Here is a 57,111-nt window from a genome sequence, read left to right as displayed (position 1 = left end):
CGCTGGCCCGGCCGACCGTGTGCAGCTCGAGCAGCTCGCGGCCGAGGTTCTCGTTCGGCTGCCAGCGGTTGCTGGACGCGCCGTCGAGGAAGCGCAGCATCGCCGGGTGCATGATCGCCCCGACGAGCATGTCGTCGAAGCGGCCGAGCGCGTGCTTGCGGATCACGTCGCGGTCGTAGCGGTGGCGGGTGCCCCAGACCTCGCCGGAGGGGTTCGTGACGTTGAGCTGGTTGGACCAGACGTCGACGAGCACCTCGAGCAGCTGCCGGCGCGACCAGCAGGCGCGGGCGACCGCCGCGGAGCTGAGGGCCATCATCGTGTCCCAGCCCTTGTCCGAGCGGTGCGCGGTGCGGATGTCCCAGCGCAGCTGGGGCCAGCGGGACAGCAGCGCGTCCATCGCGGGGTCCGGGATCGCGGCCGGGCGCAGCTGGCGCTCGAGCCAGGCGCTCGTCCCCAGCGAGCGGATCTCCGCGACGAGCTCGGGGGTCGGTCCCCATGCCGCGCGGCGGGCCAGGTGCAGGGCGGGGTCGCTCACCCGGGGTGTCTCGGCAGCCGCGGGCCGCTCCTGTACGCCTGGAGCGGAGTCCTTCCGATCCCGCCCGCGCTGGCGCAAGATGATCGGCGTGCCTGAGCTGCCCGAGGTGGAGGCCCTCGCCCGTTTCCTGACCGAGCGGGCCGTGGGCCGCGTCGTCGCGCGCGTCGACGTCGCGGCGATCAACGTGCTGAAGACGTACGACCCGCCGGTCACCTCGCTCGGCGGCCTCGAGATCACCGCCGCCACCCGGCGCGGCAAGTTCCTCGACCTCGACGTCTCCGGGCTGCACCTCGTGATCCACCTGGCCCGGGCCGGCTGGCTGCGCTGGAAGGAGTCGCTGCCGGCGGTGCCGCCCCGTCCGGGGAAGGGCCCACTGGCCCTGCGGGTGCACCTCGACGACGGGTCGGGCTTCGACCTCACCGAGGCCGGTACCCAGAAGCGGCTCGCGGTCTACGTCGTGCCCGACGTCGAGCAGGTGCCCGGTATCGCGCGGCTGGGGCCGGAGCCGCTCGCCGCCGAGTTCACCGTGGACGCCCTCGCCGGGATCCTTCAGGCGGCGGGCAAGGCGCAGGTCAAGGGCGTGCTGCGCGACCAGTCCGTCGTCGCCGGGATCGGCAACGCGTACTCCGACGAGGTCCTGCACGCGGCGCGGCTCTCGCCGTTCAAGCCGGCGTCGAACCTCACCTCGGAGGAGGTGCTGCGCCTGCACGCGGTGATCCGCGAGGTGCTCGAGGACGCCGTGGGCCGGTCGGTCGGGCTCGCGGCCGGCGAGCTGAAGGCGGAGAAGAAGACCGGCCTGCGGGTGCACGGGCGGACGGGCGAGGCGTGCCCGGTGTGCGGGGACACGGTCGCGGAGGTGTCCTTCGCGGACCGGTCGCTGCAGTACTGCCCGACCTGCCAGACCGGCGGCCAGAAGCTGGCCGACCGCAGGCTGTCGAAGCTGCTGCGCTGAGACGCTCCGCGGGCGATCGCTGCCGGCCGCGGGGGCGTGGCGATCATGACGTCCGGCGCACCGCATGGGGGCACCGGGTGGACGCGGTCGCGTGACCACCGCCTCGGCGACGCGCCCCGCTCCCGAGGAGGCCGACGGAGCAGGGCCGCGCCTGCACTGAACCCCGGGGAGCGCGCAACGGCTCCGACTCGTCGTACGCACGTAGACTCGTCCTCTCGGACTCGCCTCCCTGCCGTCGACCCCGGGACTCGCCTGTGACGCTCCGCCACGACCCCCGTGCCGCGACGCCCGAGCCGCCGCCCGCGCTGATCCAGGACTCGGACGCCGAGACGGTGGTGTGGCAGCACCCGCTGGACCGGGTCGAGGTCGTCGAGGACGGGCGCGAGGCGCGGTGGAAGCGCGCGCTGGTCTGGCGCCGCTGGAGCAAGTGGCCGCGGTGGCGCAAGCCGGTGCTCTGGGCGGTGGGCGTCCTCGTCGTCGCGGGTGCCCTCGGCGCGGCCGGGGCCTGGATGGCGCTCGGCCTGCTGCAGTCGGCCCGCGACATCCAGAACTCCGCCAACGGCGCCCAGGACGAGCTCGAGGCGTTCCGTACCCAGCTCACCGGCGGTGACCGGGCCGGCGCCGTGGCACACCTGGACGCCGCCGCAGCGCACCTGGCGGTCGCCGAGGACGCGGCCGACAAGCCGCAGGTCCGCATCGCGGGGCACCTGCCCGTCGCCTCGACGGCCGTCGACGACCTCGACCACCTGCTCGCGGCGGCCGGCCAGATGGTGACGGCCGGCAGGACGGGCGTGGACGTCATCGGCGTGGTGTCCGGGGGGACGGGGCCGAAGGTCTACGCCGACGGCAAGTTCTCCATCCCGGTCATCCGTGACACCGCCACCCGCGCCGAGGAGATCAGCCGGCTGACGGCGAGCGCGGAGCGCGAGCTGCTGGCCGTCAAGGGGACCGCCCCCAAGACCGAGCGCGTGCTGGAGGCCAAGGAGACCGCTCTGGAGCAGGTGCGCGAGCTGCGTACGCAGATGGCTGCCGCGCTGCCGCTCCTGCAGCAGCTTCCGGCCATGGTCGGCGAAGGTGGTGCGAAGGACTACCTGCTCGCGATCCTCAACCCGGCGGAGATGCGGGCCTCGGGCGGTGCGCCGCTCACCGTCGCCACGATGCGGCTCGACGAGGGCGCGCTGTCGATCCCCCAGAAGAACGCCACGGGCAGCATCCGCTGGCCCAACGCGCTGCCCAAGGGGCCGAACGACCCGAGCACGCCGTGGGTCAACCCGCCGCTGCCGTGGGAGCCCGTTGCCGACGACCCGATCACCCCGAAGCTCAAGGGTGAGGCCCAGGGCATCCCCTTCGTCAACTCGAACGTCAACCCCGACTTCCGGGTCGCGGGCGAGAACATGGCCCGCGCCTGGGAGGGCGGCACGGGGCAGAAGGTCGACGGTGTCATCGCGCTCGACATCGCGGCCGTCCGTGAGCTGCTGCGCTCGACGGGGCCGGTGACCAGCGCGGCGTACGGCGAGGTCAACGACGTCAACATCGTGCAGCGGCTGCTCGCGGACGCCTACTACGAGCAGGACGACGTCGCGCGGGCCGGGCTCAACCTCGCGCTGATGACCGCGGTCGTCGACCGGCTCTCGCAGGGCGAGGGCCTGCTCGACAAGGTCAAGGCCCTGGCGGCCGCCGCTCCCAGCCGCCACCTGCAGGTGTGGTTCCGTGACCCGACCGCCCAGCAGATGGCTGCCGACAACGGCTTCGGCGGCGCGGTGGCGGACCCCTCGAGCGGGGACCACATCGCGGTCTTCGCCCAGAACGGCAACGAGTCCAAGGTCGACGTCTTCGCCCAGCGCACGATCGACGAGGTCGTCCGGCTGCAGGAGGACGGGTCGGCCACGGTCACCCGGACGATCACGCTGCGCAACACCGCGCGCGCGGTGCTGCCCGAGTCCCTCAACCGGAAGAGGGGCTACCGCACCGCCTGGTCCTGGGTCGGGCTCACCCACCTGCTGCCCGAGGGCGCGGAGGTGCTCACCCCGCCGGGGCGGCCGGCCGGGGCCGTCGGCGACGCCCAGACCGGCGTCGACCAGGCCGGACGGCCGTACTGGTCGCAGGTGGTCGAAGTGGCGCCCGAGGGGTATGCAACACAGGTGCTGGAGTTCCGCATCCCGAAGGCCGCCGAGATCACGGACGGCGGGATGCGTCTCACGCTCACGCTCGACCCCGACAACGGGCTCAACCCGGTGCGCTCCCGGACGGTCGTCCTCCCGCCGGCCGGGTGGCAGGCCGTCGCGGCGCCAGGCGTGGAGGTCGTGTCCGGGCAGGCCGTCGTCAACGCCGTCATGGTGGCCCAGCAGACGGTGCAGATCCCGCTCGTGAAGGGCACGGCGCCGGCTGCCGGCCAGACGGGGCAGACCGGGCAGCCCGGCGTGCCCGCGCCGGACGCCTCGCTGCCGGTCGTGCCCGACCCGGCGGCCACGCTGGACCCGGGCGCCACCCCCGCTGCCGGCACGGCCGGCGGCACCGGTGTCCCGGACGGCGCCGGTGTGGACGGCACGGGCGTCCCCGACGGCACGGCGGGCCTCCCCGCCGACGGGGCCGTCGTGCCCCGCCCGCGTTGAGCGGCCGGCCGGAGCGCCCGGCAGCGGACGCAGCCGCCGTGGCGGGCACTCGGCCCCCCGGAGGGGCTGACGCGTCAATGGACAATGGACAGGTGCGGTTGGGCGCACCCACGCCGCTCGACCCGAACCTGAGGACCCCCTTGAACGGAAACGCTTCCTACCGCCACACCGACACGGCCCTGCTGTCCGTGTCGGGCCTCGAGGCCCCGGTGGTCGTCACGTCGGCCCAGATCGACGAGTGGCTCGAGCCCACGATGAAGCGCCTGGGCCTGCGGGCCGGGATGTTCGAGAAGCTCGCCGGCATCGTCGAGCGGCGCTGGTGGCCCGAGGAGGTGTCGTTCGCCGACGCGGCCGCGATGGCCGGTGCCAAGGCGCTCTCGGAGGCGGGCATCGACGCGTCCGCGGTCGGGCTGCTGATCAACACCTCGGTCTCCCGTGACCACCTCGAGCCCAGCACGGCCTCCGCCGTGCACCACACGCTGGGGCTGCCCCGCTCCGCGCTCAACTTCGACCTGTCCAACGCCTGCCTGGGCTTCGTCAACGGCATGCAGCTGGCCGGGACGATGATCGATGCAGGGCAGATCGACTACGCCCTCATCGTCGACGGCGAGGGCGCCCGGCGTACGCACGAGGCGACCATCGCCCGCCTGCTGCGGCCGGAGACCACGAAGGCCGACTGGCTGCGCGAGTTCGCGACCCTGACGCTCGGGTCCGGCTCGGCCGCAGCGGTGCTCGGCCGCGCATCCGACCACCCCGGGGCGCACCGGGTCCTCGGCGGCATCTCGCGCGCCGGGACCGAGCACCACGAGCTCTGCGTGGGCGACCTGGAGCAGATGCGCACCGACCACGGCGCGCTGCTCGAGGCCGGCGTGGCGCTCGCCGAGCGAGCCTGGGCCGAGGCGGCCGACGAGTGGGACTGGTCGCACATGGACGCCTACGTGATGCACCAGGTGTCCAAGGTCCACACCGCCACGATCATCGACCGGCTCGGGCTGGACGCCGCGAAGTTCCCCGTGACGTTCCCGCGCCTGGGCAACATCGGCCCCGCCGCGCTGCCGATCACGCTCGCGCAGCACCAGCAGCACCTGACCGCGGGCGACCGCGTGCTCTGCATGGGGGTGGGCTCCGGGCTCAACGTCTCCTGCGTCGAGATCGCCTGGTGAGGGCAGCCGCCCAGCTGCCCCCTCCGGGCCTTCCCGGGCTCGACGCGCGCTGGTCGCGGCTGGTCGAGACCCCGGACGAGGACGGCACCCCGCGCACCTGGCACGTGCTCGACAACGGTGGGACGCTCACGAGCGAGCCGGTCGGGACGCTGCTGTGCGTGCACGGCAACCCGACCTGGTCCTACCTGTGGCGCTCGCTGCTGGCCGCGGCCGCCGAGCGCGACGCCCGGGGCGAGCCCTCGTGGCGGGTCGTGGCCGTGGACCAGCTCGACATGGGCTGGTCCGAGCGGACGGGCACCGTACGCCGCCTGCAGCGCCGCATCGACGACCTCGGCGCGCTCACCGACGCGCTCGGCCTGACCGGCCCCGTCGTCTCCGTCGGCCACGACTGGGGCGGCGTGATCTCGCTGGGCTGGGCGCTGGCCCACCGGGAGCAGCTCTGCGGCGTCGTGCTCACGAACACCGCCGTCGCGCAGCCCGAGGGTGCCCCGGTGCCTCCGGCGCTCGCGCTCGCGCGCTCGGTACTGCCGCTGTCCACCGTGCACACACCCGCGTTCGTCGCGACCACGCTCGCGCTCGCCTCCCCCCCGCTGGCGGCGGACGTGCGCCGGGCGTACCTCGAGCCGTACGCCTCCCGGGGCCGGCGGGCCGCGGTGGGCGGGTTCGTCGACGACATCCCGCTCGCGCCCGACCACCCGAGCACCCCCGCGCTGTCGGCGGTGGCCGAAGGCGCGCGCACCCTCACCGACGTGCCGGCGCTGATCCTGTGGGGGCCGCGCGACCCGGTGTTCCGCGAGCGCTACCTGCACGACCTGCGCGACCGGCTCCCGCACGCGGACGTGCACCGCTTCGAGGGCGCCGGCCACCTGCTGGCCGAGGACGCCGACGTGGCCGGCACGGTCTTCGAGTGGCTCGACGCGCTGACCGACCCGGCCGCCCCCCCGCCCCCCGCCCCGGCCGCCGCGCGCGTCCCGCTGTGGTCGGCCCTGCAGGAGCGCGCGGGCGACCCCTCGCCCGCCGTCGTCGAGCTCGGCGCCTCCGGGCGCACCGTCTCCTGGTCACTGCTCGCCCGGCGCATCGACGAGCTGGCCGCGGGCCTGGCCGACCTCGGCGTACGCCGCGGCGACCGCGTCGCGCTGCTCGTGCCGCCCGGCGCCGACCTCACCGCCGCCCTCTACGCCTGCCTGCGCCTCGGCGCCCCGGTCGTCGTGGCGGACGCCGGCCTCGGCCTGCGCGGCTTGACCCGCGCCGTCCGCGGGGCCGCCCCGGCGTACGTCATCGGCATCCCGCGCGCCCTGGCCGCCGCCCGGGCGCTGGGCTGGCCGGGCACGCGCATCGCGGCCGGGCCCGTCGACGCGGCGACGGTGCGCCTGCTGGGGGCGCGCACGACCCTGGCCGGGCTGGCCCGGCGCGGGTCCGGGAGCGCGCTGCCGGAGCCACCCCCGTCCGAGGCCGACGCGGCCGTGCTCTTCACCTCCGGCTCGACCGGGCCGGCCAAGGGCGCGGTCTACACCGTCGCCCAGCTGGAGGCGGTCCGCGACGCGCTGTCGTCGGCGTACCTCGTCACCGGGGGCACCCGGCTGGTCGCCGCCTTCGCGCCGTTCGCGCTGTTCGGGCCGGCCCTCGGCGCGGTGTCGGCCGTGCCGGACATGGACGTGACCGCGCCCGGCACGTTGACGGCGGCCGCCCTGGCCGACGCCGTCGCCGCCGTGGACGCCACGACGGTCTTCGCGTCGCCGGCGGCCCTGGTGTCCGTCGTGGCGACCGCCGACCGACTGACCCCGGCGCAGGTGGCCGCGCTCGGCGGGGTCGAGACGCTGCTCTCCGCGGGTGCTCCGGTCCCGGCCGCGCTGCTGCGCCGGGTGCTGGCCCTGATGCCGCGCGCGCAGGCGCACACGCCGTACGGCATGACCGAGGCGTTGCCGGTCACCGACGTGACGCTGGCCGAGGTCGAGGAGGCCGGGCCGGGGGCGGGCGTCTGCGTCGGGCGCCCGCTCGCGCAGGTCGAGGTCGCGGTCAGCCCGCTCGACCCGGCGGGCGGCGCCACGGGCACGTTGACCGCCGAGCCGTACGTGCTCGGGGAGATCGCGGTGCGCGGTGCGCACGTCAAGGACCGCTACGACGCTCTCTGGCGGACCGAGCGGGCCAGCCGGCGCGACGCCGGCTGGCACCGGACCGGGGACGTCGGGCACCTGGACGGCGAGGGCCGGCTCTGGGTCGAGGGCCGGCTGGCCCACCTCGTCCTGACCGCCGACAGGCCGTTGCCGCCGGTCGGTGTCGAGCAGCGGGTCGAGTCCCTGCCTGCGGTGGCGCGCGCGGCGCTCGTGGGGGTCGGCCCGGCCGGCACGCAGCAGCCGGTCGTCGTGGTCGAGCCGCTGCCACCCGTACGCCGCGGCGGGCTCGCCCCGCTCGCGCTCGCCGACGAGGTGCGCGCGGTGGCCGGGGTGGAGGTCGCGGCGGTGCTGGCCGTGCGCGAGCTGCCGACCGACATCCGGCACAACTCCAAGATCGACCGGTCGCGCGTCGCGGCCTGGGCGTCGCGGGTGCTCGCGGGTGAGCGGGTCGGCGCCCCGTGAGGGCGCTCGTCACCGGCGCGAGCGGGATGCTGGGCGGCGCCGTCGCAGCCGCGCTCGTCGCCCGAGGTGACGAGGTGCGCACGCTGCAGCGCCGGCCGTCCGGCGTCGAGGGGGCGCAGGACGTGCGCGGCGACATCACCGACCGGGCGACGGCCCGCGGCGCTCTCGCGGGCGTCGACGGGGTGGTCCACCTCGCCGCCCGCGTCGGCATCGTGGGTACCGAACAGCAGTTCGTGGAAGCGAACATCGTCGGTACGCAGGTGCTCCTCGACATGGCGCGTGAGGCGGGGGTGCCGCGGCTCGTCTTCGTCTCCTCCCCGTCCGTCGCGCACGCCGGCCGTTCGCTGATCGGCGTCGGGGCCACACCGGCCGACCCGGAAGCCGCTCACGGCCACTACTCGCGGACCAAGGCAGCCGCGGAGCAGCTCGCCCTCGCCGCCGACTCGCCGTCCCTCGCCGTCGTCGCGATCCGCCCGCATCTCGTCTGGGGCCCGGGGGACACGCAGCTCGTTGCGCGAATCGTGGATCGGGCACGCTCCGGGCGGCTGGCCCTGGTCGGGTCGGGCGCAGCGCTGATCGACACGACCTACGTCGACAACGCTGCTGCCGCGATGGTCGCCGCGCTGGACCGGGCCGACGTCGCGCACGGCCGTCCGCTCGTCGTGAGCAACGGCGAGCCGCGCACCGTGGCCGAGCTCTTCGAGCGGATCTGCCGCGCAGCCGGGGTCGCGCCGCCCCGGCTGCACGTGCCCTTCCCGGTGGCCGCGGCCGGGGGGGCACTGGTCGAGCGGGTGTGGAGCGCGCTGCGGCGGCAGGACGACCCGCCGATGACGCGTTTCCTCGCCGAGCAGCTCGCCACCGCCCACTGGTTCGACCAGCGGCGGACGCGCGAGCTGCTGGCGTGGGAGCCGCAGGTGTCGCTGGCCGAGGGGTTCGACCGGCTCGCGGCGGCGTACGCCTGAGACCGGGCCGGCCGGGGCGAGCGCTCAGGCGCTCTGCCGTGCCCGCTTGTGCACGTACAGGTCGGCGTCGGTCCGGCTGAGCCAGGAGTCGAAGCTCTCGCCCTCCTGCCACTGCGCGGTGCCGGAGGTCCAGCTGCCGTCGGGGGTGGCCTGCCGCAGCCGGTGCAGGACCCCGGCGGCAGCGACCCGGTCGGTGTCGGGCATGAGCAGCACGAACTCGTCGCCGCCGTACCGGCCGAGGACATCGCTGCGCCGGAGCGCCCCCTGCCAGGCCCGCGTCAGGGTCCGCAGCAGGTGGTCGCCGGCCTGGTGCCCGTCCCGGTCGTTGACCGCCTTGAAGGCGTCGAGGTCGAGCAGCGCCAGGCTCACCGGGCGGCCGGTCCGCTCACCCAGGCGCAGAGCGCGGTCGGCCGCCTCCGCGAACGCGGACCGGGTCAGCAGGCCGGTGAGCGGGTCGCGGTCCGCGAGCACGCGCAGCCGGGACGCCAGCGAGTTGATCGTGACGGCGACCGCGCCGATGCTCGCGCTGGCGAAGGCCCAGGTCTGCGCGGCCGACGGGAGCCCCGCCGCGGCGAGCCCGGCCGCGAAGCCCGCGCCCATGAGCAGCAGGTGGGCGAAGGCGGCCCGGCGGGAGAAGAACCAGGCGGCGTACATGGCCGGCCAGAGGAAGCAGTAGGACGTGACGGCGGCCCCGGCCGAGGTCGTGCAGGCCGAGATCCCCGCGCTGAGCACGAGCGTGGCGAACGCGACGAGGACGTGCAGCGCGGCACGCGGGACGGCACGCAGCCGCAGGAGCACCGTGCCGAGGGCCAGCCCGGCGACGCCGAGCAGGAAGGAGAGCCCGCGCGGGGCGGTGGGCGAGAAGGGGACGGCGGCGGTCATCAGGCCGAGCACCCCGGCGAAGAGGCAGCTGCGGGCGAGCACCCGGGTCTCGGACGGGGCAGCAGATGCTGCCGGTGCCGGCGGCGGGGTCTTCTTCACGCGCACTCCAGGTGTCTCCGCCTCGACCTACACGGCCCGAGGGCGGCATGCCTCCTTCGACGACAGGTCTGCGTGGGTCAACTACCCGTGGCTCCCGCAGCTACCCTCGCCTGCCGTCCGCCGGCAGCACCGACGGTCGAGTCCCCGATCGGCCCGGGACCGGCCGAGCTGAGCCGGCGCGAGCGGTCCAAACCGGCCGGACGGGTGACGTCCGGGCAGAGCCTGGTCAGCCCGGGCCGCGTCTCCACCGTGGGGCGGGTGCCCGTCCAGGGGCGGGCAGGACGTCAGTCCTCGGCCGCGGACTCGGCGGCGCGGCGTGCCCGCGCCCGGCGCTTGCCGGCGTGCATGGCGGCGACCCGTGCCACCGGGATCGTGTGCCCCTCGGCCAGCAGGTCCTGCGGGAGCACCTGGGGCGGCGGCATCAGCTCCGCCCAGGGGTCGGCCCCGGCGAGCAGCCCGGGCACGGTCCGGATGGTGTACGCCGCCGGAGAGGCGCCCTCGAGGCTCTCCCAGGCGATCGGGAACGACACCGGTGCCCCGGGACGGGCCCGCGGGGTGTAGGCCGCCGCCAGCGTCGCGCCCCCCGCGCGCGTCGCGTCGAGGAACACCTTGCCGCCGCGCTCCTCCACGACGAACGCCGTGGTGGCCAGCTCCGGGTCCAGCCGCTCGGCCCGGGCGGCGAGGGCCCGCGTGGCGGCCGCGGCGTCGGAGGCTGCCTGCCCGGGCGCGAGCGGCACCACGACGTGCACGCCCTTGGCGCCGCTGGTCTTCGTCACGGCGGCCAGGCCCGCGTCGTCGAGGGCCCGGCGGACGAGCAGGGCACCGGCGACGGCGCGGTCGAAGGCGTCCGGGACGTCCGGGGGGTCGACGTCCACGACCAGGTGCGTGGGCTCGTCGAACGCCAGGCCGCGGAAGAGCGTGGGGTGGTACTCGACCGCCCGCTGGTTCGCGAGCCACAGCAGCGTCTCGCGGGAGTCGCAGACCGGGTAGTGGACCGTCCGTCGGCCGTCCTGCGTGGGCACCTCGAGCGTGGGAACGGACGCCGGGGCGTACGTCGGGAGGTTCTTCTGCATGAAGGGCGCCTGGCCGCGCAGCACGCGGACGACGCTCAGCGCGCGCCCGCGGAGCACGGGCAGCAGCCGGTCGGCCATCGCCTCGAGGTAGTCGACCAGGTCGCGCTTGGTGACGTCCGAGCCCTCGAGCAACGGCTGGTCCAGGTTGGTCAGCCGCACCCCCGCGGCCTGCTCCTCCTCGGGCACCCGGCCATCCTGCCGCCCGTCCCGTCCCCTGTCACCCGCGGCAGCAGCGGGGTCGTGGACGGCTCAGGTCGTCGGCTGCAGCAGCGGGCGCAACCGGCCCCACTGGGCGATGCGGCAGCCGTCGGTGCGGTCGAGCGACACGTCGACCGGCTTCCCGTCGAGGGTCCCCTGCACCCTGGCCGTCTCCGGCCCGCCGAACTGCTCGGTGCACACCTGGTCCGGCAGGGGCAGCTGCTCGAGCCCGTACGCCGCCAGCGCGGCGCAGGCGTCGGCCGCCCGCGGGTGGTCGCCGCCCGGCGGGTCGCAGGTCAGCGTCCAGTCGTAGGCCATGTTCGCGGCGAGGTCGACGGTGACCTGCAGCCGGGTGGGGGCGCCCGCCGGGTCGGTCGCCGGCGTCCCCGGCTCGGGGGTGCCGACGCCCGCGGAGGCGGTCGGCACGGCGCTGGTCGGCGTACCCGCGTCGTCCTCGCCCCCGCAACCGGCGAGGGCCAGCAGGGCCGCGGCGGCTATCGCAGCTGTGCGCATGGTGGTGAGACGTCCGCCCGGCGAGCGCGGTTCCGGTGCGGGGTGCCCAGCAGCGAGGCGGCCGGCACCCGGGGCCGGTGACCCTCGTCACGCCCATTCGGCCCAAACCGTCGGAGCGTGTTTCGCGACCGTAAATCCATCGGGCGTCGCGTAAATAGCCGGTTCCGGCAAGCGCGACGGGCGGTTCGACCTGCGAACGTTCTGCAGCGCCGTCCCGACCCGGCCCGGCGCACGGGCCCGTCACCGTCCCCGCCACGTGCCTGTCGCACCCTCGTTCGAACCCGGAGCTGCTCGCCCGATGACCGATCTCCCCGCTCCCGCGTCGACCGACCTCGACGCCGAGCTCCCCGCGCAGCGCGGCTTCAGCCGCCGTTCGTTCCTCGGCCGCGGTGCGGCCCTCGCCGCCGGGGGCGCTGCGGCGTCCGTCGTCGGCGGCGTCGCCGTCGCGCCGGCCGCGCACGCCGCCGCCCCGTACCCGATCACCAAGGACCTGCCCAAGCGCCAGCACATCCCGACGCGCGCCCGGATCGTCGACTACGAAATCGTCGAGATGATCGTGCTCCTGCGCAGCCGGGAGCTGACCGCCGTCCAGATCACCCAGGCCTACCTCGACCGGATCGACACGTTCAACGGCCCCTTCGAGGTCTACGGCGACAACGGCGGCTACAACGCCTTCGCGCGCATCGACCGCGAGGAGGCGCTGGCCCAGGCCGCCGCGGCCGACGCGTGGCTCAAGCGGGAGAACTACTCGCTGAACGTCCCCCCGCTCTGCGGCATCCCGTTCGGCATCAAGGACTCCGTCGCGATCAAGGGCCGGGAGTCCAAGAACGGCACGCACGCGTACGACGGCAACGTCGCGTCCCAGGACGCCACGATCGTCGCCCGCCTCCGCGCGCAGGGCGCGGTCCTCATCGGACACACGGTGGCGTCGGCGTTCTCCGGCTCGATCAGCGGCACGTTCTCCGGCAACGCGTGGAACAAGAAGTACATCCCCGGTGGGTCCTCGCAGGGCTCGGGCGTCGCGCCGATCGCCCGTCTCGCGGCGGCCACGATCGGCGAGGAGACCGGCGGCTCGATCATGATGCCGGCCGCGATCAACGGCGCGAGCGGCATCAAGCCCTCGCTCGGCCTGAACCCGGTTTCCGGTGTCATGCCGCTGTCCCCCGGCTACGACGTGGTCGGCCCGATCGCGCGCTCCGTCCGCGACGCCGCGCTGATCCAGTCGGTCATCCAGGGCCCGGACCAGGTCAACGACCCGATCTCGCTCTCGGCACCGATCCCCGCGCCGCAGATGCCGATCGAGGCGCGCAACGGCAAGAAGCCGCTGACCGGCGTGCGCATCGGCGTACCGCAGACGGACTGGATGAGCGGCTCGGCCATCGGCACGCCCCCGGCCAACTCCTACGACGCGGACTACCTCGCCGCGTTCAACCGCTTCAAGGCCGAGCTGGTCAAGCTGGGCGCCGAGGTCATCGACTTCCCCGGCCTCGACGTCACGAAGATCGAGAACGACCCGTACTTCAGCGCGGGCGCGAGCACCGTCCTCTTCCGGACCTCCGACGGCGCGGCGATCTCGCCGGCGAGCGCGGTGCTCAGCCCCAACCGCTTCGAGATCGGCTACTGGGAGGCGGTCAAGCAGTTCGCGGCGACCGTCCCCACCCCGCAGGCGAACACGCTGCGCAGCAACTTCGGCGACTACGACGTCGCGACCCGCCGCGCCGGCGAGGTGCCCGAGTCGGTGCGGATGGAGGGCGAGCGCCGCCGCAAGCAGCTGCAGGCCAACTTCCAGAAGGCGCTCGACGACTACGGCGTGGACTTCATGCTCGTCCTGCCGCTCGGCGCCAAGGCCGGCCCGCGTACCGGCGGGACGCAGCTGCGCAACTACCGCCGCTACTACCAGCTGCCGAACGCCCTGACCTGGCCGATGGTCAGCTTCCCGATCGGCATGGACTCCACCAGCGAGCCGCTCCCGATCAACGCCGCGTTCTGGGGCCCGCGCTTCACCGAGGCGCAGATCGTCCAGGCGGCGATCGACTACCAGGCCAACTACCCCGAGTGGAACCACATGGCTCCGCCGGACCCGGCCCCGGTCGTCAGCACGATGTCGCTGCGTCGCCTGTCCGTGCAGGCGTCGGGCGAGACCGGCGCGGACGTCCCGCCGGAGCTCTCGGCCGACCCGCTGATCGCCGAGGAGGCCTTCAAGTGAGCCTCGCCGTCCCCCAGGCGTTCTTCGCCGTGCCGTGGCGCCCGGTGGAGCACGCGACCGTCTACCTCGACACCCCCGGCAAGGACGCCCAGCCGTTCTTCGCCGTCCCGTGGGGCCACAAGGCCGGGGCGGTCTACTACCCCTACGACCCCGAGGACGCCTTCGAGGCCGCGTCGGACCGCGTCTGACGCCCTTCCCGCACGCCGCGTGCCCCGCCGTCTCCCCGGAGACGGCGGGGCACCGTGGCGTTGAGGCACGATGGGCCTATGGCCCCCGACATCGACGCCGCCTCCGTGCCGGACGACGCCCGCATCCTGGACGTCCGCGAGCCCGGGGAGTGGGCGGCCGGGCACGTGGCGGGCTCGCAGCACCTGCCCATCGGGGAGGTCGTCGCCCGCGTCGACGAGATCGACGATGAGGCGGGCACTCTCGTGGTCGTCTGCCGCAGCGGCTACCGGTCCGCCCAGGTCGCGGCGTGGCTACAGGGCCAGGGGTACGACGTGGTCAACCTCGCCGGCGGCCTCGACGCCTGGGCGCAGGCCGGCAGGCCCCTGGTGACCGACGCGGGCACGCCGGGACGGGTCGCCTGACCCCTCCTCCCACGGGCGCCCGGGCCTCCCGGGCGGTCGACCTGCCCGTCGCCGGCGCGCTCGGCCTGCTGGTGCTCCTCGTGCACGACGTGGGCTACCTGCTGCGCCAGCCGTACTGGCTCGACGAGAGCTGGGTCGCGGTCTCGACACGCGTCCCGTTGCGCGACCTGCCGCTCGTGACGGCGTCCTCGCCGCTCGGCTGGACCGTCCTGCTCCGGCTGGTGCCGTTCGGCGGCCCGGAGCGGCAGCGCCTCGTGCCGCTCGCGTTCGCCGGGCTGGCCGTGGCGCTGGGCTACCTGCTGCTGCGCGCCCTCGGCCGCGGGCGGCTCGTCGCCGCGCTGGCCGGGGCGCTCCCCGTGCTGATCGCCCCCGCGATGCTGGTCCGCGACGACCTCAAGCAGTACACCGCCGACGCCGCCGTCCTCCTGCTGCTGTGGCTGGCGGTCGCCCGACTTGACGCCGCCTGGACGCGCCGCCGGCTCGTGGCCCTGGGCGTGCTCGTCGGGCTCGCGCCGCTGGTGTCGACGGCCGCCGCGCTCAGCGGGCCGGCGGCCCTGGTCGCGGTCGTGGGCGCCGCCCTGGTCGCGCACGACCGGGCCCGTGTCCGCGAGGCGTCGCTCCTGGCCCTGGCGGCCGGCGCGGTACTCGGCGTCGTGCTGCTGCTGACGGTCCTGCGCAACTCCACCGACTCGCTGCGCGAGTTCTGGGTCGACCACTACCTGCCGCGCTCCCCGGTCGACGCGCTGCCCGAGGCCTGGTCGCGGTGGGAGGCGGCAGCGGCGTACACGCTCGTCCCTCACGCGCTGCCCGCCCTGCTGCTCGCGGCGGGCGGCGCGTGGGCGCTCTGGCGCTCGGGCAAGGTGGCGTCCGCGCTCCTCGTCCCGGTCGCGGCCCTCGGGTCCGCCGCCGCCGCGGTGCTGCACGTCTACCCGTTCCTCGACGTCCGCACGAGCACGTGGCTGCTCGTCGGCGTCTCGGTCCTGGCCGCGGTGGCGGTGGCGGTGGCGCTCGGGGCACTCGCCGCTCCGGCCCCTGCCGCTCCGGCAGCGGCCATTCGGCTGGCCGCGACGGGGCTCGCGGTCGCGGCGGCCGGCTCCGCGGCCCACGTCGCCCACCCGTACGTCAGGGGGCACACGATCTTCGCCCAGGACGTGCGCTCGCAGGCCGAGCGGGTCGCCGCGGACAAGCGGCCGGGGGACGTCGTCCTCGTGGCACTGTCGGCGACGTGGGCGTACGCGTACTACTCGGGCACGGGCCCGGTGCCGGTCGAGCGGACGGACTCGGTCGCTACCCGCTTCCTCCCGTCGTTCGCCGGCGCCCCCGACGTCCAGGTGGTGCGCGGCCGCGGCCCGGAGGCGGTCAGGCAGGCCGTCCGGCGGGCTGTGGGCAGCGCGGGCCCCGACGGGCGGGTGTGGGTGGTACGTACGCAGATCGCGGCGGAGGAGCGCCCGGCGTGGGACGCCGCGCTCCGGCAGTGCGGCCAGGAGGTACGCGTCGGCGTGGACCCGCTGCTCGTGCTGCGGGCCGGCGGGGGGTGCGGCTGAGCCGCGCTGCGGGTTGAACGCGGCACCGTGCCACGGACGCCTTGGAGCGATGCCGCATCCAGTCGGACCTGTGGGACGGCTGCCGCACCGTGCCGGTGACCGTCGGGACCGGTGCCGCAGTCAGCGCCGTGGCCGGGCCGGCCGGGCCGGGGCGCGCGCTCGCCTGGGAGCATGCGTGCATGGTCCAGGACTCCTCGCCGGTGGAAACCCGCCCGTCGTACGCCGACGAGCGCGGCTCGCTGACCGTCGTCAGCGGCACGGGCACGGTGACGTACGTCGAGGTCGTGACCTTCGCGGCAGCCGGAGTGGTGCGCGGCAACCACTACCACCGCGGCTACCACGAGCGGGGCTACGTGCAGTCCGGCGAGATCGAGGCCCGCCTGGTCCCGCTCGCGGGCAGCGCCTCGCCGGGAGGCGTGTTCCGGCTCGTCGCGGGGCAGCTCATCGACATCCCGCCGATGACGCTGCACGTCTTCACGTCGGTCGAGCCGAGCGTGGCGATCTGCTTCGGCAGCGGGACCTCGCCGGTGGAGGACAAGCACTACCTGCGCGAGCCGGGCCCTGGCCTCAGCTCGTAGCGCCGCCAGCCGTCCTCGGCGCCGGCCGCCTGCACGTAGCCGGCCCGCTCGAACGTCCGCCACGACGCAGCGTTCGTGTCTCGCACCTCGGCGATGAGCAGTTCGGCCGTGCCCGACGAGCGGAGCCACTCCTCCCCGGCTCGCAGCACGGGCGCGGCAAGGCCCCGCCCGCGAGCTGCGGGCGCGAGGTTGATGCTGACGACCCAGTGGCCCTCTCCTGCGTCGTCGAAGCGCACCATGCCCACTCGCTCGCCGTCGAGCTCGGCCACCAGCAGCCGGCGCCGCGGGTCGTCGAGCGCGCGGGCGTACCACGCCTGGTGGGCCTCCCATGCGACCTCGTCGGTCTGCGCCGACATCGCGCGCGTCGTCGGGTCGTTGCGCCACTCCCACAGCGCGCGCGAGTCGTCCGGGCCGGCGGGCCGGACGACCGGGGTCAGCCGAACATCGGCCACTGGAGGATCTCGTCCGCCTCGATGGCCTCGCTCGTCGTGCGCCCGAGCACCGCGTCGAGCTCGTGGACCGGGATGCCGTATCCCGGCCGCTTCACCGCGATGTCCTCCCGTGTGACCACGGTGCCGGCGGGCAGGTCGCGGGCCGCGACGAGGCTGCGCCGGCCGATGCGGTACATCTCCGCCTCGGCCGGCGTCACGCGCTTGACCGGCGTGCCCAGCGACGCCTCCGCCTCGCGGATGGCCTTGACCATCGCCGTCAGCTCGTCCGGCTCGAGGGCGAAGGCGTGGTCCGGGCCCTCCTGGTCGCGGCTGAGCGTGTAGTGCTTCTCCACGAGGGTGGCCCCGAGCGTGACGGCGGCGACGTCCGCGGTGTGGCCGGGAGTGTGGTCCGACCAGCCGATGGGGACCTGGAACGCGCTCGCGAGGGTGGAGATCGCGCGCAGGTTGAGGTCCTCGAAACGCGGCGGGTAGTTGATCGCGCAGTGCAGCAGGGCCACCTGCTCGCAGCCGGCCTCGTTGGCCACGTCCAGCGCGCGCTCGATGTCGGCCAGGGACGCCATGCCGGTCGACAGCAGAAGCGGCTTTCCAGTCCGCGCGGCGTACTCGATGAGCGGCAGGTGCGTGATCTCGTAGGACGCGATCTTGTAGGCGGGGACCTTCACGGTCTCCAGCAAGTCGACCGCGGCCTCCTCGAACGGCGTCGAGAGGAAGTCGATCCCGGCCGCGGCCGCGTGGCTGGCCAGCTCCTCGTGCCACTCCCAGGGGATCTCCACCCGCTTGATCAGCTCCCAGACCGTCTCCTGGTCCTTGAGCAGGCTGGAGTTCTTGAGGTACGAGGGGTTCGGCGTCTTGCGCGAGTAGAGGCCCTCGGCGGTGTAGGTCTGGAACTTCACCGCGTCGGAGCCGGACTCGGCGGCGACGTCGATCAGCCGCTTCGCGGTGTCGAGGTCCCGGTTGTGGTTCGCACCCGCCTCCGCGATGACGTAGCAGGGGTGGCCGGGGCCCACCGGGCGCTGCCCGATCGAGATCTCCGGGCGGCCGTAGACGCGTGCGGTCATGACGTCTCTCCCTCTCTGGTCGACGAGTTGCTGGCGGTGGTCCGGAGGAGCACGGCCAACTCTGCGGCGACGCGGTCGCTGCCGGCACCGTCGACGAGCGAGTACGCCGCGGTGGACAGCCGCTCGCGCCGCCCCTGGTCGGACATCAGCTCCGCCAGCTCGGCGGTCACCGCTGCCGGCTCCTGGCGCAGCCGCGCCGCCGGGCCGAGGCCGTGGCACACGTCGGACCGCACGAGAGCGGTGTACCCAGGAAGCTGGTTGTCGGCCACCGGCACGAGGGCGACCGCCCGCCCGAGGCAGGCCAGCTCCCAGACGGTCGTGCCCGCCGCGCTGATCACGAGGTCCGCCTCCGTGGCGAGGCCGGCCAGGTCGTCGACCGGCGCGTGCGCGGCCACCGACCGGCCCGCGGCGACCGGCAGGGACTGCACCCGCCGGCGGAGCTGCTCGGTGGCGCAGACGACGTCGAGGTGGGCCGCCATCCCGGTCCCCAGCAGCCGCTCGGCGACGTCGGCCGCGGCGTGCGCGGCGTCCGTGCCGCCGAGGACGACGAGAGCCCGCCGGGCGACCGGGGGCGCCGGTGGCGGCGCCGGCGGGCGGCGCAGGGTCACCCGGCGCGGCAGCAGCGCGTACCGGGCGCCCGCGAGGAGCCGGCCGCGGTAGCCGTCGCGGGGGAGGTGCTCCGCGCCGTGGTTCTGGTTGACCACCAGGTCGGCCTCGAGGCCCGGCGCCGCGGCGTCCACGATCGCCGCGACGACCCGCCCGGACCGGCGCACGGCCGCGTGCACCTCCGGCGGCACGGAGTACGAGTCGATGACCACGGCGGCGGCGTCGACGCGGTCGAGCGTGGCGACGACCTCGGCGGGCCCGGCCGGGGCCGGGCGCGCCTCGACCCCGAGGGCGCGGAGCCGCCGCTCGGCGAGCGCGACGCCGTGCAGGTCACCGAGGAACACGACGCCGAGCCCCTGCGCGAGCAGCGCCTCCGACAGGGCCGCCGAGCGCATGACGTGCCCCACCCCGCCGCTCGCGCTCGCGTCGCACCGGACGGCGACGACGGGGCCGCTCACCCCTCGCTCAGCTCCTTCTGGACGACGTGGCCGTTCAGCGCCACGATGTCCGGCCGCGAGCGCAGCAACCGCGTGAGCTCGCGCCACTCGGGCGCCCGGTCCCCGATCTCGGCCACCGTCGCACGGAGCATGCGCAGGTCGTCCGGGGTGTCCAGCGTGACGCGCAGGTCGGCGGCGTGCGGGAGGAAGCCCAGGCCGGCGACCCGGTAGTCCTCGAAGGACGTGTAGACGGCGGAGGTCACGTGGACGCGGTGCACCCCGGTCGCCGTCGCGCCCACGCGTCGCAGGGTCTGCGCGGACAGGACCTCGACGTCGAGGCCGTGCGGCAGGCTGCGCTCGAGGACGGTGCTCAGGTAGTCGAGGCCCCCCTCAGCCGCGGCGAAGGTCCGGACGGCGAGACGGATCAGTGCCGGGTCGAGCAGCGGGCAGTCCGCGGTGAGCCGGGCCAGGGCGGCGGCGGGGTGGTGGTCGAGGACCAGGAGGAAGCGGGAGAGCACGTCCTCCTCGGGGCCGCGCACGACCTCCGCGCCGAGCTCGAGGGCGAGGTCGGCGACCGCGTCGTCGCGCGGGTCGGTCGAGGTGGCGACCACGACCTTGGTGAACACTCCGGCCAGCTGCGCGGCGCGTACCACCCAGCCCAGCACCGGCCGGCCGCCCAGCGGCTCGAGGACCTTGCCGGGCAGCCGTGTCGAGCCGGCGCGGGCCTGGATCACGGCCAGGGTGCCGTTTGCCTCCGCCGTCTCCGCGGAAAGTGCTTGCACGCCTGCACGTTACAGTGTGTCAGGGAACGTGCCCCCACTGTAGGAGTTGCGCATGACCTCGTTGGATGGCGCCTCGATGTTCGTCACGGGAGGCACCGGCTCGTTCGGCAAGGCCTTCATCCGGCGCCTGCTCGACGACGGTCACGTCAGCCGCATAGTGATCTACTCTCGCGACGAGCTCAAGCAGTACGAGGTCCGCCAGCTGCTCGGGGACGACCCCCGGCTGCGTTGGATGATCGGCGACATCCGGGACAAGGAGCGCCTGCACCGGGCGATGCACGGCGTCGACTACGTCGTCCACGCTGCCGCGCTCAAGCAGGTCGACACCGCCGAGTACAACCCCTACGAGTTCGTGAAGACGAACGTGCTCGGCTCCCAGAACGTCATCGACACGGCGATCGACCTCGGGGTCAAGCGGGTCGTCGCCCTCTCGACCGACAAGGCGAGCAGCCCGGCGAACCTCTACGGCGCCACCAAGCTCTGCGCGGACAAGCTCTTCATCGCCGGCAACCACTACGCCGGCGCGGCGGACACCCGCATGGCGGTCGTGCGCTACGGCAACGTGGTCGGCAGCCGGGGGTCGGTGGTTCCCTTCTTCAAGAGGCTCGCCGCCGAGGGCGTCCGCAAGGTCCCGATCACCGACCCGCGCATGACCCGGTTCTGGATCACGCTGCCGCAGGCCGTGCAGTTCGTCCTCGACGCGTTCGAGCGGATGACCGGCGGCGAGCTGTACGTCCCGCGCATCCCGAGCATGAAGATCACCGACCTCGCGGAGGTCCTGGCGCCCGGGGCCGAGCTCGACATCATCGGCATCCGCCCGGGCGAGAAGCTCCACGAGGAGATGATCGGGGCCGAGGACGCCCACCGCACACTCCGGTTCGCCGACCACTACGTGGTCAAGCCTGTCATCTCCGAGTGGGGTGGGAAGCACGTCGAGGGCGGGGAAGAGGTGCCGAACGACTTCGTCTACCGCTCTGACCTCAACGACCAGTGGCTGAGCCATGACGAGCTGGCGGAGATGGTCGCGGCGGCATGACCACGCAGGCCGCGCAGAGCTGGCTGCCGTACGGCCGGCAGTCGGTCGAGCAGGAGGACATCGACGCGGTCGCCGAGGTCCTGCGCGGCGACTGGCTGACGACCGGCCCGGCCGTCGAGTCCTTCGAGGAGGCGCTCGCGCAGGCGGTCGGGGCCCCCTGCGTCAGCGTGACCTCCGGCACGGCCGCGCTGCACGTCGCGTACGCCGGGCTGGGGGCAGGGCCCGGCAGCGAGGTCGTCACCAGCCCGTTCACCTTCATCGCCACGGCGTCGTCGGCTGCGCTGCTCGGCGCCACCGTGCGCTTCGCGGACGTCAGCGACGACACGCTCAACCTCGACCCGCAGGCGGCGGCGGCCCTGGCCGGCGAGCGGACAAGCGTGATCGCGGCCGTGGACTACGCCGGCCACCCGGCCGACCTCGACGAGCTCCGCTCCGTCGCCGACTCGGTCGGGGCCAGGCTCCTGGAGGACGCCGCGCACTCGATCGGCGCGCGCTACAAGGGGCGGCCCGTCGGGTCGGTCGCCGACGCGACCTGCTTCTCGTTCTTCCCGACCAAGCACATGACGACCGCCGAGGGAGGGGCCGTCGCGGCGCCCGACCCCGCCGTGCTGCAGGCGGCCCGCCGGTTCGCCCGCATCGGCCGGGACCCGCAGCCGCAGGACACCTCTCAGGGGGCCTGGTGGTACGAGATGAGCGGCTTCGGGCTCAACTACCGGCTGCCCGACGTGCTCTGCGCGCTCGGGGCCGCCCAGCTGCGCCGGCTGCCCGCCTTCCTCGCCCGCCGCGACGAGCTGGTGGCGCGCTATGACCAGCTGCTGTCCGGGGTGCCGGGGCTGCGGCTGCCCACCAGGCGGGCGGACGTGGAGCCCGCCTGGCACCTCTACTCGGTCCGCGTCCTGGACGGGCGACGGCGAGAGGTCTTCGACCGGCTCCGGGCGGCCGGCATCGGCGTGCAGGTGAACTACATCCCGGTCTACTGGCACCCCGTCTTCGCCGACCTGGGCTACCGGCGGGGCATGTGCCCGGTGGCCGAGGCCGCGTACGCCGAGCAGCTCTCCCTCCCGCTGTTCCCGGACATGACCGATGCCGACCAGGACCGGGTCGTCGAGGCGCTGCGCGGGGTCCTCGACCCATGAGCCCGGCTTCCGCCCCCGTCCCGTCGACCTCCCGAACCAGCCGCTCAGAAGGGAACACCGTGCCCGGAGACAGCACCTACGCCACAGCCCAGGAGGAGTTCTGGTCGGGTGAGTTCGGGGACCGGTACTCCGAGCGCAACGTCGGTGCCCGATGGGTCTCCGCGAACACGGCGCTGTTCTCGAAGGTCCTGTCCGGTCTCTCGCCGGTGAGCTCGGTGCTCGAGATCGGGGCCAACATCGGCCTCAACGTCCGCGCGCTGCAGACGCTGCTGCCCGAGGCCGAGATCGCCGGCCTGGAGATCAACGCGGGCGCCGCCGACGAGCTGGAGAAGACCGGGTGCACCGTCTTCCGCGGCTCGGCGCTCGACTTCACGCCGCCGCGGGCCTATGACTTCACCTTCACCAAGGGCGTGCTCATCCACATCGCGCCCGAGGCGCTGAACACGGTCTACGACCTGCTCTACAACGCCTCGAACCGGTACGTCTTCGTCGCGGAGTACTACAACCCGCGCCCGGAGACGATCGTGTACCACGGCGAGCAGGACCGGCTGTTCAAGCGCGACTGGGCCGGTGACCTGCTCGACCGGTTCCCCGACCTCCGCCTCGTGGACACGGGCTTCGCCTACCACCGTGGCCCGTTCCCGCAGGACGACCTCACCTGGTTCACGCTGGAGAAGACGTCGTGATCACCTACTGCCGGCGGTGCGTCATGCCGTCGACCAAGCCCGACCTGCGCATCGAGGACGACGGCGTCTGCTCGGCGTGCCACAACTTCGAGCGGCGGACGAGCGTCGACTGGGATGCCCGCCGGCAGGAGTTCCTCGACGTCGTCGAGCGCTATCGCTCCAAGGACGGCAGCAGCTGGGACTGCATCGTGCCGGTCTCCGGCGGCAAGGACAGCACGGCGCAGGTGCTCAAGGTGCTGAGCCTCGGGCTCAACCCGCTGTGCGTCACCTCGACGACGTGCGACCTGTCCGACATCGGGCGGCGCAACATCGAGAACATCAAGCAGCTCGGCGTGGACTACGTCGAGGTGACGGGCAACCCCCGGGTGCGCCGCACGCTCAACCGCATCGGGCTCGAGGAAGTCGGGGACATCTCCTGGCCGGAGCACGCGTCGATCTTCACGATCCCGGTGCGCGCCGCGGTGGAGTACCGCGTCCCGCTCATCGTGTGGGGTGAGAACCCGCAGAACGAGTACGGCGGCCCGGCCGCCGCGTCGGAGAACCACGTCCTGGACCGGCGCTGGCTCGAGGAGTTCGGCGGACTGCTCGGCCTGCGCGTCAGCGACATGGCCGGGCGTCACGGGCTCCGCCAGCGCGACCTGATCCTCTACACGTACCCCTCGGACGAGCGGCTGCGCGAGGTCGGCGTGACGGGCGTCTTCCTCGGGCACTTCTTCCCGTGGGACGGGTTCACCAACGTGCTCGTCGCCCAGGGGCACGGCTTCGAGACCTACCACAAGACGGTGGAGGGCTCGGTCGTCAACTACGAGAACCTCGACAACCATCAGACCGGCATCCACGACTACTTCAAGTTCCTGAAGTTCGGGTTCGGCCGCGCGACCGACATCGCCTGCCTGCACCTGCGCCGGGGACGGCTCACCCGCGAGGAAGCGCTCGACCTCGTGAAGCTCCACGACGGCAAGTTCCCGTGGGAGTACCTCGGCAAGCCCCTGGCCGACATCCTCGAGCCGCTCGACATGAGCGTCGCCCAGTTCGCGAAGATCTGCGACCAGTTCACCAACAAGCGGCTCTTCGTCACCGAGGGCGGGCAGCTCGTGCGCGACCGGCACGGCAACCTCACGAAGGTCAACGACGACAATGTGTAGCTCCGTCGATGTTCCCTGAGTGGGCGCAGCTGTCCGAGCCCTCCGTCTTCGGCGAGCCGGCGGGGCCGAAGGTCGGGGTCATCGACTACAAGCTCAACAACCTCGCCTCGATCTGCCGACGCCTCGAGGACGCCGGGGCCGCGGGCCTGGAGGTGCTGGCCCGTCCGGAGGGGCTGGAACGCTTCAGCCACCTGGTCCTTCCGGGGGTCGGGGCGTTCGACGCGGCGATGGAGAACCTGCACGCCGCCGGCTGGCCGCAGGCCCTGCGCGAGGCCACCGGCCAGGGCAAGCCGCTGCTCGGGGTCTGCCTCGGCATGCAGCTGCTCGGCGACCGCAGCGAGGAGGGCGCACCCACTCCCGGGCTCGGCCTCGTCCCCGGGCAGGTCGTGCGGCTGACCGCGCGCTCCGGCGAGCGCGTGCCGCACGTGGGGTGGAACGAGGTGACCGCGCTCGACGACGGCGGGCTGTTCGCCGGCATCGCCCCCGGCGCCGACTTCTACTTCGTGCACAGCTTCCAGTTCGAGCCGGAGTCCGCCGCGGACCGGGCAGCCGTCACCCCGTACGCCGGGGAGGTCGTCTCCGCCGTCCGCCACGGCAGCGCGTACGGCGTGCAGTTCCACCCGGAGAAGAGCTCGGCTGCGGGCCTGCGCCTCCTGCAGAACTTCCTCGCCGTGAGAGGGCCAGATGCTGAAGGTTCGAGTGATCCCGACCCTGCTCTCGAATGGCTTCGGGCTCGTCAAGGGTGAGGCGTTCGCCAGCTGGCGCACGGTCGGGACGCTCGTCCCTGCCGTGCGGGTGTTCAACTCCCGCGACGTCGACGAGCTGCTCATCGTCGACGTCGCGGCCCGTCGGGAGGAGCGTTCGGTCGACCTCGACACGGCGGCGGAGGCGGCCGTCCAGAGCCGTGTCCCGCTGACCGTCGGCGGCGGCGTCGACACGGTCGAGGACGTGGCCGAGCTGCTGGCCGCCGGCGCCGACAAGGTGGTCGTGAACAGCGCCGCGCTGGCCGGCCCGGGCCTCGTCGAGCAGGCCGCCCGCCGCTTCGGCAGCCAGTGCGTCGTGGTGTCGGTGGACGTCCGTGAGGTCGACGGGGCGTGGCGCTGCTTCAGCCACTCCGGCTCGAGGCCCACCGAGCGCGACCCCGTCTCCTGGGCCAGGGAGGCCGCCGACCGCGGCGCCGGCGAGATCCTCGTGACCCGGGTCGAGTACGACGGCCGCCTCACCGGCTACGACATCCCCCTCGTCGCGTCGGTGGCGCAGGCCGTGGGCGTCCCGGTCATCGCGTCCGGAGGGGCCGGGTCCTACGCCGACATGCTCGCGGCGATCCGGGAGGGGGGCGCCTCCGCCGTCGCTGCCGGAGCCATGTTCCAGTTCACCGAGCAGACCCCCGCGGAGGCCCGGGACTACCTCGCGGCGCACGGCGTCCCGGTACGCCGGGGCTCGTAGCCGGAACGCGTCAGGGGCGCTGCCGGAGCGAGGCGTAGAACTGCCGGCAGGCGTCGTACGACGGCAGCAGCCCCGCCGCCTCGGCCTCGCGCAGCGTCGGGGCCGCGGTGTCCTTCGGGGAGAGCAGCAGCTCCCCCGCCTCGGCCGGCCACTCGATCGCGAGGTCGGGGTCGAGCGGGGAGATGCCGTGCTCCCGGGTGGGGGAGTAGCCCTCGGAGCAGAGGTAGCTGACGGTCGCGTCGTCGGTCAGGGCGACGAACGCGTGGCCGAGGCCCTCGCTCAGGTAGACGGCGCGCCGGTCGACGTCGTCGAGCCGCACCGCGTCCCACGTCCCGAATGCCGGAGACCCGGTTCGGATGTCGACGACGACGTCGAGCACCGCACCACGCAGGCAGGTGACGTACTTCGCCTGGCTCGGTGGGACGTCGGCGAAGTGGATGCCGCGCAGGGTGCCCCGCGACGACACCGAGACGTTCGCCTGCCTCAGGTCGAGCGGGTGGCCGACCGCTTCCACGAAGCGTGCTTCGCGGAACCACTCGAGGAACACGCCGCGGTCGTCCCGGTGCTGGACCGGGGTGACCTCGTAGGCGTCGGGGACCTTGAGCTCGCGGATCTCCACGTCGCAGAACCCTAGCCGTGGCCGCGCCCGTTCAGGCGCCCAGCAGGCCCAGCAGGTAGTCGCCGTAGCCGCTCTTGCGCAGCGGCTCCGCCACCGCCCGCAGCTGGTCGTCGGAGAGCCAGCCCTCGCGCCAGGCGGCCTCCTCGATGCAGCCGATCTTCTGGCCCTGGCGCGCCTCGATCACCCGGACGAACTCGGAGGCCTGGACCATGGAGTCGAAGGTCCCGGTGTCGAGCCAGGCGGTGCCGCGCGGGAGCACGGTGACGGTCAGCGTGCCGCGCGAGAGGTACTCCTGGTTGACCGCCGTGATCTCGAGCTCGCCGCGTGCGCTGGGCTCGAGGCCGCGGGCGATACCGATCACGTCGTTGTCGTAGAAGTAGATGCCGGGGACGGCGTAGTTGCTGCGCGGGTGCGCAGGCTTCTCCTCGATGCTCACCGCCACGCCCGCGCCGTCGAACTCGACCACGCCGTAGGCCTTCGGGTCCGCGACGTGGTAGGCGAAGATGCGGCCGCCCTCGACCTCCGTGCACGCCTTCAGCTGCTCGTCGAGGCCGACGCCGTAGAAGATGTTGTCCCCGAGGACCAGCGCGACCTTCTCCTCGCCGATGAAGTCGGCGCCGATCAGGAAGGCCTGGGCGAGCCCTTCGGGGCGGGGCTGCACCGCGTACTCGAGCCGGATGCCGAGGTCCGAGCCGTCCCCGAGCAGCCGGCGGAAGCTCCCGGCGTCCTCGGGGGTGGTGATCACGAGGATCTCGCGGATCCCCGCCTGCAACAGCGTGGTCAGCGGGTAGTAGATCATCGGCTTGTCGTAGACGGGCACGAGCTGCTTGCTGATGCCCCGGGTGATCGGGTGCAGCCGCGTGCCGCTCCCGCCGGCCAGGATGATTCCGCGCACGTGGCGACCCTAGCGGCCGGCCGCTCTGCCGTTCGGGTCGTGCGGTCGAAGAGCCGCGTACGGGACAGGCCGGCGCCGGTAGGGTCGGGACCGCCCGCGCCGTGCCCGGCGACGACGGCATCGATGCGGAGGAGAAGCGTTGTCCGTACTGGTCACCGGCGGCGCCGGCTTCATCGGCTCGCACTTCGTCCGCACCCTGCTGTCGGGGGGCTACCCCGCCTTCGCGGACACCGACGTCGTCGTCCTGGACAAGCTGACGTACGCGGGCAACCGGGCGAACCTCGACCCGGTGAAGGACAGCCCGCGCCTGACCTTCGTGGAGGGCGACATCCTGGACACGAAGCTGGTGGGGGAGCTGGTGAGCGCCTCCGACGCGGTCGTCCACTTCGCCGCCGAGTCGCACGTCGACCGCTCCATCGAGGGAGCCACCGACTTCGTGATGACGAACGTCGTCGGAACCCAGACGCTGCTGGACGCCGCCCACCGGCGCGGGCTGGCCAAGTTCGTCCACGTCTCGACCGACGAGGTCTACGGCTCCATCGACGAGGGCTCCTGGCCGGAGACGCACCCGCTGGAGCCGAACTCGCCGTACTCCGCCTCGAAGGCCTCCAGCGACCTGCTCGCCCGGGCGTACGCCCGCACCCACCAGCTCGACGTCAGCATCACCCGCTGCTCGAACAACTACGGGCCGTACCAGTTCCCGGAGAAGGTCATCCCGCTGTTCGTCACCAACCTGCTCGACGGGGGGACGGTCCCGCTCTACGGCGACGGGCTCAACGTGCGCGACTGGCTGCACGTCGACGACCACTGCCGGGGGATCGCGCTCGTGCTCGAGAAGGGCCGGGCCGGCGAGGTCTACAACATCGGTGGTGGCACCGAGCTCACCAACAAGGAGCTCACCGGCCAGCTGCTGGACGCGCTCGGCGCGGGCTGGGACCGGGTCGTCCCGGTCGAGGACCGCAAGGGCCACGACCGGCGCTACTCGGTGGACATCTCGAAGATCTCGGCGGAGCTGGGCTATGCGCCCCAGGTGCCGTTCGGGCAGGGCCTGGCCGACACCGTGCAGTGGTACCGCGACAACCGCGCCTGGTGGGAGCCGCTGAAGCAGCGCGCCGCGCTGGCCCGCTGATGGGCTGGCTGGTCACCGGCGCCGGGGGCATGCTCGGCCGCGACGTCACCTCGGTGCTCACCGCCGCAGGGGAGCGGCTCGACGCGCGCGACCGGGCCGGCCTCGACGTGCTGGACGCGGACGCGGTGCAGGAGGCGGTGTCGAGCCTGGCCGGCCCGGAGGGGCCCGGGGTGGTCGTCAACTGCGCCGCGTGGACCGACGTCGACGGCGCCGAGGAGCGCGAGGACGACGCGACCCGGGTCAATGGTGAGGGCGTCGCGCTGCTCGCCGCCGCCTGCACGCAGACCGGCGCCCGGCTGCTGCACGTCTCCACCGACTACGTCTTCGCCGGCGACGCCACCCGGCCGTACCCGGAGGACGCCCCGCCCGCCCCGCTCAATGCGTACGGCCGCAGCAAGCTCGCCGGCGAGCGGGCGGTCCTGCGCCTGCACCGTGACGGGGGCTTCGTCGTCCGCACCGCCTGGCTCTACGGGCAGCACGGGCGCAGCTTCGTCGCCACGATGGCCCGGCTGGCGGCGGAGAAGGCGCCCGACGGGACGGTCGACGTGGTGCAGGACCAGCTCGGGCAGCCGACCTGGTCGCGGGACCTCGCCGAGCAGCTGGTCGCCCTCGGCCGATCGGTCGACGCGCCGCCCGGGGTCTACCACGGCACCAGCAGCGGTGAGACGACGTGGCACGGGCTGGCCCGAGCCGTGTTCGAGGAGCTGGGCCACGACCCGCAGCGGGTGCGGCCGACCACCAGCGAGGCGTTCCGGCGGCCGGCGCCGCGCCCGGCGTACAGCGTGCTCGGTCACGCCCGCTGGGAGGCGGCCGGGCTCAGCCCGATCCGAGGCTGGCGGGAGGCGCTGCGTGCGGCGCTCGAGGCGTGGCCGGGCCTGCGCTGAGCAATCCGGCCTGGACGGTTCCGGCGGCGCCGCGCTCGTCCGTCGCAGCCGAGCGGTGGCGCCGCCCGGCGAGGACGAGCCGGGTCACGACGAAGGTTGCCGGGATCGCCGGGGCCGATGCGATCAATGGCGCGAACGTCTCGTCCACCGCCAGCGCGTTCACGAGGACCAGAACCCCCGTCGTTGTGACGAGGAAGTTGGTCAAGTTGGTCAAGGGGTACAGCGCCAGCCGCCGCCAGGTCATCGGGACCCGGAACGTCAGCTTGCTGTTGAGGACGAAGGACACCAGCAGACTGATCACGAACCCGATGAGGTGCGCCGCGACGTAGCCGACCAGAGGGAGGAGGGCGAGGTAGGGACCGTAGTACGCGCCGGTGTTGACCACCCCGACCGCGCAGAAACGGAGTAAAGCTCCCCTCGACGCGGTCACGACGCCCGTCCGCTCTGCCGGTCCGCGCGATGCGGCGGGAACGGCAGCTCACCGGCGTGCGGCGGGGCGACGTTCCCCTCGCGCAGCAGGTAGGCCGGCCGCGCCTTCGCCTCGTAGTAGATGCGCCCGATGTACTCGCCCAGAATCCCGAGAGCCAGCAGTTGCAGCCCGCCGAGCATCAGCACCGCTGACACCAGGGTCAGGTAGCCGGGCTGGTCGATGCCGTACAAGGCCGCTCGCGCGAGCAGCCAGACGATGTAGGTCAGCGAGAGCAACGTGACCGCGCCGCCGAGGTGCACCAGCAGGCGGAGCGGTCGGTCGTTGAAGGAGAGGACGCCGTCCAGGCCGTAATTGACCAGCCGTCGGAAAGTCCAGCTGCTCGAGCCCGCGGTCCGCACCACGTTCTCGTACTCGACCATCACGGTCGGGAAGCCGATCCAGGAGAACAAGCCCTTGGAGAAGCGGTTACGCTCGGGCATCGCGAGCAGGGCGTCCACCGCACGGCGGCTGAGCAGGCGGAAGTCGCCGGCCCCGTCCATGAGCCGCACGTCGATGAGCCGGTTGATCAACCGGTAATAGGTCCGCGCCAGGAAGGTGCGCCGGAACGGGTCCCCCTGCCGGGTGCGTCGGGCGACGACCTGATCGAAGCCCTCGGTCATCCGGGCGAGCATCAGCGGCAGGAGCGTGGGCGGGTGTTGCAGGTCGGCGTCCATGATCAGGACTGCATCACCGGCCGCGTGCTCCAGACCGGCCAGCAGGGCGGACTCCTTGCCGAAGTTGCGGCTCAGCGACAGGTAGCGCACGCGGCTGTCCCGCCCGGCCAGCTCACGGAGAACGTCGAGCGTGCCGTCCGGGCTTCCGTCGTCGACGAAGAGCATCTCGACCTCGAGGTCGAGCGGCTCGACCTGCTCGGACAGGGCCTGGTGCAGGTGAGGGAGGGATGCCTCCTCGCGGAAGCACGGCACGACGATCGAGAGCAGCACGGCGACCTCCGGGGCTACGGCCGCTCGGCCGGGCAGGGCGTCGCGTACACGGTGCCACGGGCCGTGTGGCGCAGCACGCGCCAGGCGGCGTCGTGCGGCAGTCCCGGGTAGTCCGTTCCTTCGACGTAGTACGCGGCACAGGATCGGCTCTCGCCGGCGGGAGGCGCGGCGAAGGCGAAGAACGTGGGCGGACCGGGCTGCAGTGTCATGAAGCTCGGGTCGCACGAGCTGGGCTCGCCCGCGGTCCCGTGGCTGAAGCGGCCTTGCCAGCGACCGTCGGTCCGCAGGGTGAGCAGCTGCTGGAAGCGGATGCTGGCCTCGCACCCGTTCATCGCTATCAGCGGGCGCTCGTCGGACACCGACAGGGCGAAGTCCCTGGTCTCGACGACGAAGGCGTTGCGGAGGAGCCCGTCCCGGAGGCCGATGAACGCGACTGCCGCGGCGCAGGCGGCCGCGACCGCGGCAGCACCCCAGCGTGGCCATGCGAGCTCGCGCGGGGACGTGTGTTGGACGAGGATCAGCAGGAGCCCGGTGGCCCCCAGCCAGATGGGCGGGGCGAAGTAGTAGCTGCTGCCGGGCGACCAGGGCGTCAGAGTCGCGAGGTAGAGCAGCCCTGTGCCGAGCAGGATGTAGCCGTCGTGCAGCTGGTCGCGTCGCGCCCGGACGGCCGCCCCACCCTCGTCGCGACCTTCGCGCCGTCCCCGGGTCGCGGCGAGCGCGATCAGGGCCAGACCGGGAGCCGCGCCCCACTTCACCGTGGACTCCACGATTCGCGGGAGGTCGTCGAACGTGAACGTGTAGCCGGCGGTGTACCAGCCACTGCGCTGGAGGTACGCGCTGTACAGGATGCTTCCCAGTCCGGCAGCCGCTGTGACCGCAGCATGCAGCCAACGCCGGCGCACCGCCAGCGAGAGCGCGTAGACGAGGAGCAGCCAGGCGAAGGGCGCCTTCCAACCGGCCGCGATCACCCACGCGACGGTGCGCAGCCACGGCCGTGGGGCGAGCAGCCCGAGCGCGATGAAGGCGAGCCCCCACAGCTCCTGCAGAGAAGGGAAGAACAGCTGGTCGTACAGCGCGCGGTTGGCGAGCCCGACGGCTACCGCCGTGCCCACGGCCAGCGCCCAGCGGCCGCCGGCAAGTCGCCGGACAAGGACGGCTGGGGCCAGCAGGACCAGAAGGAAGAGGGCAAGTCGTAAAGTGCGAGCGCCGGCGACCGGGAGGGCGTAGAACCAGGGCTCGATCGCGTAGAAGCTGGGGCGGAACACGCCCGCCCCGACGTCCGCCTCCCGCATGTCCCAGCCCATCTGGAACAGCCCGAGCAGGCCGTCGGCGCTACGAGCGGCCCGCGACTGCTCGACATAGAGCGCGTCGTCGACCAGCGACCATTCCCAGGGCAGCAGCGCCCACAGCATCAGCACAGCCACCAGCCCGGCAGGCAGGAGCCAACGCGGGTGGCGGGTGCTGTCGTGCTGCGTCAGCGCCGACGACCCGCTGGTCGTCGCGCTCGAGCCGGTGGGGGGAGGTGCTGCGCGGGGGTGCTGCCCGGTCACGCCTGGCCGTTGCGGAGCTTGCGCACCTCTCGCCCCGCCTGCAGGAGGAAGAGCGCGTTGCCCAGCAGGTAGCGCTTCCACAGCCGGCGAGGCTCGGAGACGAGCCGGTGGACCCACTCGAACCCGGTCCCGTGGAGCGCGGCCGGAGCCTCCTTCTTGTGGCCCGACAGGAAGTCGAAAGCGGCACCGACCCCGACCATCGTCACGCTCACGTGGTCGACCAGTTGCGCGATGAGCTGGTCCTGACGGGGTGTGCCGAGGCCGACCCACACCAGGTCCGGTGCGGCCTCCTCGATCAGCTGGGCGTACTCCAGCACGTCGTCGTGGGTCGGGTCCCGGAAGGGCGGGGCCAGCGAGCCGGCGACGACGGCGTCGGGGTAGTCGGTCTTGATCGCGCGCTCGAGGTCGGCGAGCACCTCGGGAGAGCCGCCCAGCAGGTAGTGGCGGAGCCCGGGCCGGCTGAGCACGGCCTGCATGAGTGCCGGACCCCGGACCGGCCCCTTCGCCCGGGACTTGCTGATCACGCGGTGAAACCACGCCACCGGTGTGCCGTCGGGGAAGTTGACCGACTGGTGGTTCAGCACCTCCCGGTAGCCGGTCCGGCGCAGGACCAAGCTCAAGACGTACGCGTTGCACATGTGCACCGCGAGCGGCGTGTGCGCACGTGCCGCCCACTCGACGAAGGCCGCCGCCTCGGTGACGTCGGCGTCGTAAAGCTTGACGTCCGCGAAGCCGAAAGAGGTGAAGCGGTCCAGCGCAGCGAGCTCACCCGTCCGCGGACGGCTCACGGTGAGGCCTGCCTCACAGGTGCAGTCGTGAACGGAGGTCATCGGACCGAGACTACCGGAGCGCGATCGGCTGGCTTCACGCCGTGGCTGGGGGTGACTAGGACCCACCGGGTGAAGTACGGCGCTCATGTACCGGGCTCCCTCATTCAGCAGGGCCCACAGGCAACCGCGTCCGCATCCGCTCACCGGCGCGGACGTGACCGCCGCAGGCGCCCGCGTCAGCTTCGTCAGACTGGAGATGCCCCAGGCCCGACCGGGGGTTCAGTGGTGCCGCAACTTTTTTTCGCCCGCGTCCCGCGAGGCGGCGTGTCGCCGTGCGCTTGTGTGCCTTCGATGCTGGTGGACGGCCGAGCCGTGGAATACTGAGTCGCCCGTCGGCCCTGTGAGCCGCTGATCCCGCCGAGACCTCGAGGCTGCCTTTTCCATGACGAAGTCCGCGCTCATCACCGGTGTCACTGGTCAGGACGGCTCGTACCTCGCCGAGTTGCTGCTCGACAAGGGCTACGAGGTGCACGGGGTCATCCGCCGGGCGTCCACCTTCAACACCGACCGTATCGACCACATCTACCAGGACCCGCACGACCCGGACCAGCGCCTGGTGCTGCACCACGGGGACCTGTCGGACGCGACGATGCTGGTCAACCTCATGCGCGACGTTCAGCCGGACGAGGTCTACCACCTCGGCGCGCAGTCGCACGTGAAGGTCTCGTTCGAGATGCCGGAGTACACCGGCGACGTCACGGGGCTCGGGACGATCCGTCTGCTCGAGGCGATCCGGGCTTCGGGAGTGGACACCCGCTTCTACCAGGCGTCGAGCTCGGAGATGTTCGGCTCGACGCCCCCGCCGCAGAACGAGCAGACCCCGTTCCACCCGCGGTCGCCCTACGGCGCGGCCAAGGTCTACGCCTACTGGGCCACGGTGAACTACCGCGAGGCGTACGGGATGCACGCGACCAACGGCATCCTGTTCAACCACGAGTCGCCGCGCCGGGGTGAGACCTTCGTCACTCGCAAGATCACTCGCGCCGTGGCCCGGATCGCTGCAGGGCTGCAGGACTACCTCTACCTGGGCAACCTCGACGCCGTGCGCGACTGGGGCTACGCCAAGGAGTACGTCGAGGCGCAGTGGCTCATGCTGCAGCAGCCGCAGGGCGACGACTACGTCGTGGCCACGGGCAAGGCCGGCACGGTCCGCGACTTCTGCCAGGTGGCGTTCGCCCGCGCGGACCTCGATTGGGAGAAGCACGTCCGCACCGACGCCCGGTACGAGCGCCCCTCCGAGGTCGACGCCCTCATCGGGGACCCGGCCAAGTGCCGCGAGGTGCTGGGCTGGGAGCCGAAGACGGACTGGCGGGCGCTCGCTGAGCTGATGGTCGACGCAGACCGGCAGCTTCTCGAGGACCAGCTCTCGGGCAAGCTCGCGCGCGCCAGCCGCTGAGCGGCTTGCACCGGCGAGCCCCCGCGGGGCCATGACCGTCCCGGGCTCGCCTGTCACCGAGGAGCCCCTGACCGCCGAGGCCGAGGCGGCCGCGCTGGGCAAGGAGCGTTGGCGGCGCATCGGGTTGGCGGTCGTCGGCGCGGCCGGCTTCCGTCTGGTCACCGTCGCCGGATCCCTGGTCACGGTCCCCTTCATCCACAACGTCCTGGACAGCGAGGGGTACGCGCTCTTCGTCCTGGTGACGCAGCTCGCGACGCTGCTCGTCTTCTCCGACCTCGGCCTGGGCAACGGACTCGTCTCGCCGCTCGCACGGGCGCAGGCGCAGGGGGACAGGGAACAAGTTCGGCGCCTGGTGTCGACGGCCTGGTTCCTCCTGCTCGCCGTGGCGGCAGCCCTCGCCCTCCTGCTCGCCCTGGTGTTCCCGCACGTGGACTGGGGTGGCCTGTTGGGGGCGGAAGGCCCCGCGCGGGACGATGCGGCGCGTGCTGTCGCGGTCTTCGCGGCGCTGTTCCTGACGGCCATCCCGCTGGCACTCGCGCAGAAGGTGCACCTGGCGCTGCAGGAGGGCCTTCAGGCCAACCTGTGGCAGCTCGCCGGGGCACTGTTGGGCATCGCGCTGACGGTCGGCTGCATCGTCAACTCGGCCTCGGTGGTCGGCTTCGTGGCCGCCGCGTTCGCTGGACAGACGTTCTCCGCAGCGGCCAACTGCCTCTGGCTGTGGACGCGCCGGCCGTGGCTCCGGCCCGCGCTGCGACTGGTGCGACGCGAGACGCTGGGCTTCCTCGGGCGGTCCGGAGCCCTGTTCCTCGTTCTCGGGTCTGCGGCCGCCGTGGCCTACCAGACCGATGCGCTGGTGATCTCCCACCTGCTCGGCGCAGAGCAGGTCACGCAGTACAACTTCACGCAGCGCGTGTTCAACCTGCCCTACATGGTCGTCGCGTTCGTGATGACACCGCTGTGGCCTGCCTTCGGCGACGCGCTCGCTCGTGCTGACCTCGCCTGGGCGCGCGGCACCCTGCGCAAGGCCATCCTGCTCGGGGCCGTGGTGAACGTTCCTGCGGCCGTCCTGCTTTTCCTCGCCGGAGCGCCCTTGATCCGGGCTTGGACCGCGGAGGACCCGGTCTCGGTCCCCACCAGCCTGCTGCTGGCCTTCGCGGTCTGGACGTTGGTCACCACGTTCCAGGGTCCGTACGCGATGCTGCTGAACGGCGCCCACGTCGTCCGGTTCCAGGTGGTCTGCTCGGTGCTCATGGCCGCCGCGAACGTCGGGCTGTCGATCGCCCTGACCCGAGCGCTAGGCGTCGCCGGACCCGTCTGGGGCACGGTGATAGCTCAGCTCGTGTTCATCACCGTGCCGTCAGCGGTGTACGTCCGGCGCCGGCTGTGGTCCCCTGTGTCTCCGGCTCAAAGCGCCGCGTAGCGGTCCAACTGCTCGTCGACCAGGGCTCGGGCCGGTTCTCCGTCGCGGTAGCGCCGGGTGAACTCCACGGTCCACTCCACGGCCTGCTGCACGTCCAGCCGGGGACGCCAGCCCAGACGGGCGATCGCCAGCGCGGGGTCCAGCATGAGCAGGCCTGCCTCGTGCGGGTTGTCCTGCCCCGGAGGCACGTGCCAGGAGGCCCCGTCCCCCCACACGCGAGCTGCGAGGTCCGCGACCTCCGCGACGGTCCGCAGCCCGTCGTTGAGCGGGCCGAAGTTCCAGGCCCCGCTCGACCGGCCGGCGAGCAGGTTCTCGGCGAGCACGAGGTAACCGGCCAGGGGCTCGACGACGTGCTGCCACGGGCGGACGGCCTGAGGAAAGCGCAGGACGGCCGCCTCCCCGGACGCGAAAGCGTCCAGGAGGTTGGGCAGCAGGCGGTCGGGGGACACGTCTCCGCCGCCGATAACGTTTCCAGCCCGAGCGGTGGCAACGGCGATGTCGGGGCGCGGGAAGGAGTGGGCCAGAGATGCGGTCACGATCTCCGCGCAGGCCTTGCTGGCGCTGTAGGGGTCGTCCCCGCCGAGCGGGTCCGACTCCCGGTAGCCCCACACCTGCTCCACGTTGCGGTAGACCTTGTCCGTGGTCACGACCACGAGAGCCCGCACGGAGGGGGTCTCCTGCGCGGCGCGCACGACGTGAGCCGTCCCCATCACGTTGGTCGCGAACGTCTCGAGCGGCTCCCGGTACGACGCGCGCACCAGCGGCTGGGCCGCGAGGTGCAGCACCACGTCGGGCCGGGTCTCGTCCAACACCCGGCGGACCGCCGCCTCGTCGCGCACGTCGACCCGGGCATCCGTCCGCACCGAACCCGCCAGGCCGGCCGCCTCGTAGAGGGCACCCGGCTCGGGGTCGAGGGCGAGGCCGTGCACGAGTGCACCGCAGCGCTCCAGCCACCGCGTCAGCCACGCGCCCTTGAAGCCCGTGTGCCCCGTGAGCAGGACGTCCAGGCCGCTCAGACCGGATCCGGGCAGGCTCACAGCATCCCCTTCGCCTTGCGCCGCCCGCTGGCGACGAGCTCGCGCACGGACAGCCGGCCGCCCGGGTGCAGGGCGTCCTCCGGGACGCCCTGCCGGCGCAGCATGGCCGAGCGGTGGCTCACCCGCCGCTGCACCTCGGTGGGCACGGTCGCCCCGGCGGCGCCTGCCAGGGCCATCAACGAGGAGTCGTAGCAGGCGCGCAGCATCCGCGCGCCCTCGTCCACCGAGATCGAGCCGTGCTTGGCGTCGAAGTGGGCGAGCGGCACGGGCAGGTGCTCCCCGCGCCCACCGGTCAGCACGCCCCAGTAGAACAGCGCGACGTCAGGGCCGATCGCCTTGCGCGTGCACGGCCCGGGGAGCGCCTGGGCCAGGCCGGCCAGCGCGTCCGACCGGCGCACCAGCCCGGCCGCCGGTGAGAAGGGCAGCACCTCGTCCGGGCTGATCAACCCGCAGAGCACGTCCTTCGCGCCGAAGGAGTGGCGCCGGCCGGAGTACGCGACCCGCTCCCCGTCCGGCCCGTGGACGAGCGCCTGGCACGTCACGGTGACCGCACCGTCCCTGGTCAGGTCCAGCAGCGAGCGCACGGCCGACGGCTCGAGCCAGTCGTCGGACCAGAGGACCTTCGTCCAGGGGCCCCGGGACAGCTCGATGCCCCGGCGCCAGTTCTCCACGGGGCCGACGTTCTCGTCCCACCGGCGGTAGACGAGACCGGGGACGTCGCGACGCGCCTCCTCGATGACGGCCTCGGTGTCGTCGGAGCTGGCGTTGTCGACGACGACGATCTCGACGCCACCCGCGACGTCCTGGCCTGCGGCGGAGTCGATGGCCCGGCGCAGCGTGCGCGCACGGTTGTAGGTCGGGATGACGACCGAGACGAGGGGTCCGGTCATACGGCTCCACCTACCACGCGGCCGGCCCACTCCACGAGCTCGGGCAAGCCCTTGTCCAGCCCGATCTGCGGCCGCCAGCCGAGCAGCTCGTCCAGCTCGCGCACGTCGGCGATGAAGACCTTCTGGTCGGCCGGCCGGCCGGGCCCGCGCTCGTAGTCCGGCCGGTTCCCCGTGAGCTCGGCGAGCTGGTCGAACAGCTCGAGGAGGGAGGCGCTGTTGGAGGGCCCGCCCCCGATGTTGACCGCCCGCCCGCGTACGGCGTCCGGAGCGGCGACGGCGGCGCGGAACGCCCGGTAGAGGTCGTCCACGTGCAGGAGGTCGCGGACCTGCTTGCCGGTCCCGCTGATCCGGTAGCTCTCGTTCGCGCTGAAGCGCTCGGCGAAGAAGGCCGCCCAGCCCTGGTCCTCGGTGGAGAACTGCCGGCCGCCGTAGACGCTGCTCTGGCGGAAGGAGACGCTGCGCAGGTCGTGGAAGTGCGCCCAGTCGACGACGAACTGGTCCGCCGCGCCCTTGCTGCAGCCGTAGCCGCCGTGCAGCCGCAGCGGCAGCGTCGACGGCACGCCGTGGGGGTAGTCCCGCAGCACGTAGCGGGTCTCCGTCTCCTCCACCGCGAGCTCGTCGAGGTCGCCGTACACCTTGTTCGTGGAGCTGTAGACCACCACGGCCTGGGGTGCGAAGTCGCGGACGGCCTCGAGGACGTTGAAGGTGCCGACGGTGTTGGCCTCGAAGTCGTAGCGCGGGTCGCGCAGGCTGGCGACGAAGGACACCTGCCCCGCGAGGTGCAGGACCGCTCCGGCGTCCGAGTGCGTGCGCAGCAGGCTGCGGACCGCCTCCAGATCGCGGATGTCGGCGACGACGACCTCGAGCCCGAGCTCGTCGCGCAGGAACGAGAGGTTCCGGTGCACGCGGGGGCGGGCCAGGTTGTCGACGACCACGACCTCCTCGCCGTCGGCCGCGAGCCGCTCGGCGACGTTGGTGCCGATGAAGCCGCAGCCTCCGGTGACGACCCACTTCATGCGCTGGATTCCTTCTCTGGGGTGTCGAGCTGGCCGGCCTTCAGCGCGGCCAGGAGGGCATCGCTCGCGGTGCGCTCTGCCGTGAACCCGAGCATCCTCGCAGCCGGGCCCGGGTCGGCGACGAGGTCCCCGCTCCAGCCCGGCGCCGGGCCCTGGGACGGCACCCACCCGTGGCCCGTGCCCAGGACGCCCCGGACCAGGTCGACGAGCTCGGCCATCGTGAGGCTGCTCCCGGTGCCGATCTCGAGCGGCTCGGCCGGTGCGGTCTCGGAGGCCACCGCGAGCGCGACCGCGCGTCCGATGTCGGCGGCGTGCACGAGGTCGCGCCGCACGTACGGGGTGCGCAGCTCGAAGGGCGCGCCGGCGCGCAGCCGCGCGGCCACCCGCTCGACCAGGCTGGGCGTGCGCCCGCTCCCGCCCACCACGAGGTGCGGCCAAAGCTCGATGAGGTCGAGGTCCGCGCGCTGCGCGCGCAATGCCCGCGCCGCGGTCAGCTTGCTCGCGACGTAGGGGTCGCCGGTGGTGGCGAGCGGCGTCCGCTCCAGCACCGTCCCGATGTGAACCAGCCGCGCCCCGGACCGCCGGGCGTGCGCCGCCGCCGCGAGGGCCACGTCGACGTTCGCCGCCTGTAGGGCGTCGCCGGAGCCGCGGGCGTCCGACGACATGCCCGCGCCCACGGCATTGACGACGGCCACCCAACCGCGCTCGGGCCAGGCTTCGTCCCGGCCGGGCATGCTGACGGCGTAGCCGGCCGCGCGGAGAGCTTCGGCGGCCGCGCCGCCGATCCGACCCGACGCGCCCAGGACGAGGACGTCCCGGCTCACCAGGTCTTCCAGGGAGCCTTACCCGAGTCCCAGAGCTCCTCGAGCAGCATGCGCTCGCGCAGCGTGTCCATGGGCTGCCAGAAGCCCTCGTGGCGGTACGCCATGAGCTGGCCCTCGGCGGCGATCGCCTCCAGCGGCTCGCGCTCGAAGACGTCACCGTCGCCGCGGATGTAGTCGAGCACCTTGCGGTCCAGGACGAAGAAGCCCCCGTTGATCCAGCCCTCCTCGGACTGCGGCTTCTCCCCGAACCGGGTGACCATGTCGCCGTTCTCGCCCTCGAGGTGCAGCCGCCCGAAGCGTGCCGGGGGACGGACTGCCGTCACCGTCGCGAGCTTGCCGTGGCTGCGGTGATAGGCGATCAGCGCGCTGATGTCGACGTCCGCGACGCCGTCACCGTAGGTCGCGAGGAAGAGGTCGTCGGTGACGTGGGCAGCCGCGCGCTTGATGCGGCCTCCTGTCTCGGTGCGCTCGCCGGTGTCGACCGCCGCGACCCGCCAGTCCGCGACCGCGGACTCGTCGAGCATCTCGACGCTGCCCTCCGCGGTGCCCACGCGGAAGCTGGAGGACATCACCTTGAAGTTCAGGAGGTACTCCTTCACCACCTCGCCGCGGTAGCCGAGGGCGATGACGAAGTCGCGGACGCCGTGAGAGGCGTAGATGTTCATGATGTGCCAGAGCATGGGCCGCCCGCCGACGGTCACCATGGGCTTCGGGCGGGTGCCGGTCTCTTCGCTGAGCCGGGTGCCCAGCCCTCCGGCCAGGATGATCGCCTGCACGTGGTCCTCCCCGGCGCTGCCGCCGCAGTCTGCGCCGGGGCCGTGCGGCCCGGGCTCTCGTGGAACGTAGCGGGTGTCGCGCGGTCAGGCCGCGTCGAGCTCCTTCAGCGCGCGAGCCGGGTCGGCGACGAACTCGCGGATGCTGTCCGCGATGAAGTCGAGCATCGGCTCGGTGAGGCCCGGGTAGACGCCCACCCAGAAGGTGTGCTCCATGACGATGTCGGTGTTGGTCAGCTCGCCGACGACGCGGAAGTCGACGTTGCGGTAGGCCGGCTGCCGCAGCAGGTTGCCGGCGAACATGAGCCGCGTGCCGATCTTGCGGTGGTCCAGGAAGCGCAGCAGGTCACGGCGGTCGATGCCGGCCGAGGGGTCCAGAGTGATCGGGAATCCGAACCAGCTGGGGTCGGACTTGGGAGTCGCCTGCGGCAGGATGAGGGCCTCGACGTCGGAGAGCCGCGCCGTGAGGTGGGCGAAGTTGTGGCGGCGCGCCGCCACGAACTCATCGACCTTCGTCAGCTGGGTCACCCCCAGCGCGGCCTGCATGTCGGTCGCCTTCAGGTTGTAGCCGATGTGGCTGTAGATGTACTTGTGGTCGTACCCGAAGGGCAGATCGCCGAGCTGCCACCCGAAACGCTTCATGCAGGTGTTGTCGTGGCCGGTCTCGCAGTAGCAGTCCCGGCCCCAGTCGCGGAAGGACTCCGCGACCTTCTTGATCGAGGGCTTCTTGATCAGGACCGCGCCGCCCTCGCCCGTGGTGATGTGGTGCGCGGGGTAGAAGCTGAGCGTGGCCAGGTCACCGAAGGTGCCGACCCGCTGCCCGTCGTAGGTGCCGCCGAGCGCGTCGCACGAGTCCTCGATCAGCCACAGGTCGTGCTGCTCGCAGAGCTCACGGACGACACCCAGGTCGAACGGGTTGCCCAGCGTGTGCGCCATCATGATCGCCTTGGTGCGCGGCCCGACGGCCTCGCGCAACCGGTCGGCGTTCGCGTCGTACGTCCCGAGGTCGACGTCCACGACCACCGGTCGAAGCCCGTTCTGCAGGATCGGGTTGACCGTCGTGGGGAACCCCATGGCCACGGTCAGCACCTCGTCGCCGGGCTTGAGGTGCCGCGGCCCGACCTTGGGGCTGGTCAGCGTGGTGAGCGCGACGAGGTTGGCGGACGAGCCGCTGTTGACCATCAGCGCGTGCCGGACGCCGACGTAGCGCGCGAGGGCGCGCTCGAAGTCGGTGTGGAAGCGGCCTGCGGTCAGCCAGCCGTCCAGCGAGCTGTCGACCAGGGAGACGAAGTCGTCCGGGCGCAGCACCTTGCCCGACACCGGGACCGGGGAGACGCCCGGCACGAACTCCGCCGGCGCGAGCGATCGCTCCGAGAACTGTCGGACGAGATCCAGGATCTGCGAGCGAAGGTCGTCGATCTCGGGCTCGTCGGTCGTCGGACCGGGCACCTGCGACACGGACATCCTCGGGGTTTGCGGGCGTGGGGCGCCTGCCAGAATACAGAAGCAAGGCACGCCCGGTTTGTCCGCGCCCACGTGCCACCGCCAGGCTGCCCGCGGCGCGCCCTTAGGGTCGTGCCCGTGAGCCGCGCCCTGCCTCGTCGCCCCGTCGCCGCCGAACGACCCGAGCAGGCTGCCGTCCGGGCCGGCGCCTGGCGCACCCAGGGGACGGGCCGATGAGCAGCGGGGCGGAGCGCCCTGCCCTCGTCCTGGCCAGCAACGTCGGTGGCGGGATCGCGCGGCACCTGCAGATCACGGGCCTGTTCGTGCCGCTGGAGGTCGTCGAGCTGCCGGAGTCCCTCGCGCTGCCGGAGAAGGTCCGCCGGGCGCGCCGGGAGCTGGCCCAGCGCGGCGCGCCGGTGGTGGTCACCCACGGGGTCGCAGCGGCGCTGGCGGTCCGGCTGCGCGGCCGCGCGCTGCGCCACGTGGCGCACGTCGAGTTCTGGCACGGCGACCCCTTCTTCGGGTCGCCACGCCGTAGAGCCGCGTACGAGGCTCTTTCACGGGTCGGCCGGTCCCCCAGCACCCAGGTCTTCACCCACGAGTGGCTCGCGGAGGAGTACGCGGAGGCCGGCGCCCTCCGCGTCGTCCTGCCGAACGCGGTCCCGGACCCGGGCCTGCCGCCGGTCAGTCCTCCGGGGGAGGGTGCGCGGCGGGCGGTGTTCCTCGGGCGGTTGTCGGCGGAGAAGGGCTACACCGACCTGCTCGCCGCCTGGCCCGCCGACTCGGCCGACCGCGGCTGGTCGCTGGAGGTCCTGGGCGAGGGGCCGCTCGCCACGCTCGCGGTGCCGCCGGGCGTGACCCTGCGCGGCAACATCGCCGAGCCGCTGGCCGAGCTGGCCGCTGCGGACGTCGTCGTGATCCCGAGCTGGACCGAGACCGGGCCCTACGTCGCGCTCGAGGCGGCCGCCGTGGGACGTCCCATCATCGCGACCCGGGTGGGAGACATGCCCGCCATGGTCGACGGGTCCGGATGCGGGTGGCTGGTGGCCGCACGTGACGTCCCCGCACTGGAAGCCGCCTTGCGCCAGGCCCAGGAGGCGCCCCGGGCGGAGCTCGACGACAGGGGTGAGCGGGGACGGGCATGGCTGGCCCGCGAGCGCCCGATCGAGCGCTGGGCGGAGCGGGTCCGCGGGCTCTACGCCGAGCGGGGGCCCGCACGCCCGACCGTAGCGGTCGTCGTGCCTACTCTCGGCCAGCGTCCGGACTACCTCGCCCGGACGCTCGCGTCCCTGGCCGCGCAGGACGAGGTCGAGCTGCGCGTGACGGTCGTGGCCCCCGCGGACGCGCACGCGGCGGCTGAGCAGGCGACGAGCGCCGGCTTCGAGTTCCTGGCGCAGACCGGGCGTGGCATGAGCCAGGCGATCAACCAGGGCTGGCGCGAGGGCGCCGGGAGTGACGCCGAGTTCTGGGGCTGGCTCGGAGACGACGATCTGTTGACCCCGGGGAGCCTGCGAGCGGCGACCGCTGCGCTGCGCGCGCGGCCACGGGCGTCGTTCGTCTTCGGCCGCTGCGACTACATCGACGAGGCGGGCGAGGTGCTCTTCGAGGCCCGGCCGGGCCCGCTGGCGGGCCGCCTGCTGCGGTGGGGGCCGGATCTCGTCCCGCAGCCGGGCTCGCTGGCCCGGGCGGAGGCGGTCCGTCGCGTCGGGTGGATCGACGAGTCGTTGCGGTACGCCATGGACCTCGACCTGTTCCTCCGTCTGAAGGACGTCGGACCGGTGGCCTACGTGCCCCGCGTGCTCGCGGCCTTCCGCTGGCACTCCGGCTCGACCACCGTCGCCGGCCAGGACGCGTCCGCCGCCGAGGCCCGCGAGGTGCGGCGCCGGACCTGGACCGGACGGCGGCGCCTGGGCACGGTGCTCGAGCCGCTGGCGATGCAGGCGGGCCGGGTGCTGCACAAGGCCCAGCGCCGGTCGGGCTGAGGGCGGGCGGCGCTCAGGCGCGCCGCGGGCCGGTGAGCTCGACGCAGAGCCGGCCGACCGCCCAGAAGATCGGGACCGCGCCGAACGGCGACTCCAGGATCACGCCGACCAGGCTGGCGACCAGCAGCGACGCGGGGATGGTCACGAGCAGCACGCTCGGGGTGTCGGTGGTCGACGCCCGTAGCAGCCGCCAGGCCCCGCGGCCGGCCTGCACGAGTACCCAGGCGAGCAGCCCGATGCCCACGAGGCCGAGGCGGGCGTACGTGTTGATCAGGGAGTTGTGGGCGGCGCGCACGTCGGTGTAGAACCCGCCGAAGTGGACGCGGGCGCCGGACTTCACGAGAAAGTCCGGTCCGAACCCGACGCCCGCGACCAAGCGGGCGGGCTCCGCGGAGGTGTAGTCGAGCACGTCGCGCCACGCGAGCTCGCGGGCAGAGGTGGTGCCGGCGGAGCTGTTGCGGGACTCGGCGTCGCCACCGGTGAGCCGCTGGTAGACGTTCGTGCTCGGGACGACGACCGCGGCCGCCGCGACGAGCGCCAGCACGGCGGGCACGAGCACGCGAGGTGGGATGCGTCCGAGCACGTGCAGGTTCATCACCAGGACGACCAGCAGGACCGTGATCAGGGAGAGCAGGGCCCCGCGGTTGCCGATCTCGAAGATGACGAACGACGGCCACAGCAGCAGGACGAGCCCGAGCAGGCGCCGCCACGGGGAGCCGTGCGAGAGCAGCAGGTGCAGGCCCAGGGCAGCCAGCAGCGCGAGCACTGCCCCGTCGAAGTCGGAGCGGATCTCGAACGTGTTGGTGCGCTCGCCAAGGGTGGTCGTCCAGGGGCGGAGGGTCTCCGGGCGGTAGAAGGCGATGGTGACCCAGGCTGCGTGCACGAACAGTCCGCCGCCGAGCACGGCCGCGGAGCGCCGCCACGCGGCGCGGTCGGCCTGCACGACGGCTGCCAGGGCGATCCCCGCGTACACGAAGGGTGCGACGTCGCGCAGCACGTCGCGATCCAGGCCCTCGCTCCCGAGCAGTCGGATGAGGGCCCACCCCATGAGGGCGAGCACGGGCAGGAGCACCCGCCAAGCGGCCGCAGACGAGCGCAGGGCCGGGTGATGGCGGGCCACGAGCCAGACCGCTCCGAGCACAAGGAGACAGTCGGTGACGTAGACGGACCGGGAGTCCAGGCCCAGGTAGCTGCCCCATCGGCCGAACGCGAGCAGCCAGGTCACCACGATCGTGCCGGGCACGAGCAGCGGCGGGGGGCCGGGGCGGCGGGCATGCCGGCCGCCCTGCGGGCGGGCAGCGGCGTGGACGGTCACGAGCGCTCGTTCCGCGCTGCCGTGTACACGGCGACCAGGCTCTCGGTCACGACGCTCGGGTGGTACCTCGTCAGGTAGCGGGCCCGAGCGGCCGCACCTCGCCGAGTGAGCCCCTCCCGATCGCGTGCCAGCGCCACGAGCCCGTCAGCCAAGCCGTCCACCGACGGTGGCACCACGAGGCCCACCTCGTCGTCGACGACTCCCGGCAGGCCACCCATGTCGGTGACGAGCAGGGCACGACCGGCGGCCAGTGCCTCGAGGACGACCAGCGGGAGCGCCTCGGCCCACAGCGAGGGAACCGCGAGCGCCGCGCTGGTCGCCAGGAGGTCCGCGACCGCGTCCGGCTCGACACGGCCCAGCACGTCGATGTCCGGTCTGCTCGCGGCGAGCCGGTCGACCTCGTCCCGAGCGGGGCCGTCGCCGGCGATGCGCAACCTACCGAGGCTGCCTGGCTCGAAGCGGGACCAGGCCTCGATCAGCGCCAGCACCCCCTTCTCCTCCGAGAGCCGCCCAACGAAGGCGAAGCCCTCGCCCAGCGAGCTCGCCGGGCCGGGGTCGGGTACGGAATTCGGCTTGATTGTGATCCGGGAGGCCGGGAAGCCGCTCGCCAGCAGGCTGGCCTCGATCTCGGGGGTGAGCGCGATGAAACGGTCGATGAGCTGATATGTCGAGCGGTGCCGTAGCAGGGCTGCCGCCATCACCGCGCTCTGCGCCCTGGAGTCGCGGTAACACGCGTGATGCACCCCGGGCCAGGGCGAGCGGTGGGTCAGACAGTCCCGACAGTCGTGCCCCTCGCGCTGGTACGTGCCCTTCATGCACGTGTGCCGGTGGTTGTGCACCGTCTGCACCACGGGCACGCCTGCCGCCCGGGCCGCGCGGACCACGTCCAAGGAGATCAAGGGGTACGGGTTGTGCAGGTGCATCACGTCGACGGGCGACTCGGCCAGCAAGTGGCGGACGTCCGCGGCCGCGCGGGGGGAGCTGACGGGCGACACGGCGGCGCGCACCTTCTCGGCAGGGGCCATCCCAGGGATCTCGTCACTCGAGCGCAGGTAGGTGACGACGTCGTGCCCTGCGGCTCGGAGCGCCCCGATCTCGAGGTCCACGACCCGGTTCTCGCCCGACGGTATCGCCGATCGGTAGTAGTTGTGGGCGACGAGGACACGCATCCGGCCGAGGCTACCGGGGTCCGGGATGGTTCTCGCCCGGCTCGCCCGAGGCGCCGGCCACTGCGACGGTGGCGGCAGGCTGCGGGTCGCGCGTGCGGCACGCAACCACGATGGACAGCGCGAGGGGCAGGACGACACCGGCCTGCTCCTGCCAGTCCAGCGGCAGGCCGACGGCGACCACGCCTCCCGCGAGTACCAGGACGGCAGCCCTCAGTGGAAGGCGCAGGGCCGATCGACGCACGGTGCCCAGGAGGCCCAGTACGGCGAGTGCGAGGGCACCGGCGTAGGCGAGGGTCCCGGTTGCTCCCAGGTCCCCCCACAGGCCGAGCAGACTGCTCTGCGCGTCCTCGAACTGGAGCCGGGACTCCCTGCCGACCAGCTGCACGGCGAGGTCCGAAGGCGCGGGCAGCCCCACGCCGCTCGCCGGTCCTTGCGCCAGCACCTGGGCGGCGTGACTGACCGAGTTGCCCGGGCCGAGGCCGAACAGGAAGCTCGTCGGCGACTCGGTCGTGCCCTCCCGAACCGCGGTCGCGGCGTCGCGAAGGGTGGGGTAGCCGGCGGTCTCGGGCGTCTCCTTGCCGGCACTGAACTGCTCGATCTCGTTGGCGTGACCCACGAAGACGTCCCAGGTGCCCTGCACGGAGGGGTTCCACACGAGGCCGGCCGCGATCACGGCGACCGCAGCGACTCCCACGGCCCATTCGGACAAGCGCTCCGCGGTGACCGGTCGAGGCTCGCGGCGGGTGCGGCGTGCAGCGCGGGCGCGCACGAGGGCGGCCAGCGGGAGGAGGGCGAGCGCCGCGGGCAACCAGAGCAGCAGGGCGGTCTTGGCCTCGGAGTAGACCGCGAGGATGGAGACGCTGACCAGCCAGAGATAGCGGTAGCGATGCCGCTCGACGAGGGCGAGGACGAGCGCAGCCGGCATCGCGAAGGCGGGCCAGAAATTGTGCGAGGTCGTACCGTCGACCAGGTCAGCCGCGAAGGGGGCTTTCGCCGCCACGTCGTTCTCCACGTACTGCACGAGGCAGACGACGATCTGCAGCAGCACCATCACCCGCAGGGCCATGACGTCGGCGCGGCCACCGACGTGGCGAGCGGCGTGGAACGCGACGTAGAGCGCCAGGGGGAAGAGCAGGACTGAGGAGTACGCCAGCCCGAAACCGGCCCAGTTGTGCGGGCTGCCGAGCACCCAGGAACTGGCAGCGGCGGCGCAGGCGACGAGCACGACAACGGTCAGCGCGCGTCCGAACCGGCCCGTCGTACGCCAGGTGCGCAGGGAGAGGGCAAGAGCCACGGCGGCGAGCGGTGGGACGAGGACGGCGTCCAGGTTGACCAGCGCATGGGGCAGATGCAGCAGCTCGGTGACCGGTCGGACCGTCACGGTCAGCAGGGACAGCGCGATGAGGCCCGCGTAGGCCAGCCGCGGGAGCAAGCCGGCTCTGGGTGCCGACCCGGGCTCGCTCGGGAGCGGCTCCTCCCGCGCGGTCGTCGGCTCGTCGGGCGCGGTCGCGGCCCCCCGCTGGAGCATGTCCCTCCCGGTGGCGACGGAACGGCGACCGGCGCACGGTCCACGGCCTGAGCGTTGCCCGGAGGCCCCGCACAACCGCGGACGCGGGGCGCTGCCGCCAGTACGCTGGAAAGAATACGTGCGCGGGTGCTGTTGTCGCGCATGCACAGGTCGATGCGGAGGAGACAGTTGATGGAACCGGCGGTCCAGTCCACGCTGCCCCGCAGTGCGCGCATCTACGTCGCGGGGCATCGCGGCCTCGTCGGCTCCGCGATCTACCGCCACCTGGTCGCCGAGGGCTTCAGCGACGTGGTCAGCCGCAGCTCCAAGGAGCTGGACCTGCGCGACCGGGGGGCCGTCGACGCCTTCTTCGACGACCAGCGCCCCGACTACGTGGTCCTCGCGGCCGCGAAGGTCGGCGGCATCGTCGCGAACAACACCTACCCCGCGGACTTCCTGAGCGACAACGTCCGCATCCAGGTCAACGTGCTCGACGCCGCCGCGCGCGTCGGCGTGCGCAAGCTGCTCTTCCTCGGGTCCAGCTGCATCTACCCGAAGTTCGCCGAGCAGCCCATCCGCGAGGACTCGCTGCTGACGGGGCTGCTGGAGCCCACGAACGACGCCTACGCGATCGCGAAGATCGCGGGCGTCCTCCAGGTGCAGGCATTGCGGCGGCAGCACTCGCTGCCCTACGTGTCGGCGATGCCCACCAACCTCTACGGCCCCGGCGACAACTTCGACCTGCAGAACTCCCACGTGCTGCCCGCGCTGATCCGCAAGGTGCACGAGGCCAAGCAGCGGGGGGACAAGGAGTACGTCGTCTGGGGGACGGGGACCCCGCGCCGGGAGTTCCTGCACACCGACGACCTGTCCCGCGCGGTCCTCACGCTGCTCGAGCGCTACGACGAGCCGGCCCCGATCAACATCGGCGTCGGGGAGGACGTCACGATCCGCGAGCTCGCCGAGACGGTGGCCGACGTGGTCGGCTTCGACGGGGAGATCGTCTTCGACACCACCAAGCCCGACGGCACGCCGCGCAAGCTGCTCGACGTGTCCCGGATCAACGCCCTCGGCTGGAAGGCGGAGATCGGTCTGCGCGACGGCATCGCGAGCACGTACCGCTGGTTCCTCGACAACGTGGACTCCGCCCGGCTGTGACCCGCTTGCGTGCCCCGGGAGCCTGACGGGAGCGGCCTGCCCTCCCGTCAGGCTCCCCGGAGCGACGGCACTGCGACCCGGTCGACGCCCTTCCGGCCGTGCCACCGCGCCAGCGTCGCCCGCGCACCCCGGCGCACCGGCCGCTCGACGAACCGCTCGGACGCCCAGGCGACCAGGACGAGGGCCGCGGCTGTGCACGTGAACCCGAGGGTCAGCCGTGTGCCGTTCGGCGACACGATCGGCAGCACCACCCACATCACGGGGATGTGGAAGAGGTAGAGGCCGTAGCTGATGTCTGCGACGAAAGCGATCGGGCGCCACGGGCCGGACGTGACGAACCGCAGCAGTGCGAGGAACAGGACGGTCGCCCACAGGGCCGCCAGCCAGCGCGGGTAGGCGCCCGAGTAGGCGTCGGCGCCGACGAAGTGCCTCTGGGACAAGGTGTAGAGGACGAGCACGGCCACGCCTGCCCCGACGGCCGGCAGCGTCGCGAGCCGGTCGGAGTGCCACAGGTAGACCCACCGGCCCAGCAGGATGACGAGCAGGTACGGCACGAGGGAGACGTTGGGAGACGCGGGCCCGAATGTCCGGTCCTCGACGAAGAGCCCCAGGGCGCTGACCGCAGCGGTGAGGGCGACGGTGATCCCGACCGGCCAGCGCCGCGCCAGCGGGAGGAAAGGCGCCGAGCAGGAAGTACCACGCGTACTCCACGTGCAGGGACCACAGCACGAACAGGACGCTGAGCCCGCCGAAGAGCACGCCGAACCCGACGGCCTCCACGGCGACGTGGGGGAAGTGCGCGTTGCCCGAGACGAATCCGAACATCGGGTACCAGCCCTTGGCCTCCCCGTGCCGAGCGACCCACAGGCCGAAGAGGACGGCTAGGGTCATGGCCGGCAGCAGCCGCGCAGCCCGCTTCACGAAGAACGTGATGCGGTCCTCGCGCTCCCCCGCCTGGGAGACGATGAAGCCGCTGACCAGGAAGAAGAGCAGCAGCCCGGCGTGGCCGCCGTTCTGGTGGTCCACATGCAGGGTCTCGACGAAGAGCTCGAGGTACGCGGACCAGGGCTTCCAGATCACCCCGCCCTGGGTGGCCGTCCACAGCCCGATGACGTGGGCGAGCAGCACCAGCACGACCGCGATTGCTCGCGCGGCGTGCACTCCGGGGACGTAGCCGTCGCGGGGTCGGGTCGACACGAGGGGACAGGGTAAGTGCCGTGATCGCCCGGCGAGGGGTACGACCGTTGCCCCGGTGCCCCACCGGTCGAGCGCTGGCCCTCTAGCTCGGCAACTAGAAACACTTATACAGTCCTCGACATGGACCCGGTCCGCAACCCGTACGCCCCTGGAGCCGGTCAGCGGCCGCCCGAGCTCGCCGGGCGCGATCGAGAGCTCGACGTGTTCGACGTGGTGCTCGAGCGCGTCGCCCGCGGCCGGCCGGAGCGCAGCCTCGTGCTGGTCGGGCTGCGCGGCGTGGGCAAGACCGTCCTGCTCAACACGCTGCGCAGCGCTGCCCTGCAGCGGCTGTGGGGCACGGGCAAGATCGAGGCGCGGCCGGGCCAGTCGATGCGCGGGCAGTTGTCGAGCGCGCTCTTCATGGCGGTTCGCGAGATCGCTCCCCGTCACCGTTCACCCGACCGGGTCGAGGAGTTCCTGTCGGTCCTCAAGGCGTTCGCGCTCAAGAGCGGCAACGGCAAGTGGCACCCGGGGATCGACGGGCTGGCGGCGCGGGGGCGAGCCGACACCGGCGATCTCGAGATCGACCTGGTGGAGCTGCTGGGTGACGCCGCGGCCGTGGCCGGCGACGTGGGCACCGGCATCGCCCTGTTCATCGACGAGATGCAGGACCTGCCGGGCGGGGACGTCGACGCGCTGTGCGGAGCGTGCCACGAGCTGAGCCAGACCGGCGGCCCGCTGGTGGTGGTGGGGGCGGGGCTGCCGCACCTTCCGGCGGTGCTCAGTGCGAGCAAGTCCTACTCCGAGCGCTTGTTCCGCTACGCGCGCATCGACCGGCTCGACCGGGACGCGGCGGACCGAGCGCTCGTCGCGCCCGCTGCTGACGAGGACGTCGAGTACTCCGAGGACGCGCTCGACGCCCTGTACGCCGCCACGGAGGGCTACCCCTACTTCGTGCAGGCCTACGGGAAAGCGGCGTGGGACGTGGCGCCGAGCTCCCCCATCACCGCGGCGGACGTTCGCGTCGGACTTCCCGAGGCGGAGCGGGAGCTCGCGGTCGGGTTCTTCGGCAGCCGCTACGAGCGTGCGACCCCGGCCGAGCGCGAGTACATGCGGACCATGGCCGAACTGGGAGGTGAGTCCGCCGACGGGCCGGTATCGACCTCTGCCGTGGCCACGGCCCTCGGCCGAAAGCCGGCGAGCCTGTCGCCGGTGCGCGACGGCCTGCTCAAGAAGGGGCTGGTCTACTCGGCGGAGCGAGGCAGCGTGTCGTTCACCGTGCCGCACTTTGGTCGGTACCTCCGCCAGCAGGGCGAGTGAGTTCGCAGCCTTCGCCCCCCGGCGGCCGGGGTCGCCCTTCTTGCGCGCTGCGTGATGACCCCGGCGTCCTGCCATAACATGCGGTGGTCCCGGCCCCCTTGCCAATCTTCCGTTCGGACGGAGTGCGCCCCGTGAAGCTGTCGATCCTCATGCCCGTGTACAACGAGGAGCGCACGCTCGCGCACGCCTTGGAGCGCGTGCTCGCGGTCGATTACGGCTGCGACATGGAGCTCGTGATCGTCAACGACGGCAGCGTGGACGGGACCGGAAAGATCCTCGACGGAATCACGGACCCGCGGGTCACCCGCCACGACCACGCCCAGAACGCGGGCAAGGGCGCCGCTATCCGAACGGCCGCGGGCCTCGCCACCGGTGATTACGTCATCATGTGCGACGCGGACCTCGAGTACGCGCCCGAGGAGATCCCCGGGCTGCTGCGCCCCGTTCTGGACAACGAGGCCTCGGTGGTCTATGGCACGCGCAGCTTCGGCAGTCACACCGCCTTCTCCTTCTGGTACGTCATGGGGAACAAGGGTGTGACGATGGCCGCCAATGTTCTTTATGACGCGTGGATCAGCGATCTCGAGACGTGCTTCAAGCTGCTGCCGCTGGACCTGTACCGCGCGCTCGACGTGCGCTCGGCGGGCTTCGGCATGGAGGCCGAGCTGACCGGCAAGCTGCTCAAGAGCGGGGTGCGCCCCTACGAGGTGCCGATCAGCTACAAAGCTCGCCGTCGCGAAGAGGGCAAGAAGCTGACCTGGAAGGACGGCGTCGAGGCGCTCTGGATCCTCGGCCGGCTCCGCGTCACCTACCGGCCGCCGGCGCCCGTCGAGCAGGCCCTCGCCGGCCGGGCGGTCTGAGCGCGTGAGTGAGTTTCAGACGCTGATCCTCGAGGACCTGTCCTCAGCCCACAACTACCGGGCCTGGCTGGCTGGCCTGGCGCAGCCCTATCTCGGGGACGATGCTCTCGAGATCGGGTCCGGGAACGGGGATTATGCCGAGGAGTGGATCCGGTCCGGCCTGCCGCGCATCACCGTGTCGGAGGCCGATCCGTCTCGCCTTGCCATGTTGAGCGAGAGGTTCGCGGGCAATCAGCGGGTCACCGTTCGTGAGCTGCAGGCGCCGGTCGTGGATACGGCCATGCACACCGCGGTCGTCGCGCTCAACGTGCTGGAGCACATCGAGGACGACACGGCGGCGCTGCGCAGCTTCGCGGGCCTGGTGAGGCCCGGGGGCAATCTCGTCTTCATCGTCCCGGCCTTCAATTTCGCCATGAGCCGTTTCGACGTGAGCATCGGCCACTACAGGCGCTACACCATCAGGATGATGAACGACGCGCTCACCGCCGCCGGCCTCGAGCCTGTGCAGGTGCGCTACGTCAACCCGGTGGGGCTCGTCGCCTGGCTGGTCATGATGAAGGCGTTGCGCGGCCGGCCGAAGGCGGGCCTGCCACTGCGGGTCTACGACGGCGCGATGGTGCCGCTGCTCCGGAAGGCGGAGCAGCGCTTCCGGCCCCCCTTCGGCCAGTCGGTCTTCGCTGTGGCGCGGCGCCCGCTCGAGCCGTAGCCGGTCGTCGCCCGGCCCATGACCGGGGCGCGTCGGAACCCGCCCCGGTCGCGGACGTCAGCGGGAGACGAGCGTCACGCCTGCACCCATGTCCCGGGCAGTCCAGCCCGTGGGCGGCGTGCACGGCCTCGTGCAGACCACGACCTCGAACCCCGCGTCCTCCCAGGCGGTCGCGGGCGTGTCCGTGATGTCGACAGGCATCATGGCCGGGTTTCCGGCCGGGCCTGCCGGCTGCAGCGCCCACCAGGGGTACTCCCAGTCGTCGAGCGCCTGAACCAGCCCGAACCTGCTCTGGCCGCTCTTGCGCAGCTGCGCGAGCGTCGTGACGTACGGCTGGAAAAGCGGCGGCCTGGCATAGAACCGCTCGGCCGTGTCGTCCCCCTGCAGCACGGACGCCGAGCCGACCAGGCTGCGGACCTGGATATTGATCGCCCACGGCAATGACGCGGCGACGAGGGCGGCGACGAGGACGCGTCGGGGCCAGCGTGGCAGCACCCCGATGGCCGCGACGGCGACGACCGGCGCGCTCAGCAAGGCGAGCGGCAGGGCGAGCCGGTTGATCCATGGCTGCCACGTCAGAACGACGCAGAAGGTCACGGTTGCGGCCGTGAGCAGACCGACGTAAACGCCGGCCTTGGCGCGCAGGTCCCGGCGGAGGAGGGTCACCGCCCCTGCGGTTGTCGTCAGGATCAGCAGCAGCGCGTTCCCCGTGATGTCCTCGCTGCGGCCGAACGGGACGTCGAACCGCGTGCCCGGGTATGTCGTCCGTGGGTCGTCCGGGTCGAGCCCGACCTTCGTCATGCCCTCTCTGATGGCCCGGCTGATGCGTCCGTTGAGGCCGGGGCGCGGTGTGCCGACGTTCACCCCAATCAGCCGGACGGCGTTCTCGACCGTGGGCACCAGTCCCGGCGAGCGGACCGTTGTCTGGTACTCCGACGGACCCAGCGGCCGGTCGAACTCAGCGGTGTTGCGGGCGAGGAAAGGGCCTGCCATCACGGCGAAGGCGACCACGATCATGAGGCCTACGGGCACCAGCCGGGCCGGGGAGAGGCGCAGCTGGCGCCACACCCAGAGCAGGCCGAACGGCGCGACGATCAGCGCAGTGGGCTTGGCCATGAAGCTGGCGGCGCCGAGGACGGCCAGCACCAGCCCGTCGGCCCACACCTGCTGCCTCGGTCGGCGCAGGCAGATGGAGACGATTGCGAGCACGATCACGCCCACCACGAGGTCGTTCTGCGTCGTCGGCGCCTGGGCCAAGGCCATCGGGGTCGTCATGACGACGAGGGCGGCGATCGCCTGGCCGCGTCCACCGAGTCCCAGCTGCCGTGCGATGAGCGAGGCGAGCATCGCGGCGCAGAGGAAGCACACCCACTGGACGAGGTTGGCGGACCTGTCGGTGCCGCTGGCCAGGACGAGATGCAGGATGCCGTACTCGCTCAGCGGCGTCGTCCACAGTTGCCGGTCGATGCCCGTCGACCAGTAGTCGAGATTGCCCTGCGCAGCCCAGTGGGCGACACGAGGCATGTGGTACGTCATCGAGTCCCAGTTGTTGGGCGGGGCGGCGATCGACACGACCAGCGTCGAGCCGGCCAGTGCGACGGCGGCGAGCGCCATGCCCATCGCGACGCGGCGCGCGCTTCGTGCTGCCCCTAGGGACCGCCTGGCCAACCGGGTCAGCTGGCCGCGGCGGCGCCAGGCGATCGTGCCGCTGACCAGGATCACGAGGGCCCAGAGGGCGGCGACCGGGAGCGGCCGGAGCCCGTTCACCAGGCTCAACAGCTCGGTGCCGACGGCCACGACAACAGCGCCGGCCGCGACCGCGAGGACGAGCCCTTCCCGCAGGGACCGGGCCAGTGCCGCGCCGGCCACCCACAGGGCCAGGCAGCCAGTGAGGACCAGGAGCGTCCCGAGCAGCGCCTGCATCACTCGGCCGGGGGCTGGAGGGACGGTCGACGGGCGGCGCGAGGCGGCTGTGGTCGGTGCACCGTCGCATCCTCGCGCACGCCTGCAAGCTCGCTCGCCCGGGCGGTCCAAACCCGAGAATGCGGTGAAGTGACCAGCGTCTCACCCGTATCCCGGACATTATGGACGGGTTGGGTGGTTACACCTAACGGTTGCTCGCTGCGACCACGCCGCGACTCACAGTGCACTGCTTCCTTCGCTCGCAAGGAGCCCCGTGACCCTCCCCTCCCTGCCGCGGCGCGCCCTGCGCCCGGCGCTCCTCACCGCATGCCTGACCGCCGGCGCGGTCCTCACCGGGTCCGCGACCGCGCTGGCCGCCTCGCCGGCCCCGCCCGAGGGCACCGTCCGCGTCCCCGCCGGCGCCGAGCCGGTGGCCGGCAGCTACATCGTCGTGCTCAAGGACGGCACGTCGGTGCCGCCGTCGGCCAGCCTGAAGACCGCCGCAGCGGTCGCCGACAAGCACGACGCGGCTCGCGCGCTCACCTTCACCTCGGCCCTGCGCGGCTTCAGCACCCACGTCTCGGCCAAGGCCGCCCGCCGGCTCGCCGCCGACCCGCGCGTCGCCTACGTCGAGCAGGACACGGTGGTGAGCGTGGCGGACACCCAGACGCCCGCCGTCTGGGGGCTGGACCGGATCGACCAGCGCAACCGCCCGCTCAGCAACTCCTACACCTACGGCACCGGCGCCTCGAACGTCACCGCGTACGTCATCGACACCGGCATCCGGACGACCCACGCCCAGTTCGGCGGCCGCGCCACGGTCGGCTACGACGCCGTCCGCGACGGACGCAACGGCCAGGACTGCAACGGCCACGGCACGCACGTCGCCGGGACCGTGGGCGGCTCGACGTACGGCGTGGCCAAGGCGGTCAGCCTGGTCGCCATCCGTGTCCTCGGCTGCGACGGCAACGGCACCAACTCCGGCGTCATCGCCGGCGTCAACTGGGTGACGGCCAACGCGGTGAAGCCGGCGGTGGCCAACATGAGCCTGGGCGGCTCGGCCTCCTCCGCGCTCGACGCGGCGGTCCGCAGCTCGATCAACGCCGGTGTCACGTACGCCCTGGCCGCCGGCAACGAGAACGTCAACGCGTGCACGACCTCGCCGGCGCGTACGGCCGAAGCGATCACCGTCGGCGCGACGACCTCGTCCGACGCGCGCGCCTCGTACTCGAACTACGGCAGCTGCCTCGACGTCTTCGCGCCCGGCAGCGGCATCCAGTCGGCGTACTACACGAGCGACACGGCCACCGCCTCGCTCTCGGGCACCTCGATGGCGTCGCCGCACGTGGCGGGCGCGGCTGCGCTCTACCTGTCGGCCAACCCGACGGCCACGCCGCAGGCGGTCCGTGACGCGCTCGTCACCGCCGCCACGCCCGCCGTCGTGACGGGTGCCGGCACCGGCTCCACCACCGCGCTGCTCTACACGGGCACGCCGGCCGCGGCGACCCCGACGGCGACCCCCACCCCGACGCCGACCCCCACCCCGACGCCGACCCCGACGCCGACGCCGACCCCGACGCCGACGCCGACCCCCACCCCGACGCCGACCCCCACCCCGACGCCGACGCCGACCCCCACGCCGACGCCGACCCCGACCCCCACGCCGACCCTGGGCTCCGGGCAGCGGTCCGTGACCAACGGCGCCCGCGTCGACATCGCGGACGCGGGCGCTCCGGCGAGCAGCCCGGTCGTCGTCCAGGGCGCGGCCGTGTCGTTCTTCCCGCTCGTCGCGGTGTCGGTCACCGTCGACCACCCGCGCGCCAGTGACCTGGTCGTCGACCTCGTCGCGCCCCACGGCTCGGCGGTCCGGCTGAAGAACGCCGGCACCTCGCTGGCCCCGAGCTACGCCCTGAGCGCGGCCGGCCTGCCGCTCAACGGCACCTGGACGCTGCGCGTGCAGGACGTCGTCGCTGGGGGCAGCGGCGCGCTCACCAGCTGGACCTGGCAGTACTGACGCTGCCGCGGCCGGGGCAACCGGCCGCACCCTGTCGCGACCCGAGCATGGGGCTCGCCGGTGACACGCCCGAGGGGCGGCCGGCGGGCCTCATGATCGTTTCCGGAGGTCCCGCCCCCGCCGGGTATCGTCGCGCGCAAGTCAGCAGCTGGAAGGCGGTCCGGTGCTCAGCGTGGTCGTCCCGGTCTTCAACGAGCGTGACGTGCTCCCGCTCTTCGTGGAGCGGGCGCGGCGCGCGCTGGACGGGCTCGACGGGGCGTACGAGGTGGTGGCCGTCGACGACGGGAGCACCGACGGGACGCGGGAGGCGCTGGCGGACGCGGCGGCGCGCTGGCCGCAGCTGCGCGTGCTCCGGCTGCGGCGCAACGCAGGGCACCAGGCCGCGATCAGCGCGGGGCTGGCGGCCACCCGCGGCGACCTGGTCGTCACCATCGACGCCGACCTGCAGGACCCGCCCGAGCTCATCGGCGACCTGGTCGCGGCGGCCGCGCGCGAGGGCGTGGACGTGGTCTACGCCGTCCGCTCCCGGCGCGATGTCGACACCGCCTTCAAGCGCGGCACCGCGCGCCTCTACTACCGCCTCATGCGCCGCATCGCGGGCAGCGACATCCAGCCC

General features: G+C 73.0%; 52 protein-coding genes and 1 pseudogene (2 of these 53 only partly in view). 27 read left to right on the top strand and 26 right to left on the bottom strand.

Features of this window, described 5'->3' with window-relative positions:
• On the bottom strand, positions 1 to 535 hold the start of the coding sequence (locus tag G9H72_RS14125) for a DUF1800 domain-containing protein (RefSeq protein WP_166172132.1). The gene continues 863 nt to the left of window position 1, outside the view; only the first 535 of its 1,398 coding nucleotides appear in the window; its start codon is at positions 533 to 535; its stop codon lies beyond the left edge, outside the window.
• 88 nt (positions 536 to 623) lie between these two features.
• On the opposite strand from G9H72_RS14125, the gene G9H72_RS14120 reads away from it, so the two are divergent.
• From G9H72_RS14120 to G9H72_RS14100, 5 genes are all read left to right on the top strand, one after another.
• A complete protein-coding gene (locus tag G9H72_RS14120) occupies positions 624 to 1,487 on the top strand; it encodes an Fpg/Nei family DNA glycosylase (protein WP_166172130.1) in 864 nt (287 codons plus the stop codon).
• A gap of 254 nt (positions 1,488 to 1,741) precedes the next feature.
• A complete protein-coding gene (locus tag G9H72_RS21725; RefSeq protein ID WP_166172128.1) occupies positions 1,742 to 4,099 on the top strand; it encodes a DUF4012 domain-containing protein in 2,358 nt (785 codons plus the stop codon).
• Between the two features lie 140 nt (positions 4,100 to 4,239).
• The gene (locus G9H72_RS14110; protein WP_231126988.1) at positions 4,240 to 5,262 is read left to right on the top strand and encodes a 3-oxoacyl-ACP synthase III; all 1,023 of its coding nucleotides are present in this window, start codon (positions 4,240 to 4,242) and stop codon (positions 5,260 to 5,262) included.
• Complete coding sequence (locus G9H72_RS14105) at positions 5,259 to 7,838, top strand: alpha/beta fold hydrolase (protein ID WP_331272305.1); 2,580 nt, start codon at positions 5,259 to 5,261, stop codon at positions 7,836 to 7,838. Before G9H72_RS14110 ends, G9H72_RS14105 begins: the two co-directional genes overlap by 4 nt.
• Complete coding sequence (locus tag G9H72_RS14100) at positions 7,835 to 8,800, top strand: NAD-dependent epimerase/dehydratase family protein (protein ID WP_166172124.1); 966 nt, start codon at positions 7,835 to 7,837, stop codon at positions 8,798 to 8,800. The genes G9H72_RS14105 and G9H72_RS14100 overlap by 4 nt, the downstream gene beginning before the upstream one ends.
• Positions 8,801 to 8,824: 24 nt before the next feature.
• On the opposite strand, the gene G9H72_RS23045 is transcribed toward G9H72_RS14100, so the two are convergent.
• The 3 genes from G9H72_RS23045 to G9H72_RS14085 form a co-directional block, all read right to left on the bottom strand.
• Positions 8,825 to 9,781, bottom strand: coding sequence for a GGDEF domain-containing protein (locus tag G9H72_RS23045; RefSeq protein ID WP_166172122.1), 957 nt, complete (start codon positions 9,779 to 9,781; stop codon positions 8,825 to 8,827).
• Between the two features lie 284 nt (positions 9,782 to 10,065).
• Positions 10,066 to 11,040: a DNA polymerase domain-containing protein gene (locus tag G9H72_RS14090; RefSeq protein WP_166172120.1), complete on the bottom strand. Its 975-nt coding sequence runs from the start codon at positions 11,038 to 11,040 to the stop codon at positions 10,066 to 10,068.
• A 63-nt stretch (positions 11,041 to 11,103) separates the two neighbouring features.
• Positions 11,104 to 11,565, bottom strand: coding sequence for an SSI family serine proteinase inhibitor (locus G9H72_RS14085; protein ID WP_166172118.1), 462 nt, complete (start codon positions 11,563 to 11,565; stop codon positions 11,104 to 11,106).
• A 298-nt stretch (positions 11,566 to 11,863) separates the two neighbouring features.
• On the opposite strand from G9H72_RS14085, the gene G9H72_RS14080 reads away from it, so the two are divergent.
• From G9H72_RS14080 to G9H72_RS14060, 5 genes are all read left to right on the top strand, one after another.
• On the top strand, positions 11,864 to 13,771 hold the full coding sequence (locus G9H72_RS14080) for an amidase (protein WP_231126987.1): 1,908 nt from the start codon (positions 11,864 to 11,866) through the stop codon (positions 13,769 to 13,771).
• A complete protein-coding gene (locus G9H72_RS14075) occupies positions 13,768 to 13,959 on the top strand; it encodes a hypothetical protein (RefSeq protein ID WP_166172116.1) in 192 nt (63 codons plus the stop codon). The genes G9H72_RS14080 and G9H72_RS14075 overlap by 4 nt, the downstream gene beginning before the upstream one ends.
• A 78-nt stretch (positions 13,960 to 14,037) precedes the next feature.
• Positions 14,038 to 14,361 carry a rhodanese-like domain-containing protein gene (locus G9H72_RS14070; protein WP_166172114.1) on the top strand — a complete coding sequence of 108 codons (324 nt, stop codon included), beginning with the start codon at positions 14,038 to 14,040 and terminating at the stop codon, positions 14,359 to 14,361.
• An 80-nt stretch (positions 14,362 to 14,441) separates the two neighbouring features.
• A complete protein-coding gene (locus tag G9H72_RS14065) occupies positions 14,442 to 15,905 on the top strand; it encodes a hypothetical protein (protein ID WP_166172112.1) in 1,464 nt (487 codons plus the stop codon).
• Between the two features lie 41 nt (positions 15,906 to 15,946).
• Positions 15,947 to 16,483 carry a cupin domain-containing protein gene (locus G9H72_RS14060; protein ID WP_166171847.1) on the top strand — a complete coding sequence of 179 codons (537 nt, stop codon included), beginning with the start codon at positions 15,947 to 15,949 and terminating at the stop codon, positions 16,481 to 16,483.
• On the opposite strand, the gene G9H72_RS14055 is transcribed toward G9H72_RS14060, so the two are convergent.
• The 4 genes from G9H72_RS14055 to G9H72_RS14040 are packed head-to-tail and all read right to left on the bottom strand — an operon-like array spanning position 16,447 to position 19,818.
• The gene (locus G9H72_RS14055; protein WP_331272302.1) at positions 16,447 to 16,935 is read right to left on the bottom strand and encodes a GNAT family N-acetyltransferase; all 489 of its coding nucleotides are present in this window, start codon (positions 16,933 to 16,935) and stop codon (positions 16,447 to 16,449) included. The genes G9H72_RS14060 and G9H72_RS14055 overlap by 37 nt on opposite strands.
• Entirely contained in the window at positions 16,917 to 17,993 is a 1,077-nt protein-coding gene (gene pseI / locus G9H72_RS14050; protein ID WP_166172110.1) for a pseudaminic acid synthase, read from the bottom strand. The genes G9H72_RS14055 and pseI overlap by 19 nt, the downstream gene beginning before the upstream one ends.
• On the bottom strand, positions 17,990 to 19,057 hold the full coding sequence (locus G9H72_RS14045; RefSeq protein WP_166172108.1) for a spore coat protein: 1,068 nt from the start codon (positions 19,055 to 19,057) through the stop codon (positions 17,990 to 17,992). The genes pseI and G9H72_RS14045 overlap by 4 nt, the downstream gene beginning before the upstream one ends.
• The gene (locus G9H72_RS14040) at positions 19,054 to 19,818 is read right to left on the bottom strand and encodes a cytidylyltransferase domain-containing protein (RefSeq protein WP_331272301.1); all 765 of its coding nucleotides are present in this window, start codon (positions 19,816 to 19,818) and stop codon (positions 19,054 to 19,056) included. The genes G9H72_RS14045 and G9H72_RS14040 overlap by 4 nt, the downstream gene beginning before the upstream one ends.
• A gap of 52 nt (positions 19,819 to 19,870) precedes the next feature.
• Between G9H72_RS14040 and pseB the strand changes: the two genes are divergently transcribed.
• Genes pseB through hisF form a run of 6 tightly spaced genes read left to right on the top strand, consistent with a single transcriptional unit; the run spans position 19,871 to position 25,267 of the window.
• Positions 19,871 to 20,854: a UDP-N-acetylglucosamine 4,6-dehydratase (inverting) gene (pseB, locus tag G9H72_RS14035; RefSeq protein WP_166172106.1), complete on the top strand. Its 984-nt coding sequence runs from the start codon at positions 19,871 to 19,873 to the stop codon at positions 20,852 to 20,854.
• On the top strand, positions 20,851 to 21,990 hold the full coding sequence (locus G9H72_RS14030; protein WP_166172104.1) for a DegT/DnrJ/EryC1/StrS family aminotransferase: 1,140 nt from the start codon (positions 20,851 to 20,853) through the stop codon (positions 21,988 to 21,990). Before pseB ends, G9H72_RS14030 begins: the two co-directional genes overlap by 4 nt.
• A gap of 59 nt (positions 21,991 to 22,049) precedes the next feature.
• Positions 22,050 to 22,676: a pseudaminic acid biosynthesis-associated methylase gene (locus tag G9H72_RS14025; protein WP_331272300.1), complete on the top strand. Its 627-nt coding sequence runs from the start codon at positions 22,050 to 22,052 to the stop codon at positions 22,674 to 22,676.
• Complete coding sequence (locus G9H72_RS14020; protein WP_166172100.1) at positions 22,673 to 23,821, top strand: N-acetyl sugar amidotransferase; 1,149 nt, start codon at positions 22,673 to 22,675, stop codon at positions 23,819 to 23,821. The genes G9H72_RS14025 and G9H72_RS14020 overlap by 4 nt, the downstream gene beginning before the upstream one ends.
• Positions 23,822 to 23,829: 8 nt before the next feature.
• The gene (gene hisH / locus G9H72_RS14015; protein ID WP_166172098.1) at positions 23,830 to 24,567 is read left to right on the top strand and encodes an imidazole glycerol phosphate synthase subunit HisH; all 738 of its coding nucleotides are present in this window, start codon (positions 23,830 to 23,832) and stop codon (positions 24,565 to 24,567) included.
• Positions 24,521 to 25,267, top strand: a complete 747-nt coding sequence (hisF, locus tag G9H72_RS14010) for an imidazole glycerol phosphate synthase subunit HisF (protein WP_331272299.1) — start codon at positions 24,521 to 24,523, stop codon at positions 25,265 to 25,267. Before hisH ends, hisF begins: the two co-directional genes overlap by 47 nt.
• Before the next feature lie 10 nt (positions 25,268 to 25,277).
• Here hisF and rfbC read toward each other — a convergent pair whose 3' ends face one another.
• Together rfbC and rfbA are read right to left on the bottom strand one after the other, a co-directional pair.
• On the bottom strand, positions 25,278 to 25,886 hold the full coding sequence (rfbC, locus tag G9H72_RS14005; RefSeq protein ID WP_166172094.1) for a dTDP-4-dehydrorhamnose 3,5-epimerase: 609 nt from the start codon (positions 25,884 to 25,886) through the stop codon (positions 25,278 to 25,280).
• 31 nt (positions 25,887 to 25,917) lie between these two features.
• Complete coding sequence (gene rfbA, locus G9H72_RS14000) at positions 25,918 to 26,781, bottom strand: glucose-1-phosphate thymidylyltransferase RfbA (protein ID WP_166172092.1); 864 nt, start codon at positions 26,779 to 26,781, stop codon at positions 25,918 to 25,920.
• A 139-nt stretch (positions 26,782 to 26,920) separates the two neighbouring features.
• On the opposite strand from rfbA, the gene rfbB reads away from it, so the two are divergent.
• Positions 26,921 to 27,910, top strand: a complete 990-nt coding sequence (gene rfbB, locus G9H72_RS13995; protein WP_166172090.1) for a dTDP-glucose 4,6-dehydratase — start codon at positions 26,921 to 26,923, stop codon at positions 27,908 to 27,910.
• Positions 27,910 to 28,794, top strand: a complete 885-nt coding sequence (gene rfbD / locus G9H72_RS13990; protein ID WP_166172088.1) for a dTDP-4-dehydrorhamnose reductase — start codon at positions 27,910 to 27,912, stop codon at positions 28,792 to 28,794. The genes rfbB and rfbD overlap by 1 nt, the downstream gene beginning before the upstream one ends.
• Here the strand turns inward: rfbD and G9H72_RS13985 are convergent.
• Genes G9H72_RS13985 through G9H72_RS13970 form a run of 4 tightly spaced genes read right to left on the bottom strand, consistent with a single transcriptional unit; the run spans position 28,727 to position 32,587 of the window.
• Entirely contained in the window at positions 28,727 to 29,179 is a 453-nt protein-coding gene (locus G9H72_RS13985; protein ID WP_407939591.1) for a GtrA family protein, read from the bottom strand. The two genes, rfbD and G9H72_RS13985, sit on opposite strands and share 68 nt — an antisense overlap.
• 41 nt (positions 29,180 to 29,220) lie before the next feature.
• Positions 29,221 to 30,207, bottom strand: coding sequence for a glycosyltransferase family 2 protein (locus G9H72_RS13980; protein ID WP_166172084.1), 987 nt, complete (start codon positions 30,205 to 30,207; stop codon positions 29,221 to 29,223).
• Between the two features lie 14 nt (positions 30,208 to 30,221).
• Complete coding sequence (locus G9H72_RS21715) at positions 30,222 to 31,757, bottom strand: hypothetical protein (RefSeq protein ID WP_166172082.1); 1,536 nt, start codon at positions 31,755 to 31,757, stop codon at positions 30,222 to 30,224.
• On the bottom strand, positions 31,754 to 32,587 hold the full coding sequence (locus G9H72_RS13970) for a WecB/TagA/CpsF family glycosyltransferase (protein WP_166172080.1): 834 nt from the start codon (positions 32,585 to 32,587) through the stop codon (positions 31,754 to 31,756). Before G9H72_RS13970 ends, G9H72_RS21715 begins: the two co-directional genes overlap by 4 nt.
• Positions 32,588 to 32,969: 382 nt before the next feature.
• On the opposite strand from G9H72_RS13970, the gene gmd reads away from it, so the two are divergent.
• Positions 32,970 to 33,983 (top strand): GDP-mannose 4,6-dehydratase, encoded by a 1,014-nt coding sequence (gene gmd, locus G9H72_RS13965; protein ID WP_166172078.1) that lies wholly within the window; start codon positions 32,970 to 32,972, stop codon positions 33,981 to 33,983.
• 31 nt (positions 33,984 to 34,014) lie between these two features.
• Positions 34,015 to 35,403, top strand: coding sequence for a lipopolysaccharide biosynthesis protein (locus G9H72_RS13960; protein ID WP_166172076.1), 1,389 nt, complete (start codon positions 34,015 to 34,017; stop codon positions 35,401 to 35,403).
• On the opposite strand, the gene rfbG is transcribed toward G9H72_RS13960, so the two are convergent.
• The 6 genes from rfbG to rfbH form a co-directional block, all read right to left on the bottom strand.
• Positions 35,388 to 36,440, bottom strand: a complete 1,053-nt coding sequence (rfbG, locus tag G9H72_RS13955) for a CDP-glucose 4,6-dehydratase (protein ID WP_166172074.1) — start codon at positions 36,438 to 36,440, stop codon at positions 35,388 to 35,390. The two genes, G9H72_RS13960 and rfbG, sit on opposite strands and share 16 nt — an antisense overlap.
• Positions 36,437 to 37,330 carry a glycosyltransferase family 2 protein gene (locus G9H72_RS13950; protein WP_166172072.1) on the bottom strand — a complete coding sequence of 298 codons (894 nt, stop codon included), beginning with the start codon at positions 37,328 to 37,330 and terminating at the stop codon, positions 36,437 to 36,439. Before G9H72_RS13950 ends, rfbG begins: the two co-directional genes overlap by 4 nt.
• A complete protein-coding gene (locus G9H72_RS13945) occupies positions 37,327 to 38,346 on the bottom strand; it encodes an NAD-dependent epimerase/dehydratase family protein (RefSeq protein WP_166172070.1) in 1,020 nt (339 codons plus the stop codon). Before G9H72_RS13945 ends, G9H72_RS13950 begins: the two co-directional genes overlap by 4 nt.
• Positions 38,343 to 39,170 carry an NAD-dependent epimerase/dehydratase family protein gene (locus tag G9H72_RS13940; RefSeq protein WP_166172068.1) on the bottom strand — a complete coding sequence of 276 codons (828 nt, stop codon included), beginning with the start codon at positions 39,168 to 39,170 and terminating at the stop codon, positions 38,343 to 38,345. Before G9H72_RS13940 ends, G9H72_RS13945 begins: the two co-directional genes overlap by 4 nt.
• Positions 39,167 to 39,946, bottom strand: coding sequence for a glucose-1-phosphate cytidylyltransferase (rfbF, locus tag G9H72_RS13935; RefSeq protein ID WP_166172066.1), 780 nt, complete (start codon positions 39,944 to 39,946; stop codon positions 39,167 to 39,169). The genes G9H72_RS13940 and rfbF overlap by 4 nt, the downstream gene beginning before the upstream one ends.
• An 84-nt stretch (positions 39,947 to 40,030) precedes the next feature.
• On the bottom strand, positions 40,031 to 41,401 hold the full coding sequence (gene rfbH / locus G9H72_RS13930; RefSeq protein ID WP_331272298.1) for a lipopolysaccharide biosynthesis protein RfbH: 1,371 nt from the start codon (positions 41,399 to 41,401) through the stop codon (positions 40,031 to 40,033).
• Between the two features lie 218 nt (positions 41,402 to 41,619).
• On the opposite strand from rfbH, the gene G9H72_RS13925 reads away from it, so the two are divergent.
• Entirely contained in the window at positions 41,620 to 43,368 is a 1,749-nt protein-coding gene (locus G9H72_RS13925) for a glycosyltransferase (RefSeq protein WP_166172063.1), read from the top strand.
• A gap of 13 nt (positions 43,369 to 43,381) precedes the next feature.
• Here G9H72_RS13925 and G9H72_RS13920 read toward each other — a convergent pair whose 3' ends face one another.
• Genes G9H72_RS13920 through G9H72_RS13910 form a run of 3 tightly spaced genes read right to left on the bottom strand, consistent with a single transcriptional unit; the run spans position 43,382 to position 47,380 of the window.
• A complete protein-coding gene (locus G9H72_RS13920; protein WP_166172061.1) occupies positions 43,382 to 44,683 on the bottom strand; it encodes an O-antigen ligase family protein in 1,302 nt (433 codons plus the stop codon).
• On the bottom strand, positions 44,680 to 45,852 hold the full coding sequence (locus tag G9H72_RS13915) for a glycosyltransferase family 4 protein (protein WP_166172059.1): 1,173 nt from the start codon (positions 45,850 to 45,852) through the stop codon (positions 44,680 to 44,682). The genes G9H72_RS13920 and G9H72_RS13915 overlap by 4 nt, the downstream gene beginning before the upstream one ends.
• Positions 45,853 to 45,862: 10 nt before the next feature.
• Complete coding sequence (locus tag G9H72_RS13910) at positions 45,863 to 47,380, bottom strand: hypothetical protein (protein ID WP_166172057.1); 1,518 nt, start codon at positions 47,378 to 47,380, stop codon at positions 45,863 to 45,865.
• Positions 47,381 to 47,551: 171 nt separating this feature from the next.
• Between G9H72_RS13910 and G9H72_RS13905 the strand changes: the two genes are divergently transcribed.
• The gene (locus tag G9H72_RS13905; RefSeq protein WP_196791197.1) at positions 47,552 to 48,517 is read left to right on the top strand and encodes a GDP-L-fucose synthase family protein; all 966 of its coding nucleotides are present in this window, start codon (positions 47,552 to 47,554) and stop codon (positions 48,515 to 48,517) included.
• 47 nt (positions 48,518 to 48,564) lie between these two features.
• Here the strand turns inward: G9H72_RS13905 and G9H72_RS13900 are convergent, their stop codons facing one another.
• Together G9H72_RS13900 and G9H72_RS23435 are read right to left on the bottom strand one after the other, a co-directional pair.
• Positions 48,565 to 49,185 carry an acyltransferase family protein gene (locus G9H72_RS13900; protein WP_166172251.1) on the bottom strand — a complete coding sequence of 207 codons (621 nt, stop codon included), beginning with the start codon at positions 49,183 to 49,185 and terminating at the stop codon, positions 48,565 to 48,567.
• A 79-nt stretch (positions 49,186 to 49,264) separates the two neighbouring features.
• Positions 49,265 to 49,645, bottom strand: a pseudogene (locus G9H72_RS23435) (hypothetical protein); the annotation flags it as partial.
• Positions 49,646 to 49,834: 189 nt separating this feature from the next.
• Between G9H72_RS23435 and G9H72_RS13890 the strand changes: the two are divergent.
• From G9H72_RS13890 to G9H72_RS13880, 3 genes are all read left to right on the top strand, one after another.
• A complete protein-coding gene (locus tag G9H72_RS13890) occupies positions 49,835 to 51,013 on the top strand; it encodes an ATP-binding protein (protein ID WP_166172051.1) in 1,179 nt (392 codons plus the stop codon).
• Positions 51,014 to 51,144: 131 nt separating this feature from the next.
• On the top strand, positions 51,145 to 51,873 hold the full coding sequence (locus G9H72_RS13885) for a glycosyltransferase family 2 protein (protein WP_166172049.1): 729 nt from the start codon (positions 51,145 to 51,147) through the stop codon (positions 51,871 to 51,873).
• A gap of 4 nt (positions 51,874 to 51,877) precedes the next feature.
• Positions 51,878 to 52,579, top strand: coding sequence for a class I SAM-dependent methyltransferase (locus tag G9H72_RS13880; RefSeq protein WP_331272297.1), 702 nt, complete (start codon positions 51,878 to 51,880; stop codon positions 52,577 to 52,579).
• Between the two features lie 57 nt (positions 52,580 to 52,636).
• On the opposite strand, the gene G9H72_RS13875 is transcribed toward G9H72_RS13880, so the two are convergent.
• Positions 52,637 to 54,505 carry a glycosyltransferase family 39 protein gene (locus G9H72_RS13875; protein WP_166172047.1) on the bottom strand — a complete coding sequence of 623 codons (1,869 nt, stop codon included), beginning with the start codon at positions 54,503 to 54,505 and terminating at the stop codon, positions 52,637 to 52,639.
• A gap of 307 nt (positions 54,506 to 54,812) precedes the next feature.
• Here G9H72_RS13875 and G9H72_RS13870 point away from each other — a divergent pair, with 307 nt between their 5' ends.
• The gene (locus tag G9H72_RS13870) at positions 54,813 to 56,495 is read left to right on the top strand and encodes a S8 family peptidase (RefSeq protein ID WP_407939594.1); all 1,683 of its coding nucleotides are present in this window, start codon (positions 54,813 to 54,815) and stop codon (positions 56,493 to 56,495) included.
• Between the two features lie 163 nt (positions 56,496 to 56,658).
• On the top strand, positions 56,659 to 57,111 hold the 5' portion of the coding sequence (locus G9H72_RS13865; protein ID WP_331272295.1) for a glycosyltransferase family 2 protein. It continues 555 nt past the right edge of the window; 453 of the gene's 1,008 nt are visible here — the first part of the coding sequence; it begins with the start codon at positions 56,659 to 56,661; its stop codon lies off the right edge, out of view.

This window comes from Motilibacter aurantiacus (assembly GCF_011250645.1).
Lineage (GTDB): Bacteria > Actinomycetota > Actinomycetes > Motilibacterales > Motilibacteraceae > Motilibacter_A > Motilibacter_A aurantiacus.
The sequence above is the reverse complement of the archived record's forward strand: the minus strand, read 5'-3'. Positions and strand labels throughout refer to the sequence as shown.

What these genes read in the sequence shown, in the direction of transcription:
- G9H72_RS14085 (WP_166172118.1), bottom strand. Translation starts at nt 11,565, where the DNA reads ATGCGCACAGCTGCGATAGCCGCCGCGGCCCTGCTGGCCCTCGCCGGT.
- G9H72_RS14080 (WP_231126987.1), top strand. Translation starts at nt 11,864, where the DNA reads ATGACCGATCTCCCCGCTCCCGCGTCGACCGACCTCGACGCCGAGCTC.
- G9H72_RS14070 (WP_166172114.1), top strand. Translation starts at nt 14,038, where the DNA reads ATGGCCCCCGACATCGACGCCGCCTCCGTGCCGGACGACGCCCGCATC.
- pseI (WP_166172110.1), bottom strand. Translation starts at nt 17,993, where the DNA reads ATGACCGCACGCGTCTACGGCCGCCCGGAGATCTCGATCGGGCAGCGC.
- pseB (WP_166172106.1), top strand. Translation starts at nt 19,871, where the DNA reads ATGACCTCGTTGGATGGCGCCTCGATGTTCGTCACGGGAGGCACCGGC.
- G9H72_RS14030 (WP_166172104.1), top strand. Translation starts at nt 20,851, where the DNA reads ATGACCACGCAGGCCGCGCAGAGCTGGCTGCCGTACGGCCGGCAGTCG.
- hisH (WP_166172098.1), top strand. Translation starts at nt 23,830, where the DNA reads ATGTTCCCTGAGTGGGCGCAGCTGTCCGAGCCCTCCGTCTTCGGCGAG.
- rfbD (WP_166172088.1), top strand. Translation starts at nt 27,910, where the DNA reads ATGGGCTGGCTGGTCACCGGCGCCGGGGGCATGCTCGGCCGCGACGTC.
- G9H72_RS13970 (WP_166172080.1), bottom strand. Translation starts at nt 32,587, where the DNA reads ATGACCTCCGTTCACGACTGCACCTGTGAGGCAGGCCTCACCGTGAGC.
- gmd (WP_166172078.1), top strand. Translation starts at nt 32,970, where the DNA reads ATGACGAAGTCCGCGCTCATCACCGGTGTCACTGGTCAGGACGGCTCG.
- G9H72_RS13960 (WP_166172076.1), top strand. Translation starts at nt 34,015, where the DNA reads ATGACCGTCCCGGGCTCGCCTGTCACCGAGGAGCCCCTGACCGCCGAG.
- G9H72_RS13950 (WP_166172072.1), bottom strand. Translation starts at nt 37,330, where the DNA reads ATGACCGGACCCCTCGTCTCGGTCGTCATCCCGACCTACAACCGTGCG.
- G9H72_RS13945 (WP_166172070.1), bottom strand. Translation starts at nt 38,346, where the DNA reads ATGAAGTGGGTCGTCACCGGAGGCTGCGGCTTCATCGGCACCAACGTC.
- G9H72_RS13925 (WP_166172063.1), top strand. Translation starts at nt 41,620, where the DNA reads ATGAGCAGCGGGGCGGAGCGCCCTGCCCTCGTCCTGGCCAGCAACGTC.
- G9H72_RS13915 (WP_166172059.1), bottom strand. Translation starts at nt 45,852, where the DNA reads ATGCGTGTCCTCGTCGCCCACAACTACTACCGATCGGCGATACCGTCG.
- G9H72_RS13910 (WP_166172057.1), bottom strand. Translation starts at nt 47,380, where the DNA reads ATGCTCCAGCGGGGGGCCGCGACCGCGCCCGACGAGCCGACGACCGCG.
- G9H72_RS13905 (WP_196791197.1), top strand. Translation starts at nt 47,552, where the DNA reads ATGGAACCGGCGGTCCAGTCCACGCTGCCCCGCAGTGCGCGCATCTAC.
- G9H72_RS13890 (WP_166172051.1), top strand. Translation starts at nt 49,835, where the DNA reads ATGGACCCGGTCCGCAACCCGTACGCCCCTGGAGCCGGTCAGCGGCCG.